65 protein-coding genes (1 of these 65 cut by a window edge) are annotated in these 55033 nt (G+C 68.5%); 57 read left to right on the top strand and 8 right to left on the bottom strand.

Going from position 1 to position 55033, the window contains the following annotated elements; genetic code table 11:
- The 39 genes from rpoB to truA all read left to right on the top strand — a co-directional run.
- Nucleotides 1-1321: the 3' end of a DNA-directed RNA polymerase subunit beta gene (rpoB, locus tag AB0C46_RS16715; protein ID WP_362828530.1), read on the top strand. It extends 2165 nt beyond the left edge of the window; 1321 of the gene's 3486 nt are visible here — the last part of the coding sequence; its start codon lies beyond the left edge, outside the window; it ends in the stop codon at nt 1319-1321.
- A 99-nt stretch (nt 1322-1420) separates the two neighbouring features.
- Nucleotides 1421-5320: a DNA-directed RNA polymerase subunit beta' gene (locus AB0C46_RS16710; protein ID WP_362828529.1), complete on the top strand. Its 3900-nt coding sequence runs from the start codon at nt 1421-1423 to the stop codon at nt 5318-5320.
- Between the two features lie 245 nt (nt 5321-5565).
- Nucleotides 5566-6054, top strand: coding sequence for a DUF1707 and DUF4190 domain-containing protein (locus AB0C46_RS16705; protein WP_362828528.1), 489 nt, complete (start codon nt 5566-5568; stop codon nt 6052-6054).
- 425 nt (nt 6055-6479) lie between these two features.
- Entirely contained in the window at nt 6480-6851 is a 372-nt protein-coding gene (gene rpsL / locus AB0C46_RS16700) for a 30S ribosomal protein S12 (protein WP_003948652.1), read from the top strand.
- Between the two features lie 2 nt (nt 6852-6853).
- Nucleotides 6854-7324, top strand: coding sequence for a 30S ribosomal protein S7 (gene rpsG / locus AB0C46_RS16695; RefSeq protein ID WP_004571813.1), 471 nt, complete (start codon nt 6854-6856; stop codon nt 7322-7324).
- Nucleotides 7325-7363: 39 nt separating this feature from the next.
- Nucleotides 7364-9484, top strand: coding sequence for an elongation factor G (fusA, locus tag AB0C46_RS16690; RefSeq protein WP_362828527.1), 2121 nt, complete (start codon nt 7364-7366; stop codon nt 9482-9484).
- A gap of 157 nt (nt 9485-9641) precedes the next feature.
- Nucleotides 9642-10835, top strand: coding sequence for an elongation factor Tu (gene tuf / locus AB0C46_RS16685; RefSeq protein ID WP_362828526.1), 1194 nt, complete (start codon nt 9642-9644; stop codon nt 10833-10835).
- Between the two features lie 446 nt (nt 10836-11281).
- Nucleotides 11282-11590, top strand: a complete 309-nt coding sequence (rpsJ, locus tag AB0C46_RS16680) for a 30S ribosomal protein S10 (RefSeq protein ID WP_003948644.1) — start codon at nt 11282-11284, stop codon at nt 11588-11590.
- A 14-nt stretch (nt 11591-11604) separates the two neighbouring features.
- The gene (rplC, locus tag AB0C46_RS16675; RefSeq protein ID WP_018090903.1) at nt 11605-12249 is read left to right on the top strand and encodes a 50S ribosomal protein L3; all 645 of its coding nucleotides are present in this window, start codon (nt 11605-11607) and stop codon (nt 12247-12249) included.
- Nucleotides 12250-12257: 8 nt separating this feature from the next.
- Nucleotides 12258-12908 carry a 50S ribosomal protein L4 gene (gene rplD / locus AB0C46_RS16670; protein ID WP_018090902.1) on the top strand — a complete coding sequence of 217 codons (651 nt, stop codon included), beginning with the start codon at nt 12258-12260 and terminating at the stop codon, nt 12906-12908.
- Nucleotides 12908-13231: a 50S ribosomal protein L23 gene (gene rplW, locus AB0C46_RS16665; RefSeq protein ID WP_006604875.1), complete on the top strand. Its 324-nt coding sequence runs from the start codon at nt 12908-12910 to the stop codon at nt 13229-13231. The genes rplD and rplW overlap by 1 nt, the downstream gene beginning before the upstream one ends.
- Before the next feature lie 39 nt (nt 13232-13270).
- Nucleotides 13271-14107 carry a 50S ribosomal protein L2 gene (gene rplB, locus AB0C46_RS16660; RefSeq protein WP_362828525.1) on the top strand — a complete coding sequence of 279 codons (837 nt, stop codon included), beginning with the start codon at nt 13271-13273 and terminating at the stop codon, nt 14105-14107.
- Nucleotides 14108-14119: 12 nt separating this feature from the next.
- Nucleotides 14120-14401, top strand: a complete 282-nt coding sequence (gene rpsS / locus AB0C46_RS16655) for a 30S ribosomal protein S19 (protein WP_018090899.1) — start codon at nt 14120-14122, stop codon at nt 14399-14401.
- A gap of 44 nt (nt 14402-14445) precedes the next feature.
- Nucleotides 14446-14793 (top strand): 50S ribosomal protein L22, encoded by a 348-nt coding sequence (gene rplV, locus AB0C46_RS16650; RefSeq protein ID WP_006604878.1) that lies wholly within the window; start codon nt 14446-14448, stop codon nt 14791-14793.
- On the top strand, nt 14793-15620 hold the full coding sequence (rpsC, locus tag AB0C46_RS16645) for a 30S ribosomal protein S3 (protein WP_362828524.1): 828 nt from the start codon (nt 14793-14795) through the stop codon (nt 15618-15620). Before rplV ends, rpsC begins: the two co-directional genes overlap by 1 nt.
- 5 nt (nt 15621-15625) lie before the next feature.
- The gene (rplP, locus tag AB0C46_RS16640) at nt 15626-16045 is read left to right on the top strand and encodes a 50S ribosomal protein L16 (protein WP_006604880.1); all 420 of its coding nucleotides are present in this window, start codon (nt 15626-15628) and stop codon (nt 16043-16045) included.
- Nucleotides 16045-16269 carry a 50S ribosomal protein L29 gene (gene rpmC, locus AB0C46_RS16635; protein ID WP_030074787.1) on the top strand — a complete coding sequence of 75 codons (225 nt, stop codon included), beginning with the start codon at nt 16045-16047 and terminating at the stop codon, nt 16267-16269. The genes rplP and rpmC overlap by 1 nt, the downstream gene beginning before the upstream one ends.
- Nucleotides 16269-16550 (top strand): 30S ribosomal protein S17, encoded by a 282-nt coding sequence (rpsQ, locus tag AB0C46_RS16630; RefSeq protein WP_006604882.1) that lies wholly within the window; start codon nt 16269-16271, stop codon nt 16548-16550. The genes rpmC and rpsQ overlap by 1 nt, the downstream gene beginning before the upstream one ends.
- 107 nt (nt 16551-16657) lie before the next feature.
- Nucleotides 16658-17026 carry a 50S ribosomal protein L14 gene (gene rplN, locus AB0C46_RS16625; RefSeq protein WP_003992364.1) on the top strand — a complete coding sequence of 123 codons (369 nt, stop codon included), beginning with the start codon at nt 16658-16660 and terminating at the stop codon, nt 17024-17026.
- Between the two features lie 3 nt (nt 17027-17029).
- On the top strand, nt 17030-17353 hold the full coding sequence (gene rplX, locus AB0C46_RS16620) for a 50S ribosomal protein L24 (protein WP_006604883.1): 324 nt from the start codon (nt 17030-17032) through the stop codon (nt 17351-17353).
- Nucleotides 17353-17913 (top strand): 50S ribosomal protein L5, encoded by a 561-nt coding sequence (gene rplE / locus AB0C46_RS16615; protein WP_016571061.1) that lies wholly within the window; start codon nt 17353-17355, stop codon nt 17911-17913. Before rplX ends, rplE begins: the two co-directional genes overlap by 1 nt.
- A 5-nt stretch (nt 17914-17918) precedes the next feature.
- Nucleotides 17919-18104, top strand: coding sequence for a type Z 30S ribosomal protein S14 (locus tag AB0C46_RS16610; protein ID WP_003956452.1), 186 nt, complete (start codon nt 17919-17921; stop codon nt 18102-18104).
- Between the two features lie 238 nt (nt 18105-18342).
- Nucleotides 18343-18741, top strand: coding sequence for a 30S ribosomal protein S8 (rpsH, locus tag AB0C46_RS16605; protein WP_006604885.1), 399 nt, complete (start codon nt 18343-18345; stop codon nt 18739-18741).
- A gap of 22 nt (nt 18742-18763) precedes the next feature.
- Nucleotides 18764-19303 carry a 50S ribosomal protein L6 gene (rplF, locus tag AB0C46_RS16600; protein ID WP_362828523.1) on the top strand — a complete coding sequence of 180 codons (540 nt, stop codon included), beginning with the start codon at nt 18764-18766 and terminating at the stop codon, nt 19301-19303.
- Between the two features lie 3 nt (nt 19304-19306).
- The gene (gene rplR / locus AB0C46_RS16595; RefSeq protein WP_362828522.1) at nt 19307-19690 is read left to right on the top strand and encodes a 50S ribosomal protein L18; all 384 of its coding nucleotides are present in this window, start codon (nt 19307-19309) and stop codon (nt 19688-19690) included.
- A 46-nt stretch (nt 19691-19736) separates the two neighbouring features.
- Nucleotides 19737-20339 carry a 30S ribosomal protein S5 gene (rpsE, locus tag AB0C46_RS16590; RefSeq protein ID WP_006604888.1) on the top strand — a complete coding sequence of 201 codons (603 nt, stop codon included), beginning with the start codon at nt 19737-19739 and terminating at the stop codon, nt 20337-20339.
- Nucleotides 20339-20521 (top strand): 50S ribosomal protein L30, encoded by a 183-nt coding sequence (rpmD, locus tag AB0C46_RS16585; RefSeq protein WP_030074796.1) that lies wholly within the window; start codon nt 20339-20341, stop codon nt 20519-20521. Before rpsE ends, rpmD begins: the two co-directional genes overlap by 1 nt.
- Before the next feature lies 1 nt (nt 20522).
- Nucleotides 20523-20978 carry a 50S ribosomal protein L15 gene (gene rplO, locus AB0C46_RS16580; RefSeq protein ID WP_006604890.1) on the top strand — a complete coding sequence of 152 codons (456 nt, stop codon included), beginning with the start codon at nt 20523-20525 and terminating at the stop codon, nt 20976-20978.
- Between the two features lie 225 nt (nt 20979-21203).
- Nucleotides 21204-22517 carry a preprotein translocase subunit SecY gene (gene secY, locus AB0C46_RS16575; RefSeq protein WP_362828521.1) on the top strand — a complete coding sequence of 438 codons (1314 nt, stop codon included), beginning with the start codon at nt 21204-21206 and terminating at the stop codon, nt 22515-22517.
- Nucleotides 22517-23173: an adenylate kinase gene (locus tag AB0C46_RS16570; protein ID WP_362828520.1), complete on the top strand. Its 657-nt coding sequence runs from the start codon at nt 22517-22519 to the stop codon at nt 23171-23173. Before secY ends, AB0C46_RS16570 begins: the two co-directional genes overlap by 1 nt.
- A 122-nt stretch (nt 23174-23295) precedes the next feature.
- Nucleotides 23296-24132, top strand: a complete 837-nt coding sequence (gene map, locus AB0C46_RS16565) for a type I methionyl aminopeptidase (protein ID WP_362828519.1) — start codon at nt 23296-23298, stop codon at nt 24130-24132.
- A gap of 190 nt (nt 24133-24322) precedes the next feature.
- Nucleotides 24323-24544, top strand: coding sequence for a translation initiation factor IF-1 (gene infA, locus AB0C46_RS16560; protein ID WP_003956442.1), 222 nt, complete (start codon nt 24323-24325; stop codon nt 24542-24544).
- 60 nt (nt 24545-24604) lie between these two features.
- A complete protein-coding gene (rpmJ, locus tag AB0C46_RS16555) occupies nt 24605-24718 on the top strand; it encodes a 50S ribosomal protein L36 (protein WP_003956441.1) in 114 nt (37 codons plus the stop codon).
- Between the two features lie 198 nt (nt 24719-24916).
- Nucleotides 24917-25297: a 30S ribosomal protein S13 gene (gene rpsM / locus AB0C46_RS16550; protein ID WP_129295752.1), complete on the top strand. Its 381-nt coding sequence runs from the start codon at nt 24917-24919 to the stop codon at nt 25295-25297.
- Nucleotides 25298-25393: 96 nt separating this feature from the next.
- Nucleotides 25394-25798, top strand: coding sequence for a 30S ribosomal protein S11 (rpsK, locus tag AB0C46_RS16545; RefSeq protein ID WP_004571845.1), 405 nt, complete (start codon nt 25394-25396; stop codon nt 25796-25798).
- 26 nt (nt 25799-25824) lie between these two features.
- Nucleotides 25825-26451, top strand: coding sequence for a 30S ribosomal protein S4 (gene rpsD, locus AB0C46_RS16540; protein WP_129295753.1), 627 nt, complete (start codon nt 25825-25827; stop codon nt 26449-26451).
- Nucleotides 26452-26560: 109 nt separating this feature from the next.
- Nucleotides 26561-27583, top strand: a complete 1023-nt coding sequence (locus tag AB0C46_RS16535; RefSeq protein ID WP_003956430.1) for a DNA-directed RNA polymerase subunit alpha — start codon at nt 26561-26563, stop codon at nt 27581-27583.
- 138 nt (nt 27584-27721) lie between these two features.
- Nucleotides 27722-28189 (top strand): 50S ribosomal protein L17, encoded by a 468-nt coding sequence (rplQ, locus tag AB0C46_RS16530; RefSeq protein WP_018090886.1) that lies wholly within the window; start codon nt 27722-27724, stop codon nt 28187-28189.
- Between the two features lie 96 nt (nt 28190-28285).
- Nucleotides 28286-29140, top strand: a complete 855-nt coding sequence (gene truA, locus AB0C46_RS16525; RefSeq protein WP_362828518.1) for a tRNA pseudouridine(38-40) synthase TruA — start codon at nt 28286-28288, stop codon at nt 29138-29140.
- A 49-nt stretch (nt 29141-29189) separates the two neighbouring features.
- Here the strand turns inward: truA and AB0C46_RS16520 are convergent, their stop codons facing one another.
- Nucleotides 29190-30059: a hypothetical protein gene (locus AB0C46_RS16520; RefSeq protein WP_362828517.1), complete on the bottom strand. Its 870-nt coding sequence runs from the start codon at nt 30057-30059 to the stop codon at nt 29190-29192.
- A 56-nt stretch (nt 30060-30115) separates the two neighbouring features.
- On the opposite strand from AB0C46_RS16520, the gene AB0C46_RS16515 reads away from it, so the two are divergent.
- From AB0C46_RS16515 to glmM, 4 genes are all read left to right on the top strand, one after another.
- On the top strand, nt 30116-31741 hold the full coding sequence (locus tag AB0C46_RS16515; RefSeq protein WP_362828516.1) for an ATP-binding cassette domain-containing protein: 1626 nt from the start codon (nt 30116-30118) through the stop codon (nt 31739-31741).
- A 436-nt stretch (nt 31742-32177) separates the two neighbouring features.
- Nucleotides 32178-32621 (top strand): 50S ribosomal protein L13, encoded by a 444-nt coding sequence (rplM, locus tag AB0C46_RS16510; protein ID WP_006604900.1) that lies wholly within the window; start codon nt 32178-32180, stop codon nt 32619-32621.
- A 43-nt stretch (nt 32622-32664) separates the two neighbouring features.
- The gene (gene rpsI, locus AB0C46_RS16505; RefSeq protein ID WP_018090882.1) at nt 32665-33177 is read left to right on the top strand and encodes a 30S ribosomal protein S9; all 513 of its coding nucleotides are present in this window, start codon (nt 32665-32667) and stop codon (nt 33175-33177) included.
- A gap of 141 nt (nt 33178-33318) precedes the next feature.
- Nucleotides 33319-34677, top strand: coding sequence for a phosphoglucosamine mutase (glmM, locus tag AB0C46_RS16500; protein ID WP_362828515.1), 1359 nt, complete (start codon nt 33319-33321; stop codon nt 34675-34677).
- A gap of 110 nt (nt 34678-34787) precedes the next feature.
- Here the strand turns inward: glmM and AB0C46_RS16495 are convergent, their stop codons facing one another.
- Both AB0C46_RS16495 and coaA read right to left on the bottom strand, forming a co-directional pair.
- On the bottom strand, nt 34788-35726 hold the full coding sequence (locus AB0C46_RS16495) for a DUF389 domain-containing protein (protein ID WP_362828514.1): 939 nt from the start codon (nt 35724-35726) through the stop codon (nt 34788-34790).
- 14 nt (nt 35727-35740) lie between these two features.
- Nucleotides 35741-36724 (bottom strand): type I pantothenate kinase, encoded by a 984-nt coding sequence (gene coaA / locus AB0C46_RS16490; protein ID WP_362828513.1) that lies wholly within the window; start codon nt 36722-36724, stop codon nt 35741-35743.
- Between the two features lie 188 nt (nt 36725-36912).
- Between coaA and AB0C46_RS16485 the strand changes: the two genes are divergently transcribed.
- Nucleotides 36913-37191, top strand: a complete 279-nt coding sequence (locus tag AB0C46_RS16485; RefSeq protein ID WP_362828512.1) for a hypothetical protein — start codon at nt 36913-36915, stop codon at nt 37189-37191.
- Between the two features lie 210 nt (nt 37192-37401).
- Here AB0C46_RS16485 and AB0C46_RS16480 read toward each other — a convergent pair whose 3' ends face one another.
- The 3 genes from AB0C46_RS16480 to AB0C46_RS16470 form a co-directional block, all read right to left on the bottom strand.
- Nucleotides 37402-38013: a hypothetical protein gene (locus AB0C46_RS16480; RefSeq protein ID WP_362828511.1), complete on the bottom strand. Its 612-nt coding sequence runs from the start codon at nt 38011-38013 to the stop codon at nt 37402-37404.
- Between the two features lie 44 nt (nt 38014-38057).
- Complete coding sequence (gene hisS / locus AB0C46_RS16475) at nt 38058-39386, bottom strand: histidine--tRNA ligase (RefSeq protein WP_362828510.1); 1329 nt, start codon at nt 39384-39386, stop codon at nt 38058-38060.
- Nucleotides 39387-39609: 223 nt separating this feature from the next.
- Nucleotides 39610-40014 carry an ATP-binding protein gene (locus AB0C46_RS16470; RefSeq protein WP_362828509.1) on the bottom strand — a complete coding sequence of 135 codons (405 nt, stop codon included), beginning with the start codon at nt 40012-40014 and terminating at the stop codon, nt 39610-39612.
- A 210-nt stretch (nt 40015-40224) separates the two neighbouring features.
- Between AB0C46_RS16470 and AB0C46_RS16465 the strand changes: the two genes are divergently transcribed.
- The 10 genes from AB0C46_RS16465 (at nt 40225) to AB0C46_RS16420 (ending at nt 49862) form a co-directional block, all read left to right on the top strand.
- Complete coding sequence (locus tag AB0C46_RS16465; RefSeq protein WP_362828508.1) at nt 40225-41094, top strand: helix-turn-helix transcriptional regulator; 870 nt, start codon at nt 40225-40227, stop codon at nt 41092-41094.
- A 5-nt stretch (nt 41095-41099) separates the two neighbouring features.
- Complete coding sequence (locus AB0C46_RS16460; protein ID WP_362828656.1) at nt 41100-41306, top strand: DUF397 domain-containing protein; 207 nt, start codon at nt 41100-41102, stop codon at nt 41304-41306.
- A gap of 54 nt (nt 41307-41360) precedes the next feature.
- Nucleotides 41361-43208, top strand: coding sequence for a glutamine--fructose-6-phosphate transaminase (isomerizing) (gene glmS / locus AB0C46_RS16455; RefSeq protein WP_362828507.1), 1848 nt, complete (start codon nt 41361-41363; stop codon nt 43206-43208).
- Nucleotides 43205-43573, top strand: coding sequence for a holo-ACP synthase (locus AB0C46_RS16450; RefSeq protein ID WP_362828506.1), 369 nt, complete (start codon nt 43205-43207; stop codon nt 43571-43573). Before glmS ends, AB0C46_RS16450 begins: the two co-directional genes overlap by 4 nt.
- A 274-nt stretch (nt 43574-43847) precedes the next feature.
- On the top strand, nt 43848-45272 hold the full coding sequence (locus tag AB0C46_RS16445) for an NAD(P)H-hydrate dehydratase (protein ID WP_362828505.1): 1425 nt from the start codon (nt 43848-43850) through the stop codon (nt 45270-45272).
- Between the two features lie 108 nt (nt 45273-45380).
- Nucleotides 45381-46199 carry a L,D-transpeptidase gene (locus tag AB0C46_RS16440; protein WP_362828504.1) on the top strand — a complete coding sequence of 273 codons (819 nt, stop codon included), beginning with the start codon at nt 45381-45383 and terminating at the stop codon, nt 46197-46199.
- Nucleotides 46200-46258: 59 nt separating this feature from the next.
- On the top strand, nt 46259-47446 hold the full coding sequence (alr, locus tag AB0C46_RS16435) for an alanine racemase (RefSeq protein ID WP_362828503.1): 1188 nt from the start codon (nt 46259-46261) through the stop codon (nt 47444-47446).
- Nucleotides 47443-48777, top strand: a complete 1335-nt coding sequence (locus AB0C46_RS16430; protein ID WP_362828502.1) for an alpha/beta hydrolase — start codon at nt 47443-47445, stop codon at nt 48775-48777. Before alr ends, AB0C46_RS16430 begins: the two co-directional genes overlap by 4 nt.
- A gap of 84 nt (nt 48778-48861) precedes the next feature.
- Nucleotides 48862-49407, top strand: coding sequence for a tRNA (adenosine(37)-N6)-threonylcarbamoyltransferase complex ATPase subunit type 1 TsaE (gene tsaE, locus AB0C46_RS16425; RefSeq protein ID WP_362828501.1), 546 nt, complete (start codon nt 48862-48864; stop codon nt 49405-49407).
- Nucleotides 49408-49604: 197 nt separating this feature from the next.
- Nucleotides 49605-49862, top strand: coding sequence for a hypothetical protein (locus AB0C46_RS16420; RefSeq protein ID WP_362828500.1), 258 nt, complete (start codon nt 49605-49607; stop codon nt 49860-49862).
- 40 nt (nt 49863-49902) lie between these two features.
- Here AB0C46_RS16420 and AB0C46_RS16415 read toward each other — a convergent pair whose 3' ends face one another.
- The gene (locus tag AB0C46_RS16415; RefSeq protein ID WP_362828499.1) at nt 49903-50472 is read right to left on the bottom strand and encodes a hypothetical protein; all 570 of its coding nucleotides are present in this window, start codon (nt 50470-50472) and stop codon (nt 49903-49905) included.
- A 138-nt stretch (nt 50473-50610) separates the two neighbouring features.
- Between AB0C46_RS16415 and tsaB the strand changes: the two genes are divergently transcribed.
- The 3 genes from tsaB (at nt 50611) to tsaD (ending at nt 53077) form a co-directional block, all read left to right on the top strand.
- A complete protein-coding gene (gene tsaB, locus AB0C46_RS16410) occupies nt 50611-51270 on the top strand; it encodes a tRNA (adenosine(37)-N6)-threonylcarbamoyltransferase complex dimerization subunit type 1 TsaB (RefSeq protein ID WP_362828498.1) in 660 nt (219 codons plus the stop codon).
- A 107-nt stretch (nt 51271-51377) separates the two neighbouring features.
- A complete protein-coding gene (locus tag AB0C46_RS16405) occupies nt 51378-51932 on the top strand; it encodes a GNAT family N-acetyltransferase (RefSeq protein ID WP_362828655.1) in 555 nt (184 codons plus the stop codon).
- Nucleotides 51933-51937: 5 nt separating this feature from the next.
- Entirely contained in the window at nt 51938-53077 is a 1140-nt protein-coding gene (gene tsaD, locus AB0C46_RS16400) for a tRNA (adenosine(37)-N6)-threonylcarbamoyltransferase complex transferase subunit TsaD (protein WP_362828497.1), read from the top strand.
- 109 nt (nt 53078-53186) lie between these two features.
- Here tsaD and AB0C46_RS16395 read toward each other — a convergent pair whose 3' ends face one another.
- Nucleotides 53187-54497, bottom strand: a complete 1311-nt coding sequence (locus AB0C46_RS16395; protein WP_362828496.1) for a class I SAM-dependent methyltransferase — start codon at nt 54495-54497, stop codon at nt 53187-53189.
- Between the last annotated feature and the right edge of the window lie 536 nt (nt 54498-55033).

The following is a 55033-nucleotide window of genomic DNA, read 5'->3' as shown; positions in this document are numbered from 1 at the left end:
CCTGTCGCAGCGCCTCGTGCAGGACGACGTCCTCTCCTCGATCCACATCGAGGAGCACGAGGTCGACGCCCGTGACACCAAGCTGGGCCCCGAGGAGATCACCCGGGACATCCCGAACGTCTCCGAAGAGGTCCTCTCCGACCTCGACGAGCGCGGCATCATCCGTATCGGTGCCGAGGTCGTCGCCGGCGACATCCTCGTCGGCAAGGTCACGCCCAAGGGTGAGACCGAGCTGACCCCCGAGGAGCGCCTGCTCCGCGCGATCTTCGGTGAGAAGGCGCGCGAGGTGCGCGACACCTCGCTGAAGGTGCCGCACGGTGAGATCGGCAAGGTCATCGGCGTCCGCGTCTTCGACCGCGAAGAGGGCGACGAGCTGCCCCCGGGTGTGAACCAGCTGGTCCGCGTCTACGTGGCCCAGAAGCGCAAGATCACCGACGGTGACAAGCTCGCCGGCCGTCACGGCAACAAGGGCGTCATCTCGAAGATCCTGCCGGTCGAGGACATGCCGTTCCTGGAGGACGGCACCCCGGTCGACATCATCCTCAACCCGCTGGGTGTCCCGTCCCGAATGAACCCGGGACAGGTCCTGGAGATCCACCTCGGCTGGCTCGCCAGCCAGGGCTGGAAGGTCGAGGGTGTCGAGGAGGAGTGGAAGAAGCGTCTCCACTCGATCTCCGCCGACGAGGTCGCCCCCGGCTCCAACGTCGCCACCCCGGTGTTCGACGGTGCGCGCGAGGACGAGATCTCCGGTCTCTTCGAGTCGACGATCCCCAACCGCGACGGCGAGCGGATGGTCAAGGGCTCCGGCAAGGCGCGGCTGTTCGACGGCCGCTCCGGTGAGCCGTTCCCGGACCCGATCTCGATCGGGTACATGTACATCCTCAAGCTGCACCACCTGGTCGACGACAAGCTCCACGCGCGTTCGACCGGTCCGTACTCCATGATCACCCAGCAGCCGCTGGGTGGTAAGGCTCAGTTCGGTGGCCAGCGGTTCGGTGAGATGGAGGTGTGGGCGCTGGAGGCTTACGGCGCCGCATACGCCCTCCAGGAGCTGCTGACGATCAAGTCCGACGACGTGACCGGCCGCGTGAAGGTCTACGAGGCCATCGTCAAGGGCGAGAACATCCCCGAGCCCGGCATTCCCGAGTCCTTCAAGGTGCTCATCAAGGAAATGCAGTCCCTGTGCCTCAACGTGGAGGTGCTGTCCTCGGACGGCATGTCCATCGAGATGCGCGACACCGACGAGGACGTCTTCCGCGCAGCGGAGGAGCTCGGCATCGACCTGTCCCGGCGCGAGCCGAGCAGCGTCGAAGAGGTCTGACGGGAGTTCGGCCGGGGAGCCAGTGATGGTTCCCCGGCCGGCCCCAGGACCCCCGTTTCAGACCCCAAGACTTACAACCCTGAGAGGGATTGACGCATAGTGCTCGACGTCAACTTCTTCGATGAGCTCCGGATCGGTCTGGCCACCGCTGACGACATCCGTCAGTGGAGCCACGGCGAGGTCAAGAAGCCCGAGACCATCAACTACCGCACGCTCAAGCCCGAAAAGGACGGACTCTTCTGCGAGAAGATCTTCGGTCCGACCCGGGACTGGGAGTGCTACTGCGGTAAGTACAAGCGCGTCCGCTTCAAGGGCATCATCTGCGAGCGCTGCGGCGTCGAGGTCACTCGCGCCAAGGTGCGTCGTGAGCGGATGGGCCACATCGAGCTGGCCGCTCCCGTGACCCACATCTGGTACTTCAAGGGCGTGCCGAGCCGGCTGGGCTACCTGCTGGACCTCGCGCCCAAGGACCTCGAGAAGGTCATCTACTTCGCCGCCTACATGATCACGTGGGTGGACGAGGAGCGTCGTACGCGCGACCTGCCCTCGCTGGAGGCGCACGTCTCCGTCGAGCGTCAGCAGATCGAGCAGCGCCGCGACTCCGACCTGGAGGCCCGCGCCAAGAAGCTCGAGACCGACCTGGCCGAGCTGGAGGCCGAGGGCGCCAAGGCCGATGTGCGCCGCAAGGTGCGCGAGGGTGCCGAGCGTGAGATGAAGCAGCTGCGCGACCGTGCGCAGCGCGAGATCGACCGTCTCGACGAGGTCTGGAGCCGCTTCAAGAACCTCAAGGTCCAGGACCTGGAGGGTGACGAGCTGCTCTACCGCGAGCTGCGTGACCGCTTCGGCACGTACTTCGACGGCTCCATGGGTGCCGCTGCCCTGCAGAAGCGCCTGGAGACCTTCGACCTCGACGAGGAGGCCGAGCGCCTCCGCGAGATCATCCGTACCGGCAAGGGCCAGAAGAAGACCCGTGCGCTCAAGCGCCTCAAGGTCGTCTCCGCCTTCCTGCAGACCCGCAACAGCCCCAAGGGCATGGTGCTGGACTGCATCCCGGTGATCCCGCCGGACCTGCGTCCGATGGTGCAGCTGGACGGTGGCCGCTTCGCGACCTCCGACCTGAACGACCTGTACCGCCGTGTGATCAACCGCAACAACCGCCTCAAGCGTCTCCTTGACCTCGGTGCCCCCGAGATCATCGTGAACAACGAGAAGCGGATGCTGCAGGAGGCCGTCGACGCGCTGTTCGACAACGGCCGCCGCGGCCGTCCGGTCACCGGTCCCGGTAACCGCCCGCTGAAGTCCCTCAGCGACATGCTGAAGGGTAAGCAGGGCCGTTTCCGTCAGAACCTGCTCGGTAAGCGAGTCGACTACTCGGCGCGTTCCGTCATCGTCGTCGGCCCGCAGCTCAAGCTGCACCAGTGCGGTCTGCCCAAGGCCATGGCGCTGGAGCTCTTCAAGCCGTTCGTGATGAAGCGCCTGGTGGACCTCAACCACGCGCAGAACATCAAGTCGGCGAAGCGCATGGTCGAGCGCGGCCGCACGGTCGTCTACGACGTGCTCGAAGAGGTCATCGCCGAGCACCCGGTGCTGCTGAACCGTGCACCCACGCTGCACCGTCTGGGCATCCAGGCCTTCGAGCCGCAGCTGGTCGAGGGCAAGGCCATTCAGATTCACCCGCTCGTCTGCACCGCGTTCAACGCGGACTTCGACGGTGACCAGATGGCCGTCCACCTCCCGCTGTCCGCGGAGGCCCAGGCCGAGGCCCGCATCCTGATGCTGTCCTCGAACAACATCCTCAAGCCGGCCGACGGCCGTCCGGTCACCATGCCGACCCAGGACATGGTGCTAGGCCTCTTCTTCCTCACCACGGATGAAGAGGAGCGCGAGGTCAAGGGTGAGGGCCGGGCCTTCGGCTCGGTCGCCGAGGCCATCATGGCCTTCGACGCCCGTGAGCTCTCGCTGCAGGCGAAGGTCGACATCCGCTTCCCGATCGGCACCATCCCGCCCCGTGGCTGGACCCCGCCGGTTCCGGAGGAGGGCGAGCCCGAGTGGCAGCAGGGTGACAGCTTCCGGCTGCGGACGACCCTGGGCCGTGCGCTCTTCAACGAGCTGCTGCCCGAGGACTACCCGTTCGTCGACTACTCGGTGGGCAAGAAGCAGCTCTCCGCGATCGTCAACGACCTGGCCGAGCGCTACCCCAAGGTCATCGTGGCGGCGACGCTCGACAACCTGAAGGCGGCCGGCTTCCACTGGGCGACCCGTTCCGGCGTCACCGTCGCCGTCTCGGACATCGTCGTGCCGGAGGCCAAGAAGGCCATCGTCGCGGGCTACGAGGCCCAGGACGAGAAGGTCCAGAAGCAGTACGAGCGCGGTCTGATCACCAAGGACGAGCGCACTCAGGAACTGATCAACATCTGGACCAAGGCGACCAACGAGGTCGCCGAGGCGATGAACGAGAACTTCCCCAAGACGAACCCCATCTTCATGATGGTTGACTCGGGTGCCCGAGGAAACATGATGCAGATGCGGCAGATCGCCGGTATGCGTGGTCTGGTGTCGAACGCGAAGAACGAGACCATCCCGCGTCCGATTAAGGCATCGTTCCGCGAGGGTCTGTCCGTGCTGGAGTACTTCATCTCCACGCACGGTGCCCGTAAGGGTCTGGCGGACACCGCCCTTCGTACCGCCGACTCCGGTTACCTCACCCGTCGTCTGGTCGACGTCTCCCAGGACGTCATCATTCGCGAGGAGGACTGCGGCACGGAGCGTGGCCTCAAGCTGCGGATCGCCTCGAAGGACGCCGCGGGTGTCCTGCGCAAGGCGGACGACGTCGAGTCCAGCGTGTACGCGCGGATGCTCGCCGAGGACGTCGTGGTGGACGGCAAGGTCGTCGCCCCCGCGAACGTCGACCTCGGTGACGTGCTCATCGATGCGCTGGTCAACGCGGGCGTCGAGGAGGTCAAGACCCGCTCGGTCCTGACCTGTGAGTCCGCGGTCGGCACCTGTGCCTTCTGCTACGGCCGTTCGCTGGCCACCGGCAAGCTGGTCGACATCGGTGAGGCGGTCGGCATCATCGCCGCCCAGTCCATCGGTGAGCCCGGCACCCAGCTGACGATGCGTACCTTCCACACCGGTGGTGTGGCCGGTGACGACATCACCCTGGGTCTGCCGCGTGTCGTCGAGCTCTTCGAGGCCCGTACGCCCAAGGGTGTCGCCCCGATTTCGGAGGCGGCCGGCCGCGTCCGGATCGAGGAGACCGAGAAGACCAAGAAGGTCGTCGTCACCCCGGACGACGGCAGCGACGAGATGGCTTACGGCGTCTCCAAGCGTGCCCGTCTCCTGGTGGGCGAGGGCGACCACGTCACGGTCGGCCAGCCGATGACCGTGGGTGCCGTCAACCCGCACGACGTGCTGCGGATCCTCGGCCAGCGTGCCGTCCAGGTCCACCTGGTCGGCGAGGTCCAGAAGGTCTACAACAGCCAGGGCGTGGCGATCCACGACAAGCACATCGAGATCATCATCCGGCAGATGCTGCGCCGTGTGACGATCATCGAGTCCGGCGACGCGGAGCTGCTGCCGGGCGAGCTCGTGGAGCGCACGAAGTTCGAGGGCGAGAACCGTCGGGTCGTGGCGGAAGGCGGCCACCCGGCCTCCGGCCGTCCGCAGCTGATGGGTATCACCAAGGCTTCGCTGGCCACCGAGTCCTGGCTGTCGGCGGCGTCCTTCCAGGAGACGACCAGGGTCCTGACCGACGCGGCGATCAACGCCAAGTCGGACTCCCTGATCGGCCTCAAGGAGAACGTCATCATCGGTAAGCTCATCCCGGCCGGTACGGGTCTGTCCCGTTACCGCAACATCCGGGTCGAGCCCACCGAAGAGGCCAAGGCCGCGATGTACTCGGCCGTCGGTTACGACGACATCGACTACTCGCCCTTCGGCACCGGCTCCGGCCAGGCGGTCCCGCTGGAGGACTACGACTACGGTCCGTACAACCAGTAAGCCTGGTCTGTACGACAGCAACAGGGCGGTCATCCCTTACGGGGTGGCCGCCCTGCGGCGTTGGTGCGGCACCCGCGCCGAGCGGTCCCGTCGAGTTGGGGGCCGCGCGGGGGAACTTGTCCTCCCATTGCTGCGTCTCTGATGAGAAGATGGGGAGAACTGTCGAGCGGGGGGAGGTTCGCGAAGTGGCATTCCAACCGTGGCAGGGCGGTCAGCCGGCGCAGCCGTCGAATCAGGTGCCTGCCATGCGTGCCTCGCACGCCGATCGTGAGCGAACGGTCGATGTGCTCAAGGCGGGGTTCGCCGAGGGGCGGCTGCAGCAGCCGGAGTACGAACAGCGGATCACACGGGCCTACAAGGCGCAGACTCACGCCGAACTGCAGATGCTGGTCGCGGATCTGCCGCAGGGGCCGGTGCCGCAGGCGCAGTTCGTGCCGCAGCGGCCGATGGTGCCGGCGACCTTCATGCCGCCGCAGATGCCGATGCCGATGCCGGCGACGACGAACAGCGCGGCGACGGGTGCGCTGGTCTGCGGGATCATGACGCCGGTGACGTGGGGCCTGACGGCGATTCCGGCGGTGATCCTGGGGCACAAGGCGCGGGCCGAGATCCGCCGGTCCGGCGAGCGCGGCGACGGTCAGGCCATCACGGGTCTGGTGCTGGGCTGGCTGGCGATCGGTGGCTGGGCGTTGTTCCTCCTGGTGTTCATCCTCTCCGCCGCGGTCAACCTGTAGGGGCCGGCCGGCGGTCGGGCCGGCGGTGCGCGGTGCCGCCGGGGAGGGGTGTGGCGCCTTCTTCCGTAAGGCCGTCGATCGCACTACGGTGACCGCAACGCCGTGAGGAGTCCGGCGTGTCCTTCGCGTGTGCATTTGTTTTGACCGCAGCCAATGCGGTAGGTACGCTCTGACCTTGTGCCTGGGGTGTCCCTGGGCTGCCGTGCGCGAAATCTCCCGCCGGGGGGACCTGCCGGGCCGTAAGGCCCCGGGGGACTCCGGTCGGAGAACCACCAGCACGGAAGCCGGGTTTTGACACCGCAATCTGCCGCCTCACTCGTTCCAGCGAGGGACCGGACTGCAGTATTCGACACACCCGACCGCGTGGGTCGGGGAATGTTCCAGGTTAGCTTTACCGAGACTGGCACACAGAAACCGGAGAAACGGTGCCTACGATCCAGCAGCTGGTCCGCAAGGGCCGGCAGGACAAGGTCGAGAAGAACAAGACGCCCGCGCTTGAGGGTTCCCCCCAGCGCCGTGGCGTCTGCACGCGTGTTTTCACGACCACCCCGAAGAAGCCGAACTCGGCCCTGCGTAAGGTCGCGCGTGTGCGTCTGACCAGCGGGATCGAGGTCACCGCTTACATTCCGGGTGAGGGCCACAACCTGCAGGAGCACTCGATCGTGCTCGTGCGTGGTGGTCGTGTGAAGGACCTGCCGGGTGTTCGGTACAAGATCATCCGCGGCTCCCTCGACACGCAGGGCGTCAAGAACCGCAAGCAGGCTCGCAGCCGCTACGGCGCCAAGAAGGAGAAGTAAGAATGCCTCGTAAGGGCCCCGCCCCGAAGCGCCCGGTCATCATCGACCCGGTCTACGGTTCTCCTCTGGTGACCTCCCTCATCAACAAGGTGCTGCTGAACGGAAAGCGCTCCACCGCCGAGCGCATCGTTTACGGCGCCATGGAGGGTCTGCGCGAGAAGACCGGTAACGACCCGGTCATCACGCTCAAGCGCGCGCTCGAGAACATCAAGCCGACCCTTGAGGTCAAGTCCCGCCGTGTCGGTGGCGCGACCTACCAGGTCCCGGTCGAGGTCAAGCCCGGCCGCGCCGCCACCCTCTCGCTCCGCTGGCTCGTGGGCTACTCCCGCGCCCGCCGCGAGAAGACCATGACCGAGCGCCTCATGAACGAACTGCTCGACGCCTCTAACGGCCTCGGCGCTTCGGTCAAGAAGCGTGAGGACACGCACAAGATGGCCGAGTCCAACAAGGCCTTCGCGCACTACCGCTGGTAGTCGCAACCCACATCGAGACCGAGAGAAGATTGAGCCACTATGGCCACCACTTCGCTTGACCTGGCCAAGGTCCGCAATATCGGGATCATGGCCCACATCGACGCGGGCAAGACGACCACCACCGAGCGGATCCTGTTCTACACCGGTGTTTCGTACAAGATCGGTGAGGTCCACGACGGCGCTGCCACGATGGACTGGATGGAGCAGGAGCAGGAGCGCGGCATCACCATCACGTCTGCCGCGACGACCTGCCACTGGCCGCTGGAAAACGTCGACAACACCATCAACATCATCGACACCCCGGGCCACGTCGACTTCACGGTCGAGGTGGAGCGCTCGCTGCGCGTCCTGGACGGTGCGGTGACGGTGTTCGACGGCGTTGCCGGTGTCGAGCCCCAGTCCGAGACCGTCTGGCGTCAGGCGGACCGCTACGGCGTTCCGCGTATCTGCTTCGTCAACAAGCTCGACCGCACGGGTGCCGAGTTCCACCGCTGCGTCGACATGATCGTGGACCGCCTCGGCGCGACCCCGATCGTGATGCAGCTCCCGATCGGCACCGAGGCCGACTTCAAGGGCGTCGTCGACCTCGTGACGATGAAGGCCCTGGTCTGGTCGGCCGAGGCCGCCAAGGGCGAGATGTACGACACCGTCGACATCCCGGACACGCACATCGAGGCGGCAGACGAGTGGCGCGGCAAGCTGCTCGAGGCCGTTGCCGAGAACGATGAAGAGATCATGGAGCTGTACCTGGAGGGCCAGGAGCCCACCGTGGAGCAGCTCTACGCGGCGATCCGCCGGATCACCATCGCTTCGGGCAAGGCCGAGAACACCACCGTCACTCCGGTGTTCTGCGGTACCGCGTTCAAGAACAAGGGCGTGCAGCCCCTGCTCGACGCGGTCGTGCGCTACCTCCCCTCCCCGTTGGACGTCGAGGCCATTGAGGGCCACGCGGTCAACGACCCGGAAGAGGTCATCAAGCGCAGGCCGTCCGAGGAAGAGCCGCTGTCCGCTCTTGCGTTCAAGATTGCGAGCGACCCCCACCTGGGCAAGCTCACCTTCATCCGGGTGTACTCGGGCCGCCTTGAGGCCGGCTCGCAGGTGCAGAACTCGGTGAAGGGCAAGAAGGAGCGCATCGGCAAGATCTACCGGATGCACGCGAACAAGCGTGAGGAGATCGAGTCGGTGGGTGCCGGTGACATCGTCGCCGTCATGGGTCTGAAGCAGACCACCACGGGTGAGACCCTCTGTGACTCCACCAACCAGGTCATCCTGGAATCGATGGAGTTCCCGGCCCCGGTCATCCAGGTCGCCATTGAGCCCAAGTCCAAGGGCGACCAGGAGAAGCTGGGTGTCGCCATCCAGCGACTCGCCGAAGAGGACCCCTCGTTCCAGGTTCACACCGACGAGGAGACCGGCCAGACCATCATCGCGGGTATGGGCGAGCTGCACCTCGACGTGCTGGTCGACCGTATGAAGCGTGAGTTCCGGGTCGAGGCCAACGTCGGCAAGCCGCAGGTCGCCTACCGCGAGACCCTGCGCAAGCCGGTCGAGCGTCTCGACTACACGCACAAGAAGCAGACTGGTGGTTCCGGCCAGTTCGCGAAGGTGCAGATCGCGATCGCGCCGCTCGAGGGCGACGGGTACGAGTTCGAGAACAAGGTCACCGGTGGCCGTATCCCGCGGGAGTACATCCCGTCCGTGGACGCGGGCTGCCAGGAGGCCATGGAGTTCGGTGTTCTCGCCGGCTACCCGCTGACGGGCGTCAAGGTCACGCTTCTCGACGGTGCGTTCCACGAGGTCGACTCGTCGGAAATGGCCTTCAAGATCGCCGGTTCGATGGCCTTCAAGGAGGCCGCCCGCAAGGCCTCCCCGGCCCTGCTCGAGCCGATGATGAAGGTCGAGGTCACCACGCCCGAGGACTACATGGGCGACGTGATCGGCGACATCAACTCCCGCCGTGGTCAGATCCAGTCCATGGAGGAGCGCAGCGGCGCCAAGCTCGTCACGGGCCTGGTTCCCCTCTCGGAGATGTTCGGCTACGTCGGAGACCTCCGCAGCAAGACGTCGGGTCGCGCAAGCTACTCGATGCAGTTCGACTCCTACGCCGAGGTTCCCCGGAACGTCGCCGAGGAGATCATCGCGAAGGCCAAGGGCGAGTAGCTCCGTCTCCCGAGAGCCGGAACACGCTTTAGGCTTGACACCGTCTGATGGGGTAATCCCCGCAACCGCGAGGATTGCCCCGTCAGCCGGCACCCCAGCAAAGATCACCTGGCGCCGATGAGTAAGGCGTACAGAACCACTCCACAGGAGGACCCCAGTGGCGAAGGCGAAGTTCGAGCGGACTAAGCCGCACGTCAACATCGGCACCATCGGTCACATTGACCACGGTAAGACGACCCTCACGGCCGCCATTACCAAGGTGCTGCATGACGCGTACCCGGACCTGAACGAGGCCTCGGCCTTCGACCAGATCGACAAGGCTCCTGAGGAGCGCCAGCGCGGTATCACGATTTCGATCGCGCACGTCGAGTACCAGACGGAGAACCGTCACTACGCCCACGTCGACTGCCCCGGTCACGCGGACTACATCAAGAACATGATCACGGGTGCGGCGCAGATGGACGGCGCCATCCTCGTGGTCGCCGCCACCGACGGCCCGATGCCGCAGACCAAGGAGCACGTGCTCCTGGCCCGCCAGGTCGGCGTTCCGTACATCGTTGTCGCCCTGAACAAGGCCGACATGGTGGACGACGAGGAGATCCTGGAGCTCGTCGAGCTCGAGGTCCGTGAGCTCCTCTCCGAGTACGAGTTCCCCGGCGACGACGTTCCGGTCGTCAAGGTCTCGGCGCTCAAGGCGCTCGAGGGCGACAAGGAGTGGGGCGACTCCGTCCTCAAGCTCATGCACGCCGTCGACGAGTCGATCCCGCAGCCCGAGCGCGACGTCGACAAGCCGTTCCTGATGCCGATCGAGGACGTCTTCACGATCACCGGCCGTGGCACCGTTGTCACCGGTCGTATCGAGCGTGGTGTCCTCAAGGTCAACGAGACCGTCGACATCATCGGCATCAAGACCGAGAAGACCACCACCACGGTCACCGGTATCGAGATGTTCCGGAAGCTCCTCGACGAGGGCCAGGCCGGTGAGAACGTCGGTCTGCTCCTCCGTGGCATCAAGCGCGAGGACGTCGAGCGCGGCCAGGTCATCATCAAGCCGGGCTCGGTCACGCCGCACACCTCGTTCGAGGCCCAGGCGTACATCCTGTCGAAGGACGAGGGTGGCCGTCACACCCCGTTCTTCAACAACTACCGCCCGCAGTTCTACTTCCGTACCACGGACGTGACCGGCGTCGTGACCCTCCCCGAGGGCACCGAGATGGTCATGCCGGGCGACAACACTGAGATGACCGTTGAGCTCATCCAGCCCGTCGCGATGGAAGAGGGCCTGAAGTTCGCCATCCGTGAGGGTGGCCGGACCGTCGGCGCCGGCCAGGTCACCAAGATCACGAAGTAATTTCGCTGATCCGGTCGATCCGGTCGTAGCTCCCCGGAGCTCACAAGGAGCCCCGCTCACCATCAGGTGGGCGGGGCTCCTTGACAGTTGGGCCCCGATTGGCCTTACGCGTCCCAGGTGTGGCACACTGTCCAGGTTGCTCGGTTGAGTGCCGATGCTGCGCGCCTCCCGCCGGGAGGACCGGAAGCGAGTCCCAGGTATTCGTCGTCCCTTCTCAGGGCCGGAAATACGGGAATCTTCCGGGAAGCGTCAGCGGGGTGCCTCGGCCAGGCACCCGGTGGGTGTTCTTCCCCTGCCTTCTCCTTCTTGAAGGATCCCCTTTACGGGGATTTACGAGAAGGGGTGCGACACGCCCGACCGCGTGGGTCGGAGAAGAACAGCGCTTCCGCTGAGGCGCAGCGCACCGGGTCCCAGAGCGTTACGAGAGACAGGACTACGAAGTAGCCATGGCGGGACAGAAGATCCGCATCCGGCTCAAGGCCTACGACCACGAGGTCATCGACTCTTCGGCGAAGAAGATCGTCGAGACGGTGACCCGTACTGGTGCGTCGGTCGCGGGCCCGGTGCCGCTGCCCACTGAAAAGAACGTGTACTGCGTCATCAAGTCGCCGCACAAGTACAAGGACTCGCGCGAGCACTTCGAGATGCGCACGCACAAGCGCCTGATCGACATCCTCGACCCGACGCCCAAGACCGTTGACTCGCTGATGCGCCTGGACCTTCCGGCCGGCGTTGACATCGAGATCAAGCTCTGAGAGGCGCGGAAGAGATGGCTAAGCAGATCAAGGGCATCCTGGGCGAGAAGCTCGGCATGACCCAGGTCTGGGACGAGAACAACCGTGTCGTCCCGGTCACTGTGGTCAAGGCCGGCCCCTGCGTCGTTACCCAGGTGCGCACCAATGACCAGGACGGTTACGACTCCGTCCAGATCGCCTTCGGCGAGATCGACCCGCGCAAGGTGAACAAGCCCCTCAAGGGCCACTTCGCGAAGGCCGACGTCACCCCCCGTCGTCACCTCGTCGAGGTCCGTACCACCGACGCCGGTGAGTACACCCTCGGCCAGGAGCTGACCGCTGAGACCTTCGAGTCCGGCGTCAAGGTGGATGTGACCGGCAAGAGCAAGGGCAAGGGCTTCGCCGGTGTCATGAAGCGTCACGGCTTCCATGGCGGCAAGGCCTCCCACGGTGCCCACCGTGTGCACCGTAAGCCTGGCTCCATCGGTGGCTGTGCCACCCCGGGCCGCGTGTTCAAGGGCATGCGGATGGCCGGCCGTATGGGCAATGAGCGGGTCACCACCCAGAACCTGACCGTCCACGCCGTTGACGCGGAGAAGGGTCTGCTGCTCATCAAGGGCGCAGTTCCTGGTCCGAACGGCGGCCTCGTCCTGGTCCGTACCGCGGCCAAGGGGGCCTGAGGTAACCGATGAGCACCATTGACATCCTTTCGCCGGCAGGCGACAAGGCCGGTACCGTCGAGCTCCCCACGGAGATCTTCGACGCGAAGGTCAGCGTTCCGCTGATCCACCAGGTCGTTGTCGCACAGCTGGCCGCGGCCCGTCAGGGCACGCACAAGACCAAGACTCGCGGCGAGGTCCGCGGCGGTGGCAAGAAGCCGTACCGCCAGAAGGGCACCGGCCGCGCGCGCCAGGGTTCGACCCGTGCGCCGCAGTTCGCCGGCGGTGGCATCGTCCACGGCCCCGTGCCGCGTGACTACAGCCAGCGGACCCCGAAGAAGATGAAGGTTGCCGCCCTGCGCGGTGCCCTCACCGACCGGGCCCGCAACAGCCGTATCCACGTCGTTTCCGGCGTGGTCGAGGGCGACATCTCCACCAAGGCCGCCAAGACTCTCCTCGGCAAGGTCAGCGAGCGCAAGAACGTGCTCCTGGTCGCCGAGCGCAGCGACGAGGCCGCGTGGCTGTCCGCCCGCAACCTGCCCCAGGTTCACATCCTGGAGCCGGGCCAGCTGAACACGTACGACGTGCTCGTCTCCGACGACGTGGTCTTCACCAAGGCCGCCTTCGAGTCCTTCGTGTCTGGCCCCAAGGCCGCTGAGACCGAAGGGAGCGACGCCTGATGACTGAGGCCGTCGTCACCAGCAAGACCTTCTCGGACCCGCGCGACGTGCTCGTCAAGCCGGTTGTCTCGGAGAAGAGCTACGCCCTGCTGGACGAGAACAAGTACACGTTCATCGTCGCGCCGGGCTCGAACAAGACCCAGATCAAGCAGGCCGTCGAGGCGGTCTTCTCGGTCAAGGTCACCGGGGTCAACACGATCAACCGGCAGGGCAAGCGCAAGCGCACCCGCACCGGTTACGGCAAGCGCGCCAACACCAAGCGCGCCATCGTGACCCTCGCCGAGGGCGACCGTATCGACATCTTCGGCGGCCCGGTCTCCTAACGGAGTCCGAGTCGTCCGGAATCGGACGAGGACTGAGAAATGGGTATCCGCAAGTACAAGCCGACGACCCCGGGCCGTCGTGGCTCCAGCGTCGCCGACTTTGTCGAGGTCACGCGGTCCACGCCGGAGAAGTCGCTGGTCCGCCCGCTGCACAGCAAGGGCGGCCGTAACAACGCCGGTCGTGTGACCGTTCGCCACCAGGGTGGTGGCCACAAGCGCGCCTACCGCGTGATCGACTTCCGTCGTCACGACAAGGACGGCGTGCCGGCCAAGGTCGCGCACATCGAGTACGACCCGAACCGCACCGCGCGCATCGCGCTGCTGCACTACGCAGACGGCGAGAAGCGCTACATCATCGCGCCCCGTGGCCTGGCCCAGGGTGCTCGGATTGAGAACGGCCCTGGCGCCGACATCAAGCCGGGCAACAACCTGCCGCTGCGTCACATCCCCGTGGGTACGACGATCCACGCGATCGAGCTGCGTCCGGGCGGCGGTGCGAAGTTCGCCCGTTCGGCCGGTGCCTCCGTGCAGCTGCTGGCGAAGGAGGGCCGCATGGCTCACCTTCGTATGCCGTCCGGTGAGATCCGCCTGGTCGACGTCCGCTGCCGCGCCACTGTTGGTGAGGTCGGCAACGCCGAGCAGTCGAACATCAACTGGGGTAAGGCCGGCCGTATGCGCTGGAAGGGCGTCCGCCCGACCGTGCGTGGTGTCGTGATGAACCCCGTCGACCACCCGCACGGTGGTGGTGAGGGCAAGACCTCCGGTGGTCGCCACCCGGTCTCGCCGTGGGGTCAGAAGGAGGGTCGTACTCGTTCGCCGAAGAAGGCGAGCAACAAGTACATCGTCCGCCGCCGCAAGACGAACAAGAAGCGCTAGGAGCGGGTTTAGATGCCGCGCAGTCTCAAGAAGGGGCCCTTCGTCGACGACCACCTTTCCAAGAAGGTGGATGTTCAGAACGATGCCGGCACCAAGAACGTCATCAAGACCTGGTCCCGCCGCTCCATGATCGTCCCGGCCATGCTCGGCCACACGATCGCGGTGCACGACGGCCGCAAGCACGTCCCGGTGTTCGTCACCGAGTCGATGGTCGGCCACAAGCTCGGCGAGTTTGCGCCGACCCGCACCTTCCGCGGCCACGAGAAGGACGACCGCAAGTCGCGTCGTCGCTGATCGACCGGAGTGCGAAGACTATGACTGACACCGAAGGGACAACCATGGAAGCCAGGGCCCAGGCGCGGTACATCCGCGTCACGCCCATGAAGGCCCGCCGCGTGGTGGACCTTATCCGTGGCATGGATGCCACGGAGGCTCAGGCGGTCCTGCGTTTCGCCCCGCAGGCCGCGAGCGTGCCGGTTGGCAAGGTGCTGGACAGCGCCATTGCCAACGCTGCACACAACTACGACCACACCGACGCCGGCAGCCTCGTCATCTCCGAGGCCTATGTCGACGAGGGCCCGACCCTGAAGCGGTTCCGTCCGCGTGCTCAGGGCCGTGCCTACCGGATCCGCAAGCGGACCAGCCACATCACCGTGGTCGTCAGCAGCAAGGAAGGAACCCGGTAATGGGCCAGAAGGTAAACCCGCACGGGTTCCGCCTCGGCGTGACGACGGACTTCAAGTCCCGCTGGTACGCCGACAAGCTGTACAAGGACTACGTCAAGGAAGACGTCGCCATTCGTCGCATGATGACGAAGGGCATGGAGCGCGCCGGTATCTCCAAGGTGGAGATCGAGCGCACCCGTGAGCGCGTCCGCGTTGACATCCACACCGCTCGTCCGGGCATCGTCATCGGCCGCCGTGGCGCCGAGGCCGACCGCATCCGCGGCGAACTGGAGAAACTGACCGGCAAGCAGGTCCAGCTGAACATCCTTGAGGTCAAGAACCCCGAGGTGGACGCTCAGCTGGTGGCCCAGGCCGTCGCCGAGCAGCTGTCCTCCCGCGTGTCCTTCCGTCGCGCCATGCGTAAGAGCATGCAGTCGACGATGAAGGCCGGCGCCAAGGGCATCAAGATCCAGTGCGGTGGCCGTCTCGGCGGCGCCGAGATGTCCCGCTCGGAGTTCTACCGCGAGGGCCGTGTGCCCCTGCACACGCTCCGTGCGAACGTCGACTACGGCTTCTTCGAGGCCAAGACCACCTTCGGCCGCATCGGCGTGAAGGTCTGGATCTACAAGGGCGACGTCAAGAACATCGCCGAGGTGCGTGCCGAGAACGCTGCCGCCCGTGCGGGTAACCGCCCGGCCCGCGGTGGCGGCAACGACCGCCCGCGCCGCGGTGGCGAGCGTGGCGGCCGCGGTGGCCGCAAGCCGCAGCAGCAGACCGCCGCTGCCGAGGCCCCCAAGGCCGAGGCCGCTGCCGCTGCTCCGGCGGAGACCCCCGGAACGGAGGCCTGACCGACATGCTGATCCCTCGCAGGGTCAAGCACCGCAAGCAGCACCACCCGAAGCGCAGTGGTATGGCCAAGGGTGGCACCGAGCTGGCCTTCGGTGAGTACGGAATCCAGGCCGTGACCCCGGCCTACGTGACGAACCGGCAGATCGAGTCCGCTCGTATCGCCATGACCCGTCACATCAAGCGTGGCGGCAAGGTGTGGATCAACATCTACCCCGACCGTCCGCTGACGAAGAAGCCGGCCGAAACCCGCATGGGTTCCGGTAAGGGTTCTCCGGAGTGGTGGGTCGCGAACGTCAAGCCCGGTCGGGTGATGTTCGAGCTGTCCTTCCCGAACGAAAAGGTTGCCAAGGAGGCGCTGACCCGCGCCGCCCACAAGCTTCCGATGAAGTGCCGCATCGTGCGGCGCGAGGCAGGTGAGTCGTGATGGCGGCCGGTATCAAGGCGACCGAGCTGCGCGAGCTGAATGACGAGGACCTCGTCGGCAAGCTTCGTGAGGCCAAGGAGGAGCTGTTCAACCTCCGCTTCCAGGCGGCGACCGGACAGCTTGAGAACCACGGTCGGCTCAAGTCCGTCCGTAAGGACATCGCCCGGATCTACACCCTGATGCGTGAGCGCGAGCTGGGCATCGAGACGGTGGAGAGCGCCTGATGAGCGAGAAGAATGTGACTGAGACGAACGAGCGCGGTTTCCGCAAGACCCGTGAGGGTCTCGTCGTCAGCGACAAGATGGACAAGACCGTCGTCGTCGCTGTCGAGGACCGCGTCAAGCACGCGCTGTACGGCAAGGTCATCCGCCGTACCAACAAGCTCAAGGCGCACGACGAGCAGAACGCTGCCGGTGTCGGCGACCGCGTCCTCCTGATGGAGACCCGGCCGCTGTCCGCCACCAAGCGCTGGCGCATCGTCGAGATCCTCGAGAAGGCCAAGTAATCCCTCCTAGGGGGACCCCCTAGGAACAGTTCCGCCAGGCTCGGCAGGGGCTCCGTCTCATACGAGGCGGCCCCTGCCGGGAACCGGCAGACAAACAGGAGATAGACGTGATCCAGCAGGAGTCGCGACTGCGTGTCGCCGACAACACTGGTGCGAAGGAAATCCTTTGCATTCGTGTTCTCGGTGGTTCCGGTCGCCGCTACGCGGGCATCGGTGACGTCATCGTCGCCACCGTGAAGGACGCGATCCCCGGTGGCAACGTGAAGAAGGGTGACGTCATCAAGGCGGTCATCGTTCGCACCGTCAAGGAGCGCCGCCGTCCGGACGGCTCGTACATCCGCTTCGACGAGAACGCGGCCGTCATCCTCAAGAACGATGGCGACCCCCGCGGCACCCGCATCTTCGGCCCCGTGGGCCGGGAGCTGCGCGAGAAGAAGTTCATGAAGATCATCTCGCTCGCGCCGGAGGTGCTGTAACCGATGAAGATCAAGAAGGGCGACCTGGTCCAGGTCATCACCGGTAAGGACAAGGGCAAGCAGGGCAAGGTCATCCAGGCCTTCCCCCGCGAGGACCGTGTCCTGGTCGAGGGTGTCAACCGGGTCAAGAAGCACACCAAGGCCGGCCAGACCGCTCGTGGTTCGAAGACCGGCGGCATCGTGACGACCGAGGCCCCTGTCCACGTCAGCAATGTTCAGCTGGTTGTGGAGAAGGACGGCAACAAGGTCGTTACCCGCGTCGGATACCGCTTCGACGACGAGGGCAACAAGATCCGCGTTGCCAAGCGGACCGGTGAGGACATCTGATGACTGCCACCACCAACGCACCGCGTCTGAAGACGCGCTACCGCGAAGAGATCGCCGGGAAGCTGAAGGACGAGTTCTCCTACGAGAACGTCATGCAGATCCCCGGTCTGACCAAGATCGTGGTCAACATGGGTGTGGGCGACGCCGCCCGCGACTCCAAGCTGATCGAGGGCGCCATCCGCGACCTCACCACGATCACCGGCCAGAAGCCGGCCGTCACCAAGGCCCGTAAGTCCATCGCGCAGTTCAAGCTGCGTGAGGGCCAGCCGATCGGTGCCCACGTCACCCTCCGCGGTGACCGCATGTGGGAGTTCCTGGACCGCCTGCTGTCGCTCGCGCTGCCGCGCATCCGCGACTTCCGTGGTCTGTCCCCGAAGCAGTTCGACGGTCGGGGCAACTACACCTTCGGTCTCACCGAGCAGGTCATGTTCCACGAGATCGACCAGGACAAGATCGACCGTACCCGGGGTATGGACATCACCGTGGTCACCACGGCGACCAACGACGATGAGGGCCGCGCTCTCCTTCGTCACCTCGGCTTCCCGTTCAAGGAGGCGTGAGCGAGATGGCGAAGAAGGCTCTGATTGCCAAGGCTGCTCGCAAGCCGAAGTTCGGTGTGCGCGCGTACACCCGCTGCCAGCGCTGCGGCCGTCCGCACTCCGTTTACCGTAAGTTCGGCCTGTGCCGCGTGTGCCTTCGTGAGATGGCTCACCGTGGCGAGCTGCCGGGCGTGACCAAGAGCTCCTGGTAATCCCTTAGTTGGGATGACCGGGGCTCTCGGTAAGCAATCGGCCGGCGGGCGCTCCCACCCCTTTTCCCGTAGGGTAGAAGGGTTTGGGCGCCCCGCCGCCCGAGACCGACCGCGGGCCGAGCCCGCATAAAGTCGCTTACTACGCCGTAGGTCCCCGCGCCGCACCCGTCCCGACTCTGATCGGGGAGAGGGATGGCGCACATAGGAAACCCCGGCGAGAGAGGCCGAAGGCCAATTCATGACCATGACTGATCCCATCGCAGACATGCTGACCCGTCTGCGGAACGCGAACTCGGCATACCACGACACCGTCGTGATGCCGCACAGCAAGATCAAGTCGCACATCGCGGAGATCCTCCAGCAGGAGGGTTACATCACCGGCTGGCGTGTCGAGGACGCAGAGGTTGGCAAGAACCTCGTCCTCGAGCTGAAGTTCGGCCCGAACCGCGAGCGCTCGATCGCCGGCATCAAGCGGATTTCGAAGCCGGGCCTGCGGGTCTACGCAAAGTCCACCAACCTGCCGAAGGTCCTCGGCGGCCTGGGCGTGGCGATCATCTCCACGTCCCACGGTCTCCTGACCGGTCAGCAGGCCAGCAAGAAGGGCGTGGGTGGGGAAGTCCTCGCCTACGTCTGGTAACCAGGGAACGGAGGAATAGCTAATGTCGCGTATTGGCAAGCTGCCCATCCAGGTTCCCGCTGGTGTGGACGTCACCATCGATGGCCGTACGGTCGCGGTGAAGGGCCCCAAGGGTTCCCTCTCGCACACCGTCGCGGCGCCCATCGAGGTCGCCAAGGGTGAGGACGGCGTGATCAACGTCTCCCGCCCGAACGACGAGCGTCAGAACAAGGCCCTGCACGGCCTGTCCCGCACGCTGGTGGCGAACATGATCACCGGCGTGACCCAGGGCTACAGCAAGGCGCTCGAGATCAGCGGTGTCGGCTACCGCGTCCAGGCGAAGGGCTCCAACCTGGAGTTCTCGCTGGGCTACAGCCACCCCATCGTCGTCGAGGCGCCCGAGGGCATCTCCTTCAAGGTCGAGTCCCCGACCAAGCTCAGCGTCGAGGGCATCGACAAGCAGAAGGTCGGCGAGGTGGCGGCGAACATCCGCAAGCTGCGCAAGCCTGACCCGTACAAGGCCAAGGGCGTCAAGTACGCCGGCGAGGTCATCCGCCGCAAGGTCGGAAAGGCTGGTAAGTAAGCCATGGCATACGGTGTGAAGATCGCTAAGGGTGACGCCTACAAGCGCGCCGCCGCTAAGCGTCGCCACATCCGCATCCGTAAGCGGATTTCGGGTACACCGGAGCGTCCGCGTCTGGTGGTGACGCGGACCAACCGTGGCATCACCGCGCAGGTCATCGACGACATCGCGGGCCACACGCTGGCCTCCGCGTCGAGCCTGGACGCTTCGATTCGTGGTGGCGAGGGCGACAAGAGCGCTCAGGCCAAGCAGGTCGGCTCCCTGGTCGCTGAGCGTGCCAAGGCCGCCGGTGTCGAGGCCGTCGTGTTCGACCGTGGTGGCAAGCAGTACGCCGGGCGGATTGCCGCTCTGGCCGACGCCGCCCGCGAAGCCGGGCTGAAGTTCTAAGCCCCGGTTCCGGAGCTAGCGGACGTAACAGAGAGAGGTAAATCCAATGGCTGGACCCCAGCGCCGCGGGAGCGGTGCCGGTGGCGGCGAGCGGCGGGACCGGAAGGGTCGCGACGGTGGCGCTGCCGCCGAGAAGACCGCATACGTTGAGCGCGTTGTCGCGATCAACCGTGTCGCCAAGGTTGTCAAGGGTGGCCGTCGCTTCAGCTTCACCGCGCTGGTCGTGGTGGGCGACGGTGACGGCACCGTAGGTGTCGGTTACGGCAAGGCCAAGGAAGTTCCGGCTGCCATCGCCAAGGGCGTGGAAGAGGCCAAGAAGAACTTCTTCAAGGTCCCCCGTATCCAGGGCACCATCCCTCACCCCATCCAGGGCGAGAAGGCTGCGGGCGTTGTCCTGCTCAAGCCGGCTTCCCCCGGTACCGGTGTGATCGCCGGTGGCCCCGTGCGTGCCGTTCTGGAGTGCGCGGGCATCCACGACGTGCTGAGCAAGTCGCTCGGTTCGTCGAACCCGATCAACATCGTGCACGCCACGGTGACCGCGCTTCAGGGCCTGCAGCGCCCCGAGGAGATCGCGGCCCGTCGTGGCCTGCCGCTGGAGGACGTTGCTCCCGCCGCTCTGCTGCGGGCGCGTGCCGGGGTGACCGCGTAATGGCGCACCTCAAGATCACGCAGACGAAGTCCTTCATCGGTAGCAAGCAGAACCACCGCGACACCCTTCGTTCGCTGGGCCTCAAGCGGCTCAACGACGTGGTTGTCAAGGAGGACCGTCCCGAGTTCCGCGGCATGGTGCACACCGTCCGCCACCTCGTGACGGTTGAGGAGGTCGACTGACATGGCGGAGAACAACCCGCTGAAGGTCCACAACCTCCGGCCCGCCCCGGGCGCCAAGACCGCCAAGACCCGTGTCGGTCGTGGTGAGGCGTCCAAGGGTAAGACCGCTGGTCGTGGTACCAAGGGCACGAAGGCCCGTTACCAGGTTCCGGAGCGCTTCGAGGGCGGGCAGATGCCCCTCCACATGCGCCTCCCGAAGCTGAAGGGCTTCAAGAACCCCGCCCACAAGCAGTTCCAGGTCGTGAACCTGGCCAAGCTGGCCGAGCTCTACCCGCAGGGTGGCGAGGTCACGGTGGCCGATCTGGTCGCCAAGGGCGCGGTGCGCAAGAACGAGCTCGTCAAGGTCCTGGGCCAGGGCGAGGTCTCCGTGGCGCTGCAGGTTTCGGTTGACGCCGTTTCCGGCTCCGCCAAGGAGAAGATCGCCGCTGCCGGCGGCACCGTCACCGAGCTCATCTGAGTTCGCTGGTTCAACTGACCGGGGATGCCCATCGATTGGGGCATCCCCGGTTGGTCGTTCCAAGGGGGTACGGTCGCCGGTAAGGTGGCGTGCAGTGTTGTTTTGTCCGGGACCAGACCTCGGACGTTCGCCGCACGGGCCGTGCCTGTGCGGTTTTGGCCGCTAACTATTCGTCGATCCTCAAGACCGTCACCTCTCGCACAGGCGGGAGGCGCAGGAGGCACCGTGCTCACCGCGTTCGCCCGAGCGTTCAAGACGCCCGACCTGCGCAAAAAGCTGCTGTTCACATTGGGCATCATCGTGCTCTACCGGATCGGCGCGCATGTCCCGGTCCCCGGGGTGAATTACGCGAACGTCGAGACCTGTATGAAGCAGGCCGGCGGTAACAGCGGGTTGTTCGCCCTGGTGAACATGTTCAGCGGTGGTGCGCTGCTGCAGATCACGATCTTCGCGCTGGGGATCATGCCGTACATCACGGCGAGCATCATCCTCCAGCTGCTGACCGTGGTGATTCCGCGACTGGAGGCCCTCAAGAAAGAGGGGCAGTCCGGTCAGGCGAAAATTACCCAGTACACGCGCTATCTGACCGTGGCGCTCGCCATCCTGCAGGGCACCGGCCTGGTGGCCACCGCCCGCAGTGGTGCGCTTTTCCAGAGCTGCCCGGTCGCCAGCGAGATCGTGCCCAGCGATTCGATCTTCACCACCATCACGATGGTCATCACGATGACCGCCGGCACCGCCCTGATCATGTGGCTCGGTGAGATGGTGACCGACCGCGGTATCGGCAACGGCATGTCGATCCTGATGTTCATCTCGATCGCCGCCGGCTTCCCGGGCGCGCTGTGGCAGATCAAGCTCCAGGGCAAGCTGGCCGACGGCTGGATCGAGTTCCTGGCCGTCATCGCGGTGGGCCTCGCGATGGTCGCCCTGGTGGTCTTCGTCGAGCAGGCGCAGCGGCGGATCCCGGTGCAGTACGCGAAGCGGATGATCGGCCGCCGGTCCTACGGCGGAACGTCCACTTACATCCCGCTCAAGGTGAATCAGGCAGGTGTGATTCCTGTCATCTTCGCGTCATCGCTGCTCTACATTCCAGCCCTCATCGCACAGTTCAGCGGGTCGAAGGCGGCATGGGCGACGTGGATCGCCACCAACTTCACCAAGGGAAATCACCCGGTTTACATCGTTACGTACTTCCTGTTGATCGTGTTCTTCGCCTTCTTCTACGTGGCCATCAGCTTCAACCCCGAAGAAGTTGCCGACAACATGAAGAAGTATGGTGGCTTCATCCCGGGTATCCGGGCTGGTCGCCCGACGGCCGAGTACCTCAGCTACGTGCTCAACCGGATCACGTGGCCGGGCTCGCTGTACCTGGGGCTGATCGCGCTCGTACCAACAGTGGCGTTGGTGCTCTTCAACGCGAACCAGAACTTCCCGTTCGGCGGGACAAGCATCCTGATCATCGTGGGTGTGGGCCTGGAGACCGTGAAGCAGATCGAGAGCCAGCTTCAGCAGCGCAACTACGAAGGGTTCCTCCGCTGATGCGAATCGTCCTCGTCGGACCCCCGGGGGCCGGCAAGGGTACGCAGGCTGCGTACCTTGCCAAGAACCTCGCGATCCCGCACATCTCCACGGGGGACCTGTTCCGCGCCAACATCAGCCAGGGGACGCCCCTCGGCCGCGAGGCGAAGTCATACATGGACGCCGGCAATCTGGTGCCCGACTCGGTCACCATCGCGATGGCCGAGGACCGTATGGAGCAGCCCGACGCAGCCAACGGCTTCCTCCTGGACGGCTTCCCCCGCAACCTGGGCCAGGCCAAGGCGCTGGACGAGTACCTCAAGGACAAGAACCTCAAGCTGGACGCCGTCCTGGACCTGGAGGTCCCCGAGGACGAGGTCGTCAAGCGGATCGCCGGCCGGCGGATCTGCCGCAACGACAGCAGCCACGTCTTCCACGCCGAGTACAACAAGCCGGAGACCGCGGGCGTCTGTGACGTCTGCGGCGGCGAGCTGTACCAGCGGGACGACGACCGTGAGGAGACCGTCCGCAAGCGCCTGGAGGTCTACCACACGGAGACCGAGCCGATCATCGACTACTACAAGGCGCAGGACCTGGTGGTCACGCTCCTGGCGATGGGCAAGGTCGACGAGGTCACCAAGCGCGCGATGGCGGCCCTGCCGTCCCGGGACGCGTAGCAGCAAACGGCTTGCCTACGGCCGCGGTGCCCGTAACGGGTACCGCGGCCGTATCGTGTACGGGGCGGTTGTGACGACCGCCGGAGCAGCGTTGTAGTCGGTTCAGGAAGGCGCCAGCCGTCATGGTGGAGATCAAGACCCCCGAGCAGATCGCGAAGATGCGCGAGGCGGGGCTGGTGGTCGCCGCCATTCACGCGGCCACCCGGAAGGTCGCGGTGCCGGGCGCCACGACCAAGGACCTGGACGACGCGGCACGCAAGGTGCTCGCCGAACACGGTGCGAAGTCGAACTTCCTCGGATACGGCGGCTTCCCCGCGACGATCTGCACCTCGGTCAACGATGTCGTGGTCCACGGCATCCCCGGCACCGACACGGTGCTGCAGAACGGCGACATCATCTCCATCGACTGCGGCGCGATCATCGACGGCTGGCACGGCGACGCGGCGTACACCGCCTTCGTCGGTTCCGGTCACTCGGCGGAGCTGGTCGAGCTGAGCCGGGTCACCGAGGAGTCGATGTGGGCGGGCATCGCGGCGGTCGCCAAGGGCAACCGCCTGGTGGACATCTCCAAGGCGATCGAGGGCTACATCCGTCGCCAGCCCCGGCCGGCCGGCGGTAAGTACGGCATCGTCGAGGACTACGGCGGCCATGGCATCGGCTCGCAGATGCACATGGACCCGCATCTGCTGAACTACGTCGACCGCAAGCGCGGCCGCGGCCCGAAGCTGGTGCCCGGCTTCTGCATCGCGATCGAGCCGATGGTGAACCTCGGTACGGCCAAGACCCACGTCCTCGACGACGACTGGACGGTCAAGTCGAACGACGGCAGTTGGTCCTCGCACTGGGAGCACTCGGTCGCGCTGACCGAGGACGGCCCGCTGGTGCTGACCGCGCCGGACGGCGGGAAGGCCAAGCTCGCCGAGTTGGGTATCACGGCGGCCCCCGACCCCCTGGTGTGAGCCGGGCCCCCTTGTATGCGCCGGGTCGTCCTGGCGTAAGGATCACGCCCGATGGGCAATAATCCTGGATTCGTCTTTTCCTGGACGCTGGCGTAGACTGACGCGTCGGCTCTCGTGCATCCGTATGCCCTCTTGGTTGAGGGTGTGGTGCGGGATAGTCGATCAAGGTAGCCGATTCGAAGGGCGAAGCGTGGCCAAGAAGCAAGGTGCCATCGAGATCGAGGGCACCGTGATCGAGTCCCTCCCGAACGCCATGTTCAAGGTGGAGCTCCAGAACGGTCACAAGGTCCTCGCGCACATCAGCGGCAAGATGCGGATGCACTACATCCGCATTCTCCCGGATGACCGGGTCGTGGTGGAGCTTTCTCCGTACGACCTGACGCGTGGCCGGATCGTCTACCGCTACAAGTAGATCTTGTCGCCGCCCCGCTCCCGTGGGGTGACGGCACTGACCCGGAGAACCTCACATCCCATGAAGGTCAAGCCGAGCGTCAAGAAGATCTGCGACAAGTGCAAGGTGATCCGCCGCCACGGCCGGGTCATGGTCATCTGCGACAACCTGCGCCACAAGCAGCGCCAGGGCTGACGCACGCCGACCACCTGCATTTCGCAGTTTTCGCGCGACGCAAGCACATACGTACATACGCAGTCACCCGACCCCCGCATCACTCGCGTGGGGACGACACCCCCGGCTCGGAGGCCGGGGACCCGGCTCGTAATTCTTCAGAGTCTTACGGGAACGGTGCTGCGGAAGACCTCCGAATAGCCATCAGGAGCCACATCAATGGCACGCCTCGCAGGCGTTGATCTCCCGCGCGAAAAGCGTGTGGAGGTCGCCCTCACCTACGTCTTCGGTATCGGGCGGACGCTGTCGCAGCAGACCCTCGCCGCCACCGGCGTGGACCCGAACACCCGTGTTCGCGATCTTGCCGAGGAAGACCTCATCAAGATCCGCGAGTTCGTGGACAACAACCTCAAGACCGAGGGTGACCTCCGTCGCGAGATTCAGGCCGACATCCGCCGCAAGGTCGAGATCGGCTGCTACCAGGGTCTGCGTCACCGTCGCGGTCTGCCGGTGCACGGTCAGCGCACCAGCACGAACGCCCGTACCCGCAAGGGTCCGCGTCGCGCGATCGCCGGCAAGAAGAAGCCGGGCAAGAAGTAGTCCTCAGCAGGACGCACTGTGTGCCCTGGGGGACGTCCCCCAGGCCCCTGCAAGCGGTCTTCGCTGTAGGACCGACCACCTCCACGGGAGTAATGAATGCCTCCGAAGGGCCGTACGGCCGGCGCCAAGAAGGTGCGCCGCAAGGAGAAGAAGAACGTCGCCCACGGGCACGCTCACATCAAGAGCACGTTCAACAACACGATCGTCTCGATCACGGACCCCACGGGCAACGTGATCTCTTGGGCCTCTGCCGGCCACGTCGGCTTCAAGGGCTCGCGCAAGTCCACCCCCTTCGCCGCGCAGATGGCCGCCGAGTCGGCCGCCCGCCGCGCGCAGGAGCACGGCATGCGCAAGGTCGACGTCTTCGTCAAGGGTCCCGGCTCCGGCCGTGAGACCGCGATCCGCTCCCTCCAGGCCACCGGCCTTGAGGTGGGTTCGATCCAGGACGTCACCCCCACTCCGCACAACGGATGCCGCCCGCCCAAGCGTCGCCGCGTCTGACCAGCTGAAGTAGGAGACAAAACAATATGGCGCGTTACACCGGGGCCGACTGCAAGCGTTGCCGTCGGGAGAAGCAGAAGCTGTTCCTCAAGGGCAGCAAGTGTGAGAGCGCAAAGTGCCCGATCGAGATTCGTCCTTACCCCCCGGGTGAGCACGGACGCGGGCGCACCAAGGACAGCGAGTACCTGCTCCAGCTTCGTGAGAAGCAGAAGTGCAGCCGTATCTACGGTGTCCTTGAGAAGCAGTTCGTGAACTACTACAAGGAAGCGAACCAGAAGACCGGCAAGACCGGTGAGAACCTTCTGCGCATCCTTGAGACCCGCCTCGACAACGTGGTTTACCGGGCCGGCTTTGCCAAGTCCCGCGACCACGCCCGTCAGCTGGTCCGTCACGGACACATCACGGTGAACGGGCGCAAGACCGACATTCCGTCGGCCCGCGTGTCCGTGAACGACATCGTCGAGGTCCGCGAGGGCTCTCGGAACCTGACCCCCTTCGAGGTGGCCAAGGCCGAGGCCGGCGAGAAGACGGTTCCGGCCTGGCTGGAAGCGATTCCGTCGAACCTGCGGATTCTCGTGCACAGCATGCCCGAGCGCCAGGTGATCGACACCCAGGTGCAGGAGCAGCTGATCGTTGAGCTCTACTCCAAGTAAGAGCTGACCGGTGGGGGCGGTACGGAGCCGATGGCGCCGTGCCGCCCGTACCCTTGTCAGTACAGCGGGCGTCAAATAGCGGGCGTCCACGACTGAAGGATCGAACACCATGCTGATTGCTCAGCGTCCCTCGTTGACCGAAGAGGTCGTCGACGAATACCGCTCCCGGTTCGTGATCGAGCCGCTGGAGCCGGGCTTCGGCTACACCCTCGGCAACTCCCTGCGTCGTACCCTCCTGTCCTCGATCCCGGGTGCGGCGGTCACGTCCATCCGCATCGACGGTGTCCTGCACGAGTTCACCACCGTGCCGGGCGTCAAGGAGGACGTCACCGACCTCATCCTCAACATCAAGCAGCTGGTCGTCTCCTCGGAGCACGACGAGCCGGTCGTGATGTACCTGCGCAAGCAGGGCCCCGGCCTGGTCACCGCTGCTGACATCGCGCCCCCGGCCGGTGTCGAGGTGCACAACCCGGACCTGGTCCTCGCCACCCTCAACGGCAAGGGCAAGCTGGAGATGGAGCTGACCGTCGAGCGCGGTCGCGGCTACGTCTCCGCCGTCCAGAACAAGCAGGTGGGCCAGGAGATCGGCCGTATCCCGGTCGACTCCATCTACTCGCCGGTGCTCAAGGTCACCTACAAGGTCGAGGCGACCCGTGTCGAGCAGCGCACCGACTTCGACAAGCTGATCGTCGACGTCGAGACCAAGCAGGCCATGCGGCCGCGTGACGCCATGGCGTCCGCCGGTAAGACCCTGGTCGAGCTGTTCGGTCTGGCGCGCGAGCTCAACATCGACGCCGAGGGCATCGACATGGGCCCGTCCCCGACGGACGCCGCCCTGGCCGCTGACCTGGCGCTGCCGATCGAGGAGCTGGAGCTCACGGTCCGCTCGTACAACTGCCTCAAGCGTGAGGGCATCCACTCCGTGGGTGAGCTCGTGGCGCGCTCCGAGGCCGACCTGCTCGACATCCGCAACTTCGGTGCGAAGTCGATCGACGAGGTCAAGGCGAAGCTGGCCGGCATGGGCCTGGCGCTGAAGGACTCGCCTCCCGGGTTCGACCCGACCGCCGCCGCGGACGCCTTTGGCGCCGACGACGACGCGGACGCGGGCTTCGTGGAGACCGAGCAGTACTGAGCCTGCGGGTTCGTTGCGGCTGAGGCTTTGTCCTCAATCGCCGGACGGGCTGATTTTTGTGCTTCCGCGGGGCGGCCGCCTCGTGGGAACTGACACCGGTACCTGATACGGCCGGTGCAGCTATGAAGGAGATACACCATGCCGAAGCCCGCCAAGGGTGCCCGTCTGGGCGGCAGCGCTGCGCACGAGCGCCTCATGCTGCGCAACCTGGCCACCGCGCTCTTCGAGCACGGCCGCATCACGACGACCGAGGCCAAGGCCCGTCGTCTGCGTCCGTACGCGGAGCGTCTGGTGACCAAGGCGAAGAAGGGCGACCTTCACAACCGCCGTCAGGTCATGCAGCTGATCTCGGACAAGAGCGTCGTCCACACGCTCTTCACGGAGATCGCCCCGCGGTTCGAGAACCGCCCGGGTGGCTACACCCGTATCACCAAGATCGGTAACCGCCGTGGCGACAACGCTCCCATGGCCGTCATCGAGCTGGTGGAGGCGCTGACCGTGGCCCAGCAGGCCACCGGTGAGGCCGAGGCCGCGACCAAGCGTGCGGCCAAGGACGCGGAGGCGGCCACGGCTGCCGAGGCGACCGAGGAGTCGAAGGACGCCTGAGTCCTGACTTACGCGTGAGCGGGTTCGCCCTTCGGGGCGGGCCCGCTTTCGCGTTCGGGTGCGGGCCTCACCTCGCGGGTTGAGAGGATTGCTGGTGTGAGTGACGAAGTGAAGCCGGGCTGTGTCCGGGTGCGGATGGACCTTTCCTACGACGGGAAGGACTTCTCTGGGTGGGCGAAGCAGGCCGGCGGGCGGCGGACCGTCCAGGGGGAGATCGAGGACGCGCTGCGGACGGTGACGCGGTCCGGGGAGACGTATGAGCTCACCGTTGCGGGCCGGACGGACGCGGGGGTGCACGCGCGGGGGCAGGTGGCGCATGTGGATCTGCCCGCGGAGCTGTGGGCCGAGCATGCGGACAAGCTGCTGCGGCGGCTGGCCGGGCGGCTGCCGAAGGATGTGCGGGTGTGGCGGCTCACCGAGGCGCCGTACGGGTTCAATGCGCGGTTCTCGGCGATCTGGCGGCGCTATGCGTACCGGGTGACCGATCACCACGGCGGGGTGGATCCGCTGCTGCGCAGCCATGTGCTGTGGCACGACTGGGAGTTGGACGTCGAGGCGATGAACGCGGCCTCCCGTCCGCTGCTGGGCGAGCACGACTTTGCGGCGTACTGCAAGCGGCGGGAAGGCGCGACGACGATCCGTACGCTCCAGGAGCTGAGCTGGGTGCGGGGGGCGGACGGGATCATCACGGCGACCGTGCGGGCGGATGCTTTCTGCCACAACATGGTGCGGTCGCTGGTGGGGGCGATGCTGTTCGTCGGGGACGGGCACCGGCCGGTGGAGTGGCCCGGCAAGGTGCTGGCCGCCGGGGTACGGGACTCCGCCGTGCATGTCGTCCGGCCCCACGGGCTGACGCTGGAGGAGGTCGGCTATCCCGCCGATGAGCTGCTGATGGCGCGCAATCAGGAGGCGCGGAACAAGCGGACGCTGCCGGCCGGCGGCTGCTGCTGAGCGGCGGCCCGGTGGTGGCGCCGCCGGAAGGGCGGCGCCACCGGAGGCGTCAGGACTGGCCGGCCTTCTTCCGGGCGTCCTGCAGCTGCTTCTCGGCGGCCTTCGCGGCCTGGTCCTTGCCGCGCTGGGTGATCTGGCTGAACGCGAAGGCGCCACCGTCCCGGGCGATCTGCCGGGCCTTGGTCTCGGTGCCGGTGACGTCCTTGCCGTTGAGGTAGCCGGCGATCGTGAAGTAGGCGTAGCGGCCGGTGGCGTTGGTCGCCATCCGGCACTTGGTGCCCTGGCAGAAGTCCGAGGGGACCCCGCCGCCGGGCAGCGGCATGAGGTTGGCCTTGTTCTCGTTCATGACCTTGGCGGCCTTGGCGGGCGAGTCGAAGACCGCGATGCCGATGGTGACCCCGACGCCGCCCTTGGAGTACGTGGCACGCAGCAGCTGCCGGCAGCCGTTGTGGGACAGCGAGGAGACCAGCGGGCCCTGGGCCCCGGCGGTGCAGTCCTTGGTGGTGGCGGTCTTGGTGCGCGGGTAGGTGTGCTCGCCGACGACCATGCTCTTCTGCGGGAAGAGTGTGGCGGGCGTCAGCGGCGCCTTGTCCTTCTTGGGGTCGGAGATGTAGTCCCGCGGGTTGGGCGGGGGCGGGACGGAGACGTCGGGGAAGGACGGCTTGTCGTCCGGCACCGCGGCCTCGTCGGACGCGGTGGGCGCCGCCGTCGGGCCGCCGCCCTTCGAGGCGCCGCCGGTCATGACGGCGGCGGTGACGATGCCGGCCACCGCGAGGGCGGCCAGCGCGCCGCCGCCGATCCATATCCAGCGTTTGCGGCGGGCCTGTGCCGCACTCTCCTCGGCGAGTGCACCCCAGTCCGGCGTGGACGACGAAGAACCCCCGGGGCCGTCGAACGGCCCGCCTTGCCCAAAGCTCATGCCGCGCATCCTAATGCGGTTGGTAGAAGGCTTGGAGGCCGGTCACAATCCCGCTCATGGGACATCTTGAGGCCGGACATCTGGAGTACTACCTGCCGGACGGGAGGGCCCTGCTGGGGGACGTGTCCTTCCGGGTGGGGGAGGGCGCGTCGGTCGCGTTGGTGGGAGCCAACGGCGCCGGCAAGACGACGCTGCTGCGGCTGATCGCGGGGGAGCTGCAGCCGCACGGCGGGGCGGTGACGGTCAGCGGCGGGCTGGGGGTGATGCCGCAGTTCGTGGGTTCCGTACGGGATGAGCGCACGGTACGTGACCTGCTGGTTTCCGTGGCCCAGCCGCGGATCAGGGAGGCGGCCGCGGCGGTGGACGCCGCCGAGCTGGCGATCATGACCGCTGAGGACGACGACGAGGCCGCGCAGATGGCCTACGCCCAGGCACTCAGCGACTGGGCCGAGGCCCGCGGCTACGAGGCCGAGACCGTCTGGGACATCTGCACGGTGGCGGCGCTGGGGATGCCGTACGAGAAGGCGCAGTGGCGGCAGGTGCGGACGCTCTCGGGCGGCGAGCAGAAGCGGCTGGTGCTGGAGTCGCTGCTGCGCGGGCCCGACGAGGTGCTGCTGCTCGACGAGCCGGACAACTACCTCGACGTTCCCGGCAAGCGGTGGCTGGAGGAGCAGCTGCGGGAGACGCGGAAGACGGTGCTGTTCGTCTCGCACGACCGGGAGCTGCTCGCCCGCTCCGCGGAGAAGATCATCAGCGTGGAGCCGGGCCCGGCCGGGAGCGATGTCTGGGTGCACGGCGGTGGCTTCGGCACGTACCACGAGGCCCGGCGCGAGCGCTTCGCCCGCTTCGAGGAGCTGCGGCGGCGCTGGGACGAGAAGCATGCGCAGCTCAAGCAGCTCGTGAACACGCTCAAGAACAAGGCCGCCTTCAACGACGGCCTCGCCTCCCGCTACCAGGCCGCCCAGACCCGGCTGCGGAAGTTCGAGGAGGGCGGGCCGCCGCAGGAGCCGCCGCGGGAGCAGGACATCCGCATGCGGCTGCGCGGCGGGCGCACCGGCGTCCGCGCCGTCACGGCGAAGAACCTGGAGCTGACCGGCCTGATGAAGCCGTTCTCGCTGGAGGTCTTCTACGGCGAGCGGGTCGCGGTCCTGGGCTCCAACGGCTCGGGTAAGTCGCACTTCCTGCGGCTGCTCGCCGGGGACGGCGTACGGCACACGGGGGAGTGGAAGCTCGGCGCGCGCGTCGTGCCCGGTCACTTCGCGCAGACCCACGCGCATCCCGAGCTGGAGGGCCGCACCCTGGTCGACATCCTCTGGAAGGAGCATGCCAAGGACCGGGGCGGTGCCATGTCCGTCCTGCGCCGGTACGAGCTGGAGCGCCAGGGCGACCAGACCTTCGGCCGGCTCTCCGGCGGCCAGCAGGCCCGCTTCCAGATCCTGCTGCTGGAGCTGTCCGGTACGACCGCGCTCCTCCTGGACGAGCCCACGGACAACCTGGACCTGGAGTCCGCGGAGGCGCTGCAGGAGGGGCTGGAGGCGTACGAGGGGACGGTGGTGGCGGTCACCCACGACCGGTGGTTCGCCCGGTCCTTCGACCGGTTCCTGGTGTTCGGCTCGGACGGGCTGGTGCGGGAGACGGCGGAGCCGGTGTGGGACGAGCGGCGGGTGGAGCGGGCGCGGTAGGCGCGGCGGGCCGGGCGGCCCGGGCGGCTCGGGCGGCCCGGGCGGGCTCGGGCGGGCAGGGAGGTCCGGGAGGTCCGGAGGTCCGGGCGCGGGCGGTGCGCCGGCGGTGCGGGTGAGCAGCGTGAGACGGGTGATACGCGCGGTCACCGTGACGGCGTCGGCGGAGCGGGTCCGCACGCCGGTTCGGGGGGCGTTTTGACCCCGTCGGGGCCGGGCCGGTACGCTGTCTGTTCGTTATGCGTATTGGCTTGCTCTATCTCACGTGAGGGGGCCCTTACGCGGTCCACCGGGCCGATGACCAGCGACGGACGATCGGGTTGCGTCACCCGTAGTGCCGCTCCTGCTGGTGTGATCGGTCGTGGTGACCAGTACAGGACCCGTCCCCGAGGCCTCAGGGCCTGGGGATACCCCACCTCTGAAGAAGCGAAGGCTAACCGTGCGTACGTTCAGCCCCAAGCCCGGCGATGTCCAGCGCCAGTGGCACATCATTGACGCGCAGGACGTTGTCCTGGGCCGTCTGGCCACCCAGGCCGCGTCCCTCCTGCGGGGTAAGCACAAGCCCGTTTACGCGCCGCACGTTGACATGGGCGACTTCGTCATCATCGTCAACGCGGACAAGGTGCACCTGTCCGGCAACAAGCGGACCCAGAAGATGGCCTACCGCCACTCGGGCTTCCCGGGCGGTCTGCGCTCCGTCCGTTACGACGAGCTGCTCGACAAGAACCCCGAGAAGGCCGTCGAGAAGGCCATCAAGGGCATGCTCCCCAAGAACACCCTCGGCCGTCAGATGCTCTCGAAGCTGAAGGTCTACGCGGGCGCTGAGCACCCGCACGCTGCGCAGCAGCCGGTCCCGTTCGAGATCACCCAGGTCGCGCAGTAGTTCCGGCCACCCCCTAAGACGACAGAGAATTCTGAGGAGCATCGTGGCCGAGACCACTCCCGAGACCGTCATCGAGAACGACGACGCCGTCGAGGAATACACCACTGAGACCGAGGTCGTGGAGTCGGAGTACACCTCCGAGTCCCTCGCCTCCCGCTTCGGCGACCCGCAGCCGGCTGCCGGCCTGGGCCGTCGCAAGAACGCCATCGCCCGCGTCCGGATCGTTCCGGGCACCGGCCAGTGGAAGATCAACGGTCGCACCCTTGAGGGCTACTTCCCCAACAAGGTGCACCAGCAGGAAGTCAACGAGCCCTTCAAGGTGCTCGAGCTCGACAACCGCTACGACGTTGTCGCCCGCATCTCCGGCGGCGGCATCTCCGGCCAGGCCGGTGCGCTGCGCCTGGGCGTGGCCCGTGCGCTGAACGAGGCGGACGTGGACAACAACCGCGGCGCGCTGAAGAAGGCCGGGTTCCTCAAGCGTGACGACCGTGCGGTCGAGCGCAAGAAGGCCGGTCTGAAGAAGGCCCGCAAGGCGCCGCAGTACAGCAAGCGCTAATCGCGCGCGCTGCACCATGCAGCATCTTGGCGAACGCCCCGGTGGCACCTCCGTGCTGCCGGGGCGTTCGGCTATCCGGGACCAGGGGCGTATACCTGGACTTAATGCTCTGGTCCAAGCTCATCTACTCGGAGGACACCAGTGGGACGACTCTTCGGCACGGACGGTGTGCGCGGCGTCGCTAATGCGGATCTGACGGCGGAGCTGGCGCTCGGTCTGTCGGTCGCTGCGGCGCATGTACTCGCTGAAGCGGGCACCTTCGAAGGTCACCGGCCGGTGGCGGTGGTCGGTCGCGATCCACGCGCGTCCGGTGAGTTCCTGGAGGCCGCGGTCGTCGCGGGCCTGGCCAGCGCCGGTGTGGACGTGCTGCGGGTGGGGGTGCTCCCGACCCCGGCGGTCGCGTATCTGACCGGCTCGCTCGGCGCGGACCTCGGCGTGATGCTCTCCGCCAGCCACAACCCGATGCCCGACAACGGCATCAAGTTCTTCGCCCGCGGCGGCCACAAGCTCGCCGACGAGCTGGAGGACCGTATCGAGCGGACCTACCACGCACACAGCTCCGGTGAGCCCTGGGAGCGGCCGACCGGTGCCGGCGTGGGCCGGGTCACCGTCTATGACGAGGGCTTCGACAACTATGTCGCGCACCTCGTCGGCGTGCTGCCCAACCGCCTGGACGGGCTGAAGATCGTCATCGACGGCGCGCACGGCGCGGCGGCGCGGGTCTCGCCCGAGGCGTTCGCGCGGGCCGGCGCCGATGTCATCACGATCGGCACCGACCCCGACGGCCTGAACATCAACGACGGCTGTGGCTCCACCCATCTGCAGCTGCTGCGCGCTGCCGTGGTCGAGCACGGCGCCGACCTGGGTGTCGCCCACGACGGCGACGCGGACCGCTGCCTGGCCGTGGACCGCGAGGGCAACGAGGTCGACGGCGACCAGATCCTGGCCGTCCTGGCGCTCGGTATGCGCGAGGCGGGCACGCTGCGCAAGAACACCGTCGTCGCCACCGTCATGTCCAACCTGGGCTTCAAGCTGGCCATGGAGCGCGAGGGCATCGACCTCGTGCAGTCCGCGGTCGGCGACCGGTACGTTCTGGAGGAGATGAAGGCGCACGGCTTCGCGCTGGGCGGCGAGCAGTCCGGGCACGTCATCGTGCTGGACCATGCCACCACCGGCGACGGCACGCTGACCGGTCTGATGCTGGCCGCCCGGCTCGCCGCGACCGGCCGGCCGCTGGCCGAGCTGGTGGGCGTCATGGAGCGGCTGCCGCAGATCCTGATCAACGTCCCCGACGTCGACAAGTCCCGGGTGGCCACCTCTCCCGAGGTGACCGCGGCGGTTGCCGAGGCGGAGCGGGAGCTGGGCGCCACCGGGCGGGTGCTGCTGCGGCCGTCCGGTACGGAGCCGCTGGTGCGGGTGATGGTGGAGGCGGCGGACATCGAGCAGGCCCGTGCGGTGGCCGAGCGGCTGGCGGACGCGGTCAAGTCGGCGCTGGGATGAGTGCCGTACGCGGTGGCCGCAGCCGCCGTTGACGCACCGCGGTTCCGCGGAATGTCCGGCCTCGCCCCGGGGTGGCACCTGCCGCTCCCGGGGCGAGGCCGTTCCTGTCGTTAGCGGGCCACCGGGAGGGTGCCGTGCCGGGCCCACAGGAGCTTCTGTGTGGCCAGGGTGAGTGTGCCGGCGACCACGATGCCCGCCAGGTTCAGCAGGAGCTGGGTGGAGGAGCCCCAGGTCTGTGCGTAGTCGCCGTAGGTGAAGGCGACGGCGGCGTTGGCGGCGGCGGGCACCGTCGTGACGGAGATGGCCACGCCCACCAGGGCGCCGGATTTCGCCGAGGTCAGCGACAGGGTGCCGGCGACACCGGCGAGGAAGGCCACCACGAACGACATCCAGTCCGGCTGCCAGATGAACGACGTATTGGGCCGCGGGCCCTCGGCCCGGTGCTCGGTGAACAGCCCCACCGCGTCCATGAAGTAGCTGAAGCCGCAGGTCAGCACCATGGCCACGGCGAATCCGACGACCAGCGCCACCAGCGAGCGCCAGGCCAGCCGCGGGGCGCGCCGGACCAGGGCCGTACAGATTCCCGCCAGCGGGCCGAACTCCGGGCCGACCGCCATCGCGCCGACGATCAGAATGGCGTTGTCCAGGACCACACCGCAGGCCGCGATCATCGTCGCGAGGGTCAGGAACGCGAGGTAGGTGGCCGAAAGCGTGGACTCCTCGTGGGTGGCGTCGGCCAGGGACTCCCACAGGACGGCATCCGCGCCCTCGCCGGGTGCCTCGTCCTCCGCCCGGTCGGCCCGCCGGGACAGCGACAGGTCGATGTGCTCGATCGCGATCGAACCGGTCCGGTCGAGCCTCATCTCCCGCAGCCGGGCCAGCAGTCCGTCCCCGGCCTCCCGGGCGACATCGCACATCACCACATCGCCCTGGGGATCCCGGGCCGCACCGCTCAGCACGACGAGATGGGTCGTTCCGACGGTCGTCTCCAGCAGCTGGAGCACCTCGTCGGTACGGTCCGCAGGGACGATCAGGCGCAGATGCAGCACGGCGTTCGCACTCCCTAGAGCTTGCGCAACGACAGCCGTTGCACCTTGTGGTCCGGCCCCTTGCGCAGTACCAGGTTGGCGCGGCCGCGGGTCGGGGCGACGTTCTGTTGCAGATTGGGCTTGTTGACGGTGCGCCAGATCATGCGCGCGTAGTCGAGGGCCTCGTCCTCGGAGACCTGGGTGTACTTGCGGAAGTACGAGAACGGGTTCTGGAAGGCGGTCTCGCGCAGCTTGCGGAAGCGGCCGAGGTACCACTTCTCGATGTCCTCGGTGCGGGCGTCGACGTAGACGGAGAAGTCGAAGAAGTCGGCGAGCCCGAGGCGGGTGCGGCCGTCCTTGCCGGGCAGCGCCGGCTGCAGCACGTTCAGGCCCTCGACGATGAGGATGTCCGGGCGCTGCACGGTCAGCCGCTCGCTCGGCACGATGTCGTAGATCAGGTGGGAGTAGACCGGTGCGGTGACCTCGGCCTTGCCGGACTTCACATCCGCGACGAAGCGGGTCAGCGCCCGCCGGTCGTAGGACTCCGGGAAGCCCTTGCGGGACATCAGACCGCGCCGGTGCAGTTCGGCGTTGGGGAAGAGGAACCCGTCGGTGGTGACCAGCTCGACGCGCGGATGCTCGGGCCAGCGGGCCAGCAGCGCCTGCAGCAGCCGGGCGGTGGTGGACTTCCCGACCGCCACGCTGCCCGCGACCCCGATGACGAACGGGGTACCGGGCTGGGGGCCGCCGCCCACGTCGCCGAGGAAGGTGTTCAGCGCACCGCGCAGATTGCTGGTGGCGCCGACATAGAGGTTGAGGAGCCGGGACAGCGGGAGATAGACATCGCGTACCTCGTCGAGGTCGATGACATCGCCCAGGCCACGCAGCTGTTCGACCTCGTCGGCCGTCAGGGGCAGCGGGGTCTTCTCCCGCAGGGCACTCCACTGTGCGCGCGTCAGATCGACGTACGGGGAGCTGTCGGCGCGGCGTCGTTGCTGCGGATCGGTCGTCAGGGGCACGGGCCCATTGTGCGCAGCTGTCACCCGCCGTTCACCTCGGGGTGGCCGGCCGGGGGCAGTCTTGTGGTCGTCGGGCCTGGCTTGGGTGTTTCTCTCCCTGGTCGTCTGTACCCGACGGATATTGCCCGGTACGGTCGGTGACGGGGAGAGAGCCCGGCTTCGGGCCGAGGACGAATCAGGGGGTGCGTGTGCGCACGCGTAAGGCCGGTCTGCTGGGACAGCGGCCGTGGGGGAGGGCCGCCGGCGCGAACGGCGGCCGGGGAACGGACATCGCGTCGGACTGCTTCGCCGCCCGGGTCCACGCCGAGCTGGCGGAGGACCTCCCGGACGAGGACCTGGGCGAGGACCTCGCCGACATCCTGGAACGCTACGAGCCGGGCACCGGCCCCGGCGCCGACGCGGAGGCGGACGAGGAGTTCCTGGAGACGGTGTGGGAGGCGCAGGAGCGGATAGCGCGGGGGTATTGAGGGGAGCTGGAAACCGTCAACCGGTTGATCGCCGGATCTCCGTGCTCCGACGCCGCCTGATCAGCCGGCATCTCCCTGTCGGGTTCCTGGCGCCTCGGCGCCCGTGACGGCACGCTCCACCTGTACTGGCCCCGCGTGCTGTGTCCCGCTCCGATCCCTTGGAGCGGGACACAGCGCGTCAGGTCAGTGGCGCTCGTCGGGCGCCGCGGGCTACTCGTCGAGGTAGAGCAGCGCGGTGATCGTCTTCTTGCACACGTCGCAGTGCATCGGCGCCTCGATGCTCGCCAGGTCGCACTCGATGGAGGTGATGCGGTCCACCACTCCCGTCTCGGCCTCGCCGCGCCAGGCTTCATGCCAGCGTTCGGTGTTCTCCTGAAGCCGCGAGACGTAGCCCCGGGTCATCTCGTAGAACGCCCGGACGCCGTGCTCCTTCATGAAGCCCCAGTTGAACTCCAGGCTCTTGAGCACCACAGGGAACGGGTGCAGTGCCTGGGTGCGGCCCCAGGTCTCCAGCACGTCCGCGACGTCCAGCCTGCCGGCCCGCTCGTCCAGGACCGTCCACATGCCCGAAGCGTCGTAGTCGCCCAGCACCTGGTCGAGAATCCCGGCGCAGCGGCGCAGGTTCGCCTTCTTCGCCTGGAAGACCCGGGTGACCTCGGTGCGCGCCTCAGCCGTCGGCTCCTTGCGGGCCTTGCTGATCGCCCGGGTTAACTCCGTACTGAGTGCCGCCTCATCGCACAGTGAGTCTCCGAAGCTCAGCCAGGGGTCCGGGAACCCCCGCTCAGCCGTGATCTGGAAGATCCGATCGCCTTGCGTTCCCATCCGCTACTCCTCGAAGGTCGGCAGCGGAATGGGTCCGCTGCGCGTCAACTGGATGGTGCGCACCGCCGCGCGAGTTCGGTGGCGGCCTGGTCGAGCGGGACCTGGACCTGCTCACCGCTGTCCATGTCCCGCAGCGTGACCGAGCCGGCATCACGCTCCGCCTGGCCATAGATCACGCAGAAGCGGGCCCCCTGATCACTGGCCCACTTCATCTGCTTGGCGAACTTCCCACTGGACCCCAGGTAAACACCCGTCCGAACCCCGGCTCGGCGGATTTCAGCCGCCACCCGGAAGCTGTCCGCAGACAGATCCTCGCCCATGACCGTGACGGCCACATCGATCTGCGAGTAGCCACCCGTCTCGCCCTGCTCCAGCAGCGGCAGGATGCGCTCAATGCCCAGCGACCCGCCACAGGCCGGGGAATCCTTCCCCCCGAGCCGCGCGATGAGACCGTCGTACCGACCGCCGGACGCGATCGACCCCGGCATGCCCGGCGCGGTGACCTCGAAGATGACTCCCGTGTAGTAGTCGAGGCCGCGCACGAGGTTTGGTGTGAAGCCGATCCGCTCGGCGGGAATGGCGTCCTTGGTCAGCTCCAGCAGCCGGTCCACCTCAGCCAGACCCGCCTGACCCACCTCGCTGGACTTCAGCTCACCCCTGATCCGCTCCACCGCATCCGGCGACGTCAGGTCATCCACCAGGCCCTGCGCCACCTCGGACGACAGGCCGCGGCCCGAAACCAGCTCCTCGACGACAGCCTCCGGGGACAGCTTGTCGAGCTTGTCGAGCGTGATCAGCACTCCGGACCCCAGGTCCGCGGGGACGCTGTATGCCTCCAGCAGACCGAACAGAACATGCCGGGAGTTCAGCAGGAACCGGAACTCCGGCACGCCGAGCGCATCCAGAGCGTCGTGAAGGGCCAGGACGACTTCGGCGTCGGACAACGGAGAGGAGGAGCCCACGATGTCCAGGTCGCACTGCACGAACTCGCGGAAGCGCCCCTTGCCCGGCCGGTCCGCCCGCCACACCGGATCGATGGCGTACCGCTTGTACGGGGAGGGCAGCTGGCTGCCGTAGGCCGCCACCGCGCGAGCCAGGGGCACCGTGAGGTCATAGCGCAGAGCAAGATCGGCCTCGCCGGTCGCCTCATGCTCACCACGCCGGAGGATCTTGAAGATCAGCTTGTCGCCCTCGTCGCCGTACTTGCCGGTGAGAACGTCCAGCCGCTCGAACGCCGGCGTCTGGAGGGGCTGAAAGCCATATCGGCCGAACACTTCCCGGATAGTCGCGAACGCGCGTTCCCGCCTCTGATGCTCAACGGCGAGGAAATCGCGGGTACCTGACGCGGGCTCAAACTGCTTCAACGAGGCCATGCCGTCATAGTCCCGGAAGCCGGGCGCCACAGGCAAAACGCATCGAGCGGTGTCGCGACGTGACGGACCGTCCGGAGGGCACCCCCGTGCCTGCCGCCGTGTCCCTCCCCGAGGGAAGCGGCCTGCGGGCGATCCGTACGTACCAAGCCCGAATCCGGCCGGTGACGATTCCTTCCCGCTGAGGCTCACGGCGGCAGTCCGCCTCAGCGGGAACTGGGCCTGCTCAGAGCTGTGTTGCGGGCCCGACCGGAAGGTGCGCCCACACCGTTTTGCCCGGGTTGCGCGGCCGTACGCCCCAGTGCTGGGAGAGGGCGTCCACGATGAGCAGGCCGCGGCCGGAGGGGTCGTCCGGGGTGGGTTTGCGGAGTTCCGGCATCTGCCACTGGTAGGAGTCGGCCACCTCCAGGACCAGGATGCCGCTGCGGCGGCGTAAGGCCAGTTCGAAGTAGTCGCCCGTTCCCTTGGCGTGGGAGACGACGTTGGTGGTCAGTTCGCTGGTGATGAGGACGCTGTCCTCGATGAGGCCGCCGAGTTTCCACTCGATCAGGATCGTCCTGACGTGGAGTCGGGCGGCGGCGACGGAGTCCTTGCGGACCCGGAACCTCTTGATGTGTGTGCGCCCGGACATGTGTCCCCCAAGGGTGGTGGGCAGACGGAACCATGATCACCCACTGTCCTTGAGTGGCGACATGGAGTGACGTGCCTGACGCTAGGGCCGCATGGGCGCAAGTTGCAAGTACTCGATAGTTGTAAATTTGCGAGCCACCCTGGAGTCTCAATTACCTGGTGTGCGCGAGGCGTTACTGTGCATCCTGGATGTGTACGACAGGGAGGTGGCATGCCCGTAGGTGGGAAGCCCACGGTGCGTAGTCGGCGGCTCGGTGCGGCGCTCAAGAGGTACCGGCTCGCCGCTCGGCTCGACCAGGAGCATGCGGCCGAGGTGCTGGGCTGCTCGATCGCCAAGATCAGCCGCGTTGAAGGAGGCATCAGCGCGTCGCGCGTCGGGGACGTCCGTGTGCTGCTGGACCTCTATGAGGTGTCAGACGCGCATGCGCGAACGCAGTTGGAGCACCTCGCCCGGGTGAGCAGCAAACGTGGCTGGTGGCTCGACTATGCGGGAATGGTGAGCGAGGAACATGCCGACCTGATTGCGCTGGAGGTCGACGCCTCATACATCCGGACATGGCAGCCGCTGTTCATTCCCGGACTGTTGCAGACGCCGGGCTATCTCAAGGCGCTCGTCGACGGGAGTCACACGACGTATTCCGCGGAAACCGTCGAGAAGGCCCTGGCGGTTCGGCGGGAGCGAAAGCGAGTCATCGAAGAGGGCGGGGCGCAATTCGCCGCGGTCGTGTGGGAGCCGGCGCTGACTGCCCCGATGCCGTCACGAGAAGCGCACCGGGAGCAGCTGGCACACATCCATGAGCTGGCCCGGCGGAAGAATGTCACGTTGCAGGTTCTCCCGTACTCGGAATGGGGTGCCGCGCATATGGCGTCGCACTTCTCCATCTTCTCGTTCGGCCCGGAGCCCGCGCCGGAAGCCGTTGCGTTCGACAGTACGACCAGCACGGTGATCATCGAGGATCTGGACGATGTCGCCAAGCACGCCCGCATTTTTGAAGCGCTCCGGTCTGCGGCGCTGAGCCGTAAGCAGAGCCTCACGTTCCTCGACAAAGCGATAGCAAACATGCCGGAGGGTGAGAAGTGACCCCGATAGAGAGCCGTGAGATCGTCACCGAGTTCGTCAAGGCCAGAGCCTCACAGGGGATCAACCAGGAGTGCGTGGAGGTCGCCTGCACCGCCGACGGCGGTCGGGCTGTCCGGGACAGCAAGGATCGGGCTGGCGGGACGCAGTTTCACGCGTCCGGTGCCTGGGCCGCGTTTGTCGGGGCCGTGAAGGCGGGGGTTTTCGATAGGTGACTCGCCGGTACATGCCGCCGCCGGTCGCTCAGACCCCCGGCGTACGCTGCCCCCATGTGCGGAATCGTGGGATATGTGGGCGGGCAGAGCGCCCTTGATGTCGTTCTGGCCGGGCTGAAGCGGCTGGAGTACCGCGGGTATGACTCGGCGGGTGTGGCCGTGTTGGCGGACGGTGGTCTGGCGGCGGCCAAGAAGGCCGGGAAGCTCGCCAACCTGGAGAAGGAGCTGGCGGACCGTCCGTTGCCGGCCGGTTCGACGGGTATCGGGCACACCCGGTGGGCCACGCACGGCGGGCCCACCGACGAGAACGCCCATCCGCATCTGGACAACGCCGGCCGGGTCTCGGTCGTGCACAACGGCATCATCGAGAACTTCGCCGGGCTGCGCGCCGAACTCACCGACCGCGGGCATGAGTTGACGTCCGAGACGGACACCGAGGCCGTGGCGCATCTGCTCGCCGAGGCCTATTCGTCCTGCGGGGAGCTGGCCGAGGCGATGCGGCAGGTGTGCCGTCGGCTGGAGGGCGCGTTCACGCTGGTCGCGGTGCATGCCGACGAGCCGGATGTGGTGGTCGGGGCGCGCCGGAACTCGCCGCTGGTGGTGGGGGTCGGGGACGGCGAGGCCTTCCTGGCCTCGGATGTGGCGGCGTTCATCGCGCATACGAGGGAAGCCGTCGAGCTGGGGCAGGACCAGGTCGTGGAGCTGCGCCGGGACGGGGTGACGGTCACCGACTTCGACGGGGGGCCCGCCGAGGTGCGGGAGTACCACGTCGACTGGGACGCCTCGGCCGCCGAGAAGGGCGGCTACGACTACTTCATGCTCAAGGAGATCGCCGAGCAGCCGAAGGCCGTCGCGGACACGCTGCTGGGCCGGATCGACGCGTCGGGTGTGCTGTCCCTGGACGAGGTGCGGATCCCGCCGGAGGTGCTGCGCGAGGTCGACAAGGTCGTCATCGTGGCGTGCGGGACGGCGTACCACGCGGGGATGATCGCCAAGTACGCGATCGAGCACTGGACGCGGATCCCGTGCGAGACGGAGCTGGCGAGCGAGTTCCGCTATCGCGATCCGATCCTGGACCGGCACACCCTGGTGATCGCGATCAGCCAGTCCGGCGAGACGATGGACACCCTGATGGCGCTGCGGCATGCGCGGGAACAGGGCGCGAAGGTGCTCGCCATCTGCAATACGAACGGGTCGACCATCCCGCGGGAGTCGGACGCGGTGCTGTACACGCACGCCGGGCCCGAGGTGGCGGTGGCCTCCACGAAGGCGTTTCTGACCCAGCTGGTGGCCTGCTATCTGGTGGCGCTGTACGTCGCGCAGGTGCGGGGCACGAAGTGGGGCGACGAGATCCGGGCCGTGGTGCGCGAACTGGCGGCCATCGGCACCCAGGTCGAGCAGGTGCTGGGCACGATGGAGCCCGTACGGGAGCTGGCGCGCTCCCTCGCTGACAAGAACACCGTGCTGTTCCTCGGGCGGCATGTGGGCTATCCGGTGGCGCTGGAGGGCGCGCTGAAGCTCAAGGAGCTCGCGTACATGCATGCGGAGGGCTTTGCGGCCGGGGAGCTCAAGCACGGGCCGATCGCGTTGATCGAGGACGATCTGCCGGTGGTGGTGGTCGTGCCGTCGCCGCGGGGGCGGTCCGTGCTGCACGACAAGATCGTGTCGAATATTCAGGAGATCCGGGCCCGGGGGGCGCGCACGATCGTGATCGCGGAGGAGGGGGACGAGACGGTGGTGCCGTACGCGGATCACCTCGTACGGATTCCGCGCACGCCGGTGCTGCTGCAGCCGCTGGTGTCCACGGTCCCGCTGCAGGTCTTCGCCTGTGAGCTGGCCACCGCCCGCGGTAACGAGGTCGACCAGCCGCGCAACCTCGCCAAGTCGGTGACGGTGGAATGATCATCGGGGTCGGGATCGATGTCGCCGAGATCGACCGCTTCGGCGCGGCGCTGGAGCGTACGCCGGAGCTGGCGCAGCGGCTGTTCATCGAGCAGGAGCTGATACTGCCGAGCGGTGAACGGCGGGGCATCGCGTCGCTGGCGGCGCGGTTCGCCGCCAAGGAGGCGGTGGCCAAGGCGCTCGGGGCGCCGGGCGGGCTGCACTGGACGGATGCCGAGGTGTATGTCGAGGACAGCGGGCAGCCGCGGCTGCGGGTGCGGGGGACGGTCGAGGCGCGGGCGGTGGAGCTCGGGGTGCGGGCGTGGCATGTGTCGATGAGTCATGACGCGGGGGTGGCGTCTGCGGTGGTGATTGCGGAGGGGTGAGGGCCCCCGGTTGTTTGTGGTGCGGGCGCGCCCCGAGTCGTCGTGGTGCGGGGACGGGCCTCCGGAGGCGGTGTCAGGACTGCTTCGCTTTACGTCCTGACACCGCCTCCTCCGGCCCGTCCCCTCCCGTGGGTTTGGCGGTGCCGGTCGGTGGGGCCCCTGGGACGGAAGGCGGGGCGCTGCTCCGGCGGTGCGGCCCTTGGGCCCCCAGACTGGCCTGCCCGGTAGGGGGAAATGCGGGTCACCCGGTGGGTGAGGGGTGAGACTTGTCGGTATGAGGACTGCCTACAGCGTGGAGACCGTGCGGGCCGCGGAGCGGGAGCTCATGGGCCGGTTGCCCGAAGGGGCCCTGATGCAGCGGGCGGCGGCCGGACTGGCCGTGGCCTGTGGGGAGTTGCTGGGGAAGGTGTACGGCAGCCGGGTGGTGCTGCTGGTGGGCAGCGGTGACAACGGCGGGGACGCGCTGTACGCCGGTGCCCGGCTGGCCCGGCGGGGGGCCGGGGTGGTGGCGGTGCTGCTGTCGCCCGAACGGGCCCATGACGGCGGGCTGGCCGCGCTGCGGGCGGCCGGGGGGCGGGTTTCGGACGATGTGCTGCGGGACATCGCGTGGGCCGATCTGGTCGTGGACGGCATCGTCGGGATCGGGGGGCGGGGCGGGCTGCGCCCGGAGGCCGCGCAACTCGCGCGGGCGGCACGGGAGTCGGCGCGCGTGGTGGCGGTCGATCTGCCCAGTGGTGTGGACGCGGACAGCGGTGAGGTGCCCGGGGATGCCGTACGGGCCGATGCGACGGTGACGTTCGGTGCGTACAAGCCGGGGCTGCTGATCGATCCGGCGCGGGAGCGGGCGGGCGCGCTGCGGCTGGTGGACATCGGGCTCACGCTGCCGGAGGACGCCGAGATGGAGGCGTTGCAGCATGCGGATGTGGCGGATCTGCTGCCGCGTCCGGTGCCCGAGAGCGACAAGTACCGGCGGGGCGTGGTCGGGGTGGTCGCCGGGTCCGCGCGGTATCCGGGGGCGGCGGTGCTCGCGGTGGCGGGCGCGTTGCGGGGCGGCGCGGGGGCCGTGCGGTATGTCGGGCCGGCCGCCGAGGCGGTGCTGGCGCACTTCCCGGAGACGCTGGTGCATCCCGGGCCGCCGGACAAGGCGGGCCGGGTGCAGTCGTGGGTGATCGGGCCCGGCATCGGGGAGGAAGCGGACGCGCTGGACGATGTGCTGGCGGCGGACGTGCCGGTGCTGGTGGACGCGGACGGCCTGCGGTTCCTGACGCCGCAGCGGGTCCGGGAGCGTACGGCCGAGACGTTGCTGACCCCGCATGCGGGGGAGGCCGCTGCGCTGCTCGGCCGCGGGCGCGAGGAGGTCGAGGCGGCACGGCTGGCCTCCGTACGGGAGTTGGCGGCGCAATACGGTGCCACGGTGCTGCTCAAGGGCTCGACGACGCTGGTGGCGGAGGCGGACGGTCCGGTACGGGTCAATCCCACCGGGACCAGCTGGCTGGCGACGGCCGGGAGCGGGGATGTGCTGTCGGGGGTGACCGGGTCGTTGCTCGCCGCGGGGCTCCCGGCGCGGGACGCCGGATCCGTCGGCGCGTACCTGCACGGTCTGGCGGCCCGTCGCGCGACCGGGCCGGGCGGCGCGCCGATCCTGGCCTCGGAGGTCGCCGCTCATCTGGCGGCTGCCTGGCGCGATGTGACGGACTGACAGCTGCCGGGCCGGCGTTACGCCCGGCGGGGGAACGGTGCGGGCACCAGGGCGAACCTGGTGTCCGGTGGGCTTGTACGACCGCGCGGCCACGGCATGCGTGAGGGCATGAAACGCACCCTTTCGGCGCTGCTGGTCGGCGCCTCGCTCCTCGCTGTCGCCGGGCCGCCCGCGGTGGCCGTGGCGCCGTCGCCCGCGGTGGCCGTGACGCCCCCGTCCGCCGCGTACCGACTGTCCGGCCTGGTTCCCGGGGTCCCGCGCGCGGTGCGGGAGACGAACCGACCCCGGCACATCGAGTACGTGCCGCGGTCGGAGGCGGCGCACACCGGCACCAGGGCGCTGCGGTGCAGTGCCTCCACCGGGCCCTACCAGCGGCAGGCGGAGCGTTATCTGGGGCGGCAGGTGGATGGGCGGCAGAGCTCGGGGGACTGCCGGGCGATCCGGCGGTTCCAGCGGGCGCACCGCATCGCGCCGGCGTCCGGATTCGCGGGCCCGGTCACCGGGGCGATGGTGCGGCTGATGCGGGCCAAGAAGGACCCCAACCGGGCCGGTCACTGCCCCGCCCTTCCGCAGCGGACCGCATGTGTCGACCTGAACCGGCAGCTGATGTGGGTGCAGCAGGGCGGACGGGTGATTCTCGAACCGGTGGTGATCCGGTCCGGTGCGCCGACGATGGAGACCCGCACCGGTTCGTACCGGATCTATCTGCGGCACCGGCGCCACATCTCGAACCTGTACGGCACGCGGATGCCGTATGCCCAGTTCTTCGACCGCGGGGAGGCGCTGCACGGCGTCTACGAGGACATCTTCTCCGGGCCCGGCTCGCACGGCTGCGTCAACCTCACCATGACGGACGCGCGGCGGGCGTGGGAAGTGCTGAGGAAGGGCGACACCGTGCACGTCTGGGGGCGGAAGCCCGGCGTGTGAGCACGGTTTCCCCGCCCGTCCCCCGGGGCCCCGTGGCGTCGCCTGCGACACTGAGGGGGATGAACGAGACAGCAAAGCGCGCCCGCGCCGCCATCGACCTCGCCGCCGTGCGGTCGAATGTCCGTGCACTGCGGGACCGCGCACCCCGGGCAGAGCTGATGGCCGTGGTCAAGTCCGACGGCTATGGACACGGGGCGGTGCGCTGTGCGCGCGCCGCCCGTGAGGCCGGTGCGGGCTGGCTGGGCACGGCGCTGCCCGAGGAGGCGTTCGCGCTGCGTGCGGCCGGTGACACCGGGCGGCTGATGTGCTGGCTGTGGACACCGGGCGGCCCCTGGCGGCAGGCCGTCGAGCAGGACATCGACGTCGGGGTGAGCGCGCTGTGGGCGCTGCGCGAGGTGGTCGCGGCGGCGCGGGCGTGCGGCCGGACCGCCCGGGTCCAGCTCAAGGTCGACACCGGGCTCGGCCGCAACGGCTGCGCGCTCGCCGACTGGCCGGAGCTGACCGCCGCGGCCCGAGCCGCCGAGGCCGAGGGCGCGCTGGCTGTCACCGGCCTCTGGTCGCACTTCGCCTGCGCCGACGAGCCCGGACACCCCTCGATCGCCGCCCAGCTGGCCGCCTTCCAGGAGGCGTTGAAGACCGCCGAGACGGCCGGGCTGCGCCCCGAGGTACGGCATATCGCCAACACCCCGGCACTGCTGACCCTCCCCGAGGCGCACTTCGACCTGGTTCGCACCGGTATCGGCATCTATGGCATCTCGCCCAGCCCCGAGGTCGGAACCTCCCAGGACCTCGGGCTGCGGCCCGCGATGACGCTGGAGGCCTCCCTCGCGTCGGTCAAGCGCGTCCCGGGCGGCCACGGCGTGTCGTACGGGCATCACTACACGACGCCTGGCGAGACCAGCCTGGCGCTGGTCCCCCTCGGCTATGCGGACGGCATCCCGCGGCACGCCTCCGGCACCGGCCCGGTGCTGGTCGCCGGCAAGTGGCGGACGGTCGCCGGGCGGATCGCGATGGACCAGTTCGTGGTCGACCTGGGCGGCGACAGCGCCGAGCCGGGCGATCCGGCGGTGCTGTTCGGCCCGGGGGACCGCGGTGAGCCGACCGCGGAGGACTGGGCCCAGGTGGCCGGAACCATCGGCTACGAGATCGTCACCCGGATCGGATCCCGGGTCCCACGCGTCTATGTGGACAGCGGCATACGGAGCGAAGCCGAAGGAGACAGTGCGCTCACGGGGGGTACGGCATGACCGAGGGACAGGAGGCCGCCGCGCAGGCGGTCGAGACGGCCGTCGAGGCGGCCGGCAACTGGGCACGGGCGGGCCGGCACGCCGGCGTGGCCGGTGCCGCGATCGGTGTGGTCGCGGCGGGTGCCGCGGCCGGGGTGGCGATAGAGCGGATGACCGTCGGCCGCGGGATGCGCCGCCGCGCCCGGCTCGCGCTGGACGCCGCCGGCCCGTACGGCACGCTGCGCGGCACACCGGGCGCGGCGATCGCCGAGGACGGCACCGAGCTGTACTACGAGGTCGACGAGCCGGGCGTGGAGTCGGGCCGGCCGGAGAAGGACGATCACCCGGGCAAGGCCAGGAACGGCAAGAGCGCCAAGGCCGACCGGTCGGCCAAACCGGTCCGCGGGAAGGAGGCGCGGGCCGCGCAGGAGGCCCAGGGCGCCCTGCGCAAGCGGCTGACGGCGGCGCTGGGCCGGCGCTCCGCGGCTCCCACGGTCGTCTTCAGTCATGGCTACTGCCTCAGCCAGGACTCCTGGCACTTCCAGCGCTCCGCACTGCGCGGCACGGTGCGCACCGTCCACTGGGACCAGCGCAGCCACGGCCGCTCGTCGCGCGGCCACGGCCAGATCGACGGCACGGAACCGGTCACCATCGACCTGCTGGGCCGGGACCTGAAGGCGGTGCTGGACGCCGCGGTCCCCGAGGGGCCGATCGTGCTGGTCGGGCACTCCATGGGCGGTATGACGGTGATGGCGCTGGCCGACCAGTTCCCCGAGTACGTCGCGGAGCGGGTGGTCGGGGTGGCCCTGATCGGCACATCCGCCGGCCGGCTCAGCGAGGTCGCCTTCGGGCTGCCGTCCATGGGTGTCAAGGCCTTCCACTGGCTCGCGCCGGGCGTGCTCAAGGCGCTGGGCTGGCAGAGCGAGTTCGTCGAGCGCGGACGGCGGGCCACCGCCGATCTGTTCGCGGGGCTGATCAAGCGGTATTCGTTCGGGACGCCGGAGAAGGTGGACCCGGGCATCGCGCGGTTCGGCGAGCGGCTGATCGAGGCGACCCCGATCGATGTGGTCGCCGAGTTCTTCCCGGCGTTCGCGGTGCATGACAAGACCGAGGCGCTGGTCGCCTACGACGCGGTGCCCGCGCTGGTGCTCGCCGGGGAGAGTGATCTGATCACCCCGGCCGACCACAGCCGGGCGATCGTCGAGGTGCTGCCCGACGCGGAGCTGGTGTGCGTCCCCGGCGCCGGGCATCTGGTGATGCTGGAGCGGCCCGAGCTGGTCAATGAGCACCTGGTGTCCCTGGTGGAGCGGGCCGGCGCAGCGGCCCGCAGCTCCCGGCACGCCCGCGCCTGATCCCCCGGCCTGCCGGCCCCCGGCCCGGCAGGCCGCCAGTGCGGGGTGGTGGTCGGGAGAGGGGCAGGCCGTACCATTTGCGGCATGAGCACCACCGGCGCGATGGCGCACATTACCGTCAAGTCTCCCGAACAGATGCAGGAGTTGGGCCGCCGCCTGGCCCCGCTGCTGCGCCCCGGCGACCTGGTGCTGCTCACCGGTGAGCTGGGGGCCGGTAAGACGACGTTGACCCGCGGCCTGGGCGAGGGCCTGGGCGTGCGCGGCGCCGTCACCTCTCCCACCTTTGTCATCGCCCGGGTGCACCCCTCGCTGACCGGCGGTCCCGCGCTGGTGCACGTCGACGCGTACCGGCTCGGCGGCGGGCTGGACGAGATGGAGGACCTGGACCTCGATGTCTCGCTGCCGGAGTCGGTGGTGGTCGTGGAGTGGGGCGAGGGCAGGGTCGAGGAGCTGTCCGAGGACCGGCTGCATGTGGTCATCGGGCGCGCCGTGGGCGCGGACGCGCCGGGCGGGGACGCGCCGGGCGGGGAGGCCCTGGAGGCCGAGGTGGACGATGTGCGCGAGGTGACGGTCACCGGCCTGGGTGCGCGCTGGGCGGACGCCGGTCTGCCCACCCTGGAGACCTGCTGACGGCGGGCGGGTGGCCGCGGCGGCGGTTCCGTCCCGTCGTGGATCCGGCCGGGCGCCCGGTAGTTTCCGACAAGCCGTCGGTAAGATGTTGCGCACCGGGTACCGGGCGTGGTGACATGGGTGGAGACCCCAGTTAGGTGAGCCTAAGTAGCCAGCCTAGCTTCTGTCGGTTGCCCCAGGAGCCCCGGGAGGCGTCCATGTCGGCCCACCAGCCCTCCTCCTCGCCTTACGGGCGCGAGAGGACCCCCATCGCGGCGGGCGGGCGCGATGCGCGCGAGACGCCGACCATGAATGAACTGCTGGCGGCGTGCGCCGCGGCCAGCGCGGTCTCCACGCCCCCCGACGCCGCTGAGGAAGCCCGTCGGGACAAGCCCGCGGGGCCGGCGGACGAGCCGGAGACGGACGAGGAGCCCGAGCCCGGGGCGGCGTCCACCGGGGGCCGCGACGCGGCGTAGCCCGTAGGGGCGAAGGGCGGACCGTCCGGGAGCCGCGCGGTCAGGAGACCACGACGACCTTGGTGCCCCGCAGCGCGAAGTCCCACATCGCCTTGCCGTCGTCCCGCGACTCACGGATACCGCCGGTCTTCTTCGACGGGTCCGGGGTGGGCCGGGAGCCGTCGACGGCCGCACTGAAGCCGATCGTGACGTTGCCGACAGCGGCGAACCGCACCACATGCTCGATCGCTATCCCGTCCGAGCCCGTGACGCTGACCGCCCGCGAGCCGACCGCGTAGGTCCCCAGCGGCGGGCTGACCGTGCTCGGCGCGACCGTGAACGTACGCAGCGCCTTGCCCTGCGCGCCGACCAGCCAGACCCGCTTGGCATCGAGCGAGTAGACGATCCGCTGGCCCTTGCCGGACGCCGGGGGGACCGGGGCCGGAGCGGGGGCCTTTTCCTTCTTGCCGGCCTGGTCCGGGTGCTTCTTCGGAGTGCTGTGGTGGCTGTCCTTACGGGCCTGGGTGAGGGTGTCCGGGGCGGACGCCGCGGCCTGGTAGCCGAGCACTCCGACCACGACCACGGCCGCCGTGGTCAGCGCGGTGACGATCGTGCTGCTCTTAGCGGGCACCGCTGTGCCACCTTTCCTCCCGCTCCCCGCCACCGGCGGGGAGCCCCGGGCCTGGACGCCGGGCTGCTTGCTGCTGGACCACGGGGCGACGGTAGCACCGGGAACCGGAACCACCCGCCGAGCCGTAGTCTTAAGGACGTGCTGCTGCTAGCTCTTGACACCGCCACCCCCGCCGTCACCGTCGCGCTCCATGACGGCACCCGCGTCCTCGCCGAGTCCCGCAAGGTGGATGCGCGCCGGCACGGCGAGCTGCTGCTGCCCGCCGTCGACCGGGTGCTGGCCGAGGCCGGCCACAAGCTCGACGCGGTCAGCGACATCGTGGTCGGCGTGGGCCCGGGGCCGTATACGGGGCTGCGCGTCGGCCTGGTGACCGCCGCCACCTTCGGCGCCGCGCTCGGCGTACCCGTCCACGGCCTGTGCACCCTGGACGGCCTCGCCTACGCCTCCGGGCTGACCGAGCCCTTCGTCGTGGCCACCGACGCCCGCCGCAAGGAGGTCTACTGGGCGCGCTACGGCGATGCCCGCACGCGGCTGACCGAACCCGCCGTCGACCGCCCCGCGGACCTCGCCGACCAGGTGGCCGGCGTCCCGGCCGTGGGCGCGGGCGCGGTGCTCTACGACACGGTCTTCACCGGCGTACGGCGCGAGGCGCCCGAGCACCAGTCCGCCGCCGCGCTCGCCGCGCTGGCCGCCGGGAAGCTCGCGGCGGGCGAGGAGCTGCTGCCGCCCCAGCCGCTGTATCTGCGGCGCCCGGACGCCCAGGTCCCCGCCAACTACAAGGTGGTCACTCCCCGGTGAGTTCCCGCCCGTCGCCCGACCACCAGACCTCGGCGCCTCCCCCGGACGCTGTCCGGGGGGACCCGCAGCGCGGCGACGTCGCCCGGCCCGCGGCCGTGCTGCGCGAGATGCGCTGGTGGGACATAGCGCCGGTACTGGAGCTGGAGCGGGAGCTCTTCCCCGAGGACGCCTGGTCGCAGGGCATGTTCTGGTCCGAGCTGGCGCATGCGCGCGGACCGTACGCCACCCGCCGCTATCTCGTCGCCGAACTGGAGGTGCCGCCGCGCTGGGGGTCCCCCCGGACAGCGTCTGGGGGAGGCGCCGATGAGGGGCGGCGGTCGGGCGACGGGCGGGCCGGCCGGCTGGTGGGCTATGGCGGGCTGGCCGCCGTCGACGGCACCGGAGACATCCAGACCATCGCCACCGCCCGCGACCAGTGGGGCACCGGCCTCGGCGCCCGGCTGCTGACCGAACTCCTCGGCGCCGCAACGGACTTCGAATGCCATGAGGTGCTGCTGGAGGTACGGGTCGACAACCTCCGCGCCCAGCGCCTCTACGAGCGCTTCGGCTTCGAGCCGATCGGCTTCCGCCGCGGCTACTACCAGCCGGGCAATGTCGATGCCCTGGTGATGCGCCGCACCACCCAGACCTCCTCCGAAGCACCCTCCGTACAAGGAACTTGAGAACCATGGCTGACTCACGCGGTGGACCGCTCGTCCTCGGCATCGAGACCTCCTGCGACGAGACCGGTGTCGGCATCGTCCGCGGCCACACCCTCCTCGCCGACGCGGTCGCCTCCAGCGTCGACGAGCACGCCCGCTTCGGCGGCGTGGTGCCGGAGGTGGCCTCGCGCGCCCACCTGGAGGCGATGGTCCCCACCATCCAGCGCGCGCTGAAGGACGCCGGTGTCGCGGCCTCCGACCTGGACGGGATCGCGGTCACCGCGGGACCGGGCCTGGCCGGCGCGCTGCTGGTCGGCGTCTCGGCCGCCAAGGCGTACGCCTACGCCCTCGGCAAGCCGCTCTACGGCGTCAACCACCTCGCCTCGCACATCTGCGTCGACCAGCTGGAGCACGGCGCGCTGCCGGAGCCGACGATGGCCCTGCTGGTGTCCGGCGGCCACTCCTCCCTCCTGCTGGCCCCGGACATCACCTCCGACGTACGGCCGCTGGGCTCGACCATCGACGACGCGGCCGGTGAGGCGTTCGACAAGATCGCGCGGGTGCTGCACCTCGGCTTCCCGGGCGGCCCGGTCATCGACCGCTACGCCCGCGAGGGCAACCCCGACGCGATCCGCTTCCCGCGCGGCCTGACCGGCCCCCGCGACCCGGTCTACGACTTCTCCTTCTCCGGTCTGAAGACGGCGGTGGCCCGCTGGATCGAGGCCAAGCGGGCAGCCGGCGAGGAGGTGCCGGTGGCGGACGTCTCGGCGTCGTTCCAGGAGGCCGTGGTGGACGTGCTGACCCGTAAGGCCGTCCGGGCCTGCAAGGACAACGGTGTGGACCACCTGATGATCGGCGGCGGGGTCGCGGCCAACTCCCGGCTGCGGGCGATGGCCCAGCGCCGCTGCGAGGACGCCGGCATCACCCTGCGGGTGCCGCGCCCCAAGCTGTGCACCGACAACGGTGCGATGGTCGCCGCCCTGGGCGCGGAGATGGTGGCCCGCAACCGGCCGGCCTCCGCCTGGGACCTCTCCGCGGACTCGTCCCTGCCGGTCACCGAACCGCATGTGCCCGGTGAGGTCCCCGATGGCGCGCCCGCGCCGTCCGGCCACCACCACGGCCATGACCACGTCCACGAGGTGAGCAAGCACAACCTCTACTCGTGAGGCCCGGCGAGGGCTCGTTTTGTACTTCTGCGAGTCCTCGCCGCCGCCCCGGCCCGACGTCCGGCCCGAGGTCTTACCCTGACTTGCAGCACCGAGCGCGCACGTGACCTCACCGACCTGGCCTGAGCGGGTCCGTGGCCGGGTGCCCCAGCAGCATGCTCGGGGCGCCGGCGACCCGGGTGAGGAAGATCGTGCAGGAGTTGCGGCCGCCGCCGAGCTTCAGCTTCTTGCGCAGCTCCTCGGGCTCGACCGCGGAGCCCCGCTTCTTGATCACCGCGATACCCACCGCACGCTCCCGCAGCAGCGCCTTGAGCCGCTTGACGTGGAACGGCAGCACATCGGTGATCGCATAGGCGGTCGCGTACGGCGTTTCGGTCAGCCGGTCCGCGGTGATGTAGGCGATCGTCGGGTCGATCAGCCGCCCGTCGACCTGCTCGGCGACGTCCGCGACGAGATGGGCCCGGATCACCGCCCCGTCCGGCTCGTACAGCCAGTCGCCGACCGGGCCGACAGGAGGGTGCGCCGGGGCGTCTTCGGCCAGAGTGGCGGACGGATCCGGCAGCCCGGTGCCGAGCAGCGAGTCCCCGGCGGGAAGCAGGGTCGCGCGGCGGCCGCCGGGCACCGGGCGGGGCGCGCCGCCCGCACCCGTCCCGAACCACACCACGGCTTCCTTGACGTCGCCCCCGTCCGAGATCCACTCCGTCTCGGCGTCCTCGGGCAGCGCGTCGTGCGGCACCCCCGGCGCGATCTTCAGCGCCGCGACCGGCGCCCTGCGGGCCGCCTCGACGGCCCAGGACAGCGGCGGCGCATACGCCTCGGGGTCGAAGATCCGCCCACCCGTCGCCCGGCCACCGCCCCTCATCGAGGCGCTGCGCGCCGCCCCCTCTGCCCGCGCCTTGCTGCGCCGCGCCGGATCGACGAACACCGCGTCATACCCGGCGGTGTCCACCTCCGTCACATCCGCGCAGCGCACCTCGATCAGCTCCGCGAGCCCCAGCGCCTCGGCATTGGCCCGCGCCGCCGCACAGGCCAACGGATCACGGTCGACGGCCAGTACCCGGATCCCGGCCCGCGCCAGGGCGAGCGCGTCACCGCCGATGCCGCAGCACAGGTCGGCCAGCGTACGGACGCCCAGCGCGGCGAGGCGGGTGGCGCGGTGGGTGGCGACCGTGGCGCGGGTGGACTGCTCGACGCCGTTCGGCGTGAAGTACATCCGCCAGGCATCCGCCCCGAACTTCGCCGCCGCACGCTGCCGCAGCCGGGCCTGTCCGAGCGCGGCGGAAACCAGCGCCGCGGGGTGCTCCCGCCGCAGCCGGGTGGCTGCCGCCAGCTCATCCGCCGGGTCGTGGTCCCGCAACTCGGCAAGCAGCGCTTGCCCCTCCGGGGTGAGCAGCGCGGAAAAGGTGTCAAGGTGAGTCACGGTCTCATTGTCCTCCCACGTTTTTGGCTTTCCCGCCGTGGTTGTTGCTCGCCGTTTCGCCTGGCGGCGGGCCGGTCCGCTGCGCGGGGCGTGCCTCCCACGTGTTCGGCTTTCTCGCCGTTGCGCCTGGCGGCGGGCGGGTCCGCTGCGCGGGGCCTGCTTCCCACGTGTTCGGCTTTCTCGCCGTTGCGCCTGGCGGCGGGCGGGTCCGCTGCGCGGGGCTGTCGGGGTGCGGTGACGGGCCTCCGGGGGCTGGTGTGTGGACTGCTTCGCTTTACGTCCACACACCAGCCCCCTCCGGCCCGTCCCCTCCCGTTGGAGGGTGGGAAAAGGCCGGTGGGGGTGGCAGGTCGGTGGTCCGGTGCGCCGTGTGAATCAGAGGGAAACCGGCCCCTGAACGCTCGCCCCCAACCAACCTTTCCCCTTCCCACCCATGGGAGGGGACGGGCCGGAGGGGTAGGGGTGTGGGACGTAAAGCGAAGCAGTCCCACACCCCTACCCCGGAGGCCCGTCACCGGCACCCGACAGCCCCGCGC

This window comes from Streptomyces sp. NPDC048637, assembly GCF_040650675.1.
Lineage (GTDB): Bacteria > Actinomycetota > Actinomycetes > Streptomycetales > Streptomycetaceae > Streptomyces.
This window is presented reverse-complemented; position numbering and strand designations above follow the sequence as displayed.

Bases quoted from the DNA above. Each gene is read 5' to 3' on its own strand.
- rpsS (WP_018090899.1), top strand. From the start codon at position 14,120: ATGCCGCGCAGTCTCAAGAAGGGGCCCTTCGTCGACGACCACCTTTCC.
- rplV (WP_006604878.1), top strand. From the start codon at position 14,446: ATGGAAGCCAGGGCCCAGGCGCGGTACATCCGCGTCACGCCCATGAAG.
- rpmD (WP_030074796.1), top strand. From the start codon at position 20,339: ATGGCGCACCTCAAGATCACGCAGACGAAGTCCTTCATCGGTAGCAAG.
- rplQ (WP_018090886.1), top strand. From the start codon at position 27,722: ATGCCGAAGCCCGCCAAGGGTGCCCGTCTGGGCGGCAGCGCTGCGCAC.
- AB0C46_RS16450 (WP_362828506.1), top strand. From the start codon at position 43,205: ATGATCATCGGGGTCGGGATCGATGTCGCCGAGATCGACCGCTTCGGC.
- AB0C46_RS16440 (WP_362828504.1), top strand. From the start codon at position 45,381: ATGAAACGCACCCTTTCGGCGCTGCTGGTCGGCGCCTCGCTCCTCGCT.
- rpsC (WP_362828524.1), top strand. From the start codon at position 14,793: ATGGGCCAGAAGGTAAACCCGCACGGGTTCCGCCTCGGCGTGACGACG.
- rplE (WP_016571061.1), top strand. From the start codon at position 17,353: ATGACTGCCACCACCAACGCACCGCGTCTGAAGACGCGCTACCGCGAA.
- AB0C46_RS16570 (WP_362828520.1), top strand. From the start codon at position 22,517: ATGCGAATCGTCCTCGTCGGACCCCCGGGGGCCGGCAAGGGTACGCAG.
- AB0C46_RS16430 (WP_362828502.1), top strand. From the start codon at position 47,443: ATGACCGAGGGACAGGAGGCCGCCGCGCAGGCGGTCGAGACGGCCGTC.
- AB0C46_RS16470 (WP_362828509.1), bottom strand. From the start codon at position 40,014: ATGTCCGGGCGCACACACATCAAGAGGTTCCGGGTCCGCAAGGACTCC.
- rplC (WP_018090903.1), top strand. From the start codon at position 11,605: ATGGCTAAGCAGATCAAGGGCATCCTGGGCGAGAAGCTCGGCATGACC.
- rpsJ (WP_003948644.1), top strand. From the start codon at position 11,282: ATGGCGGGACAGAAGATCCGCATCCGGCTCAAGGCCTACGACCACGAG.
- rplP (WP_006604880.1), top strand. From the start codon at position 15,626: ATGCTGATCCCTCGCAGGGTCAAGCACCGCAAGCAGCACCACCCGAAG.
- rpsG (WP_004571813.1), top strand. From the start codon at position 6,854: ATGCCTCGTAAGGGCCCCGCCCCGAAGCGCCCGGTCATCATCGACCCG.
- AB0C46_RS16705 (WP_362828528.1), top strand. From the start codon at position 5,566: ATGCGTGCCTCGCACGCCGATCGTGAGCGAACGGTCGATGTGCTCAAG.
- AB0C46_RS16480 (WP_362828511.1), bottom strand. From the start codon at position 38,013: ATGGGAACGCAAGGCGATCGGATCTTCCAGATCACGGCTGAGCGGGGG.
- rplR (WP_362828522.1), top strand. From the start codon at position 19,307: ATGGCATACGGTGTGAAGATCGCTAAGGGTGACGCCTACAAGCGCGCC.
- alr (WP_362828503.1), top strand. From the start codon at position 46,259: ATGAACGAGACAGCAAAGCGCGCCCGCGCCGCCATCGACCTCGCCGCC.
- AB0C46_RS16465 (WP_362828508.1), top strand. From the start codon at position 40,225: ATGCCCGTAGGTGGGAAGCCCACGGTGCGTAGTCGGCGGCTCGGTGCG.
- rpsD (WP_129295753.1), top strand. From the start codon at position 25,825: ATGGCGCGTTACACCGGGGCCGACTGCAAGCGTTGCCGTCGGGAGAAG.
- rpsQ (WP_006604882.1), top strand. From the start codon at position 16,269: ATGAGCGAGAAGAATGTGACTGAGACGAACGAGCGCGGTTTCCGCAAG.
- rplF (WP_362828523.1), top strand. From the start codon at position 18,764: ATGTCGCGTATTGGCAAGCTGCCCATCCAGGTTCCCGCTGGTGTGGAC.
- rplO (WP_006604890.1), top strand. From the start codon at position 20,523: ATGGCGGAGAACAACCCGCTGAAGGTCCACAACCTCCGGCCCGCCCCG.
- AB0C46_RS16420 (WP_362828500.1), top strand. From the start codon at position 49,605: ATGTCGGCCCACCAGCCCTCCTCCTCGCCTTACGGGCGCGAGAGGACC.
- rplB (WP_362828525.1), top strand. From the start codon at position 13,271: ATGGGTATCCGCAAGTACAAGCCGACGACCCCGGGCCGTCGTGGCTCC.
- tsaE (WP_362828501.1), top strand. From the start codon at position 48,862: ATGAGCACCACCGGCGCGATGGCGCACATTACCGTCAAGTCTCCCGAA.
- tsaD (WP_362828497.1), top strand. From the start codon at position 51,938: ATGGCTGACTCACGCGGTGGACCGCTCGTCCTCGGCATCGAGACCTCC.
- map (WP_362828519.1), top strand. From the start codon at position 23,296: ATGGTGGAGATCAAGACCCCCGAGCAGATCGCGAAGATGCGCGAGGCG.
- rpmC (WP_030074787.1), top strand. From the start codon at position 16,045: ATGGCGGCCGGTATCAAGGCGACCGAGCTGCGCGAGCTGAATGACGAG.
- AB0C46_RS16520 (WP_362828517.1), bottom strand. From the start codon at position 30,059: ATGAGCTTTGGGCAAGGCGGGCCGTTCGACGGCCCCGGGGGTTCTTCG.
- fusA (WP_362828527.1), top strand. From the start codon at position 7,364: ATGGCCACCACTTCGCTTGACCTGGCCAAGGTCCGCAATATCGGGATC.
- rpsE (WP_006604888.1), top strand. From the start codon at position 19,737: ATGGCTGGACCCCAGCGCCGCGGGAGCGGTGCCGGTGGCGGCGAGCGG.
- glmS (WP_362828507.1), top strand. From the start codon at position 41,361: ATGTGCGGAATCGTGGGATATGTGGGCGGGCAGAGCGCCCTTGATGTC.
- rpsM (WP_129295752.1), top strand. From the start codon at position 24,917: ATGGCACGCCTCGCAGGCGTTGATCTCCCGCGCGAAAAGCGTGTGGAG.
- AB0C46_RS16610 (WP_003956452.1), top strand. From the start codon at position 17,919: ATGGCGAAGAAGGCTCTGATTGCCAAGGCTGCTCGCAAGCCGAAGTTC.
- rplX (WP_006604883.1), top strand. From the start codon at position 17,030: ATGAAGATCAAGAAGGGCGACCTGGTCCAGGTCATCACCGGTAAGGAC.
- rplD (WP_018090902.1), top strand. From the start codon at position 12,258: ATGAGCACCATTGACATCCTTTCGCCGGCAGGCGACAAGGCCGGTACC.
- AB0C46_RS16405 (WP_362828655.1), top strand. From the start codon at position 51,378: ATGCGCTGGTGGGACATAGCGCCGGTACTGGAGCTGGAGCGGGAGCTC.
- rpsH (WP_006604885.1), top strand. From the start codon at position 18,343: ATGACCATGACTGATCCCATCGCAGACATGCTGACCCGTCTGCGGAAC.
- AB0C46_RS16515 (WP_362828516.1), top strand. From the start codon at position 30,116: ATGGGACATCTTGAGGCCGGACATCTGGAGTACTACCTGCCGGACGGG.
- AB0C46_RS16445 (WP_362828505.1), top strand. From the start codon at position 43,848: ATGAGGACTGCCTACAGCGTGGAGACCGTGCGGGCCGCGGAGCGGGAG.
- rpsK (WP_004571845.1), top strand. From the start codon at position 25,394: ATGCCTCCGAAGGGCCGTACGGCCGGCGCCAAGAAGGTGCGCCGCAAG.
- rpmJ (WP_003956441.1), top strand. From the start codon at position 24,605: ATGAAGGTCAAGCCGAGCGTCAAGAAGATCTGCGACAAGTGCAAGGTG.
- AB0C46_RS16535 (WP_003956430.1), top strand. From the start codon at position 26,561: ATGCTGATTGCTCAGCGTCCCTCGTTGACCGAAGAGGTCGTCGACGAA.
- rplW (WP_006604875.1), top strand. From the start codon at position 12,908: ATGACTGAGGCCGTCGTCACCAGCAAGACCTTCTCGGACCCGCGCGAC.
- hisS (WP_362828510.1), bottom strand. From the start codon at position 39,386: ATGGCCTCGTTGAAGCAGTTTGAGCCCGCGTCAGGTACCCGCGATTTC.